General features: G+C 55.3%; 49 protein-coding genes and 2 pseudogenes (1 of these 51 only partly in view). 14 read left to right on the top strand and 37 right to left on the bottom strand.

All coding sequences use genetic code 11. From position 1 onward, the window contains the following. The 5 genes from Poly41_RS27160 to Poly41_RS27140 form a co-directional block, all read left to right on the top strand. Window positions 1-708, top strand: partial view of an LON peptidase substrate-binding domain-containing protein gene (locus Poly41_RS27160; protein ID WP_231615984.1) — the 3' portion only. It extends 30 nt beyond the left edge of the window; 708 of the gene's 738 nt are visible here — the last part of the coding sequence; its start codon lies off the left edge, out of view; its stop codon occupies window positions 706-708. Window positions 709-864: 156 nt separating this feature from the next. Then, window positions 865-2,709 carry a chloride channel protein gene (locus Poly41_RS27155; protein ID WP_146530506.1) on the top strand — a complete coding sequence of 615 codons (1,845 nt, stop codon included), beginning with the start codon at window positions 865-867 and terminating at the stop codon, window positions 2,707-2,709. 95 nt (window positions 2,710-2,804) lie between these two features. Continuing rightward, the gene (locus tag Poly41_RS27150; protein WP_146530505.1) at window positions 2,805-3,605 is read left to right on the top strand and encodes a 3-keto-disaccharide hydrolase; all 801 of its coding nucleotides are present in this window, start codon (window positions 2,805-2,807) and stop codon (window positions 3,603-3,605) included. Between the two features lie 6 nt (window positions 3,606-3,611). Then, window positions 3,612-4,562 (top strand): sugar phosphate isomerase family, encoded by a 951-nt coding sequence (locus tag Poly41_RS27145; RefSeq protein ID WP_146530504.1) that lies wholly within the window; start codon window positions 3,612-3,614, stop codon window positions 4,560-4,562. After that, the gene (locus Poly41_RS27140; RefSeq protein WP_146530503.1) at window positions 4,562-5,311 is read left to right on the top strand and encodes a sulfite exporter TauE/SafE family protein; all 750 of its coding nucleotides are present in this window, start codon (window positions 4,562-4,564) and stop codon (window positions 5,309-5,311) included. The genes Poly41_RS27145 and Poly41_RS27140 overlap by 1 nt, the downstream gene beginning before the upstream one ends. Here the strand turns inward: Poly41_RS27140 and Poly41_RS27135 are convergent. Together Poly41_RS27135 and Poly41_RS27130 are read right to left on the bottom strand one after the other, a co-directional pair. Further along, window positions 5,308-6,762: a DUF1501 domain-containing protein gene (locus Poly41_RS27135; RefSeq protein WP_146530502.1), complete on the bottom strand. Its 1,455-nt coding sequence runs from the start codon at window positions 6,760-6,762 to the stop codon at window positions 5,308-5,310. The two genes, Poly41_RS27140 and Poly41_RS27135, sit on opposite strands and share 4 nt — an antisense overlap. A gap of 5 nt (window positions 6,763-6,767) precedes the next feature. Continuing rightward, entirely contained in the window at window positions 6,768-9,251 is a 2,484-nt protein-coding gene (locus Poly41_RS27130; RefSeq protein WP_146530501.1) for a DUF1553 domain-containing protein, read from the bottom strand. Window positions 9,252-9,478: 227 nt separating this feature from the next. Here Poly41_RS27130 and Poly41_RS27125 point away from each other — a divergent pair, with 227 nt between their 5' ends. The 3 genes from Poly41_RS27125 to Poly41_RS27115 all read left to right on the top strand — a co-directional run bounded on the left by Poly41_RS27125 (window position 9,479) and on the right by Poly41_RS27115 (window position 12,483). Beyond that, window positions 9,479-10,180, top strand: a complete 702-nt coding sequence (locus tag Poly41_RS27125; protein ID WP_146530500.1) for a lysophospholipid acyltransferase family protein — start codon at window positions 9,479-9,481, stop codon at window positions 10,178-10,180. A gap of 122 nt (window positions 10,181-10,302) precedes the next feature. Beyond that, window positions 10,303-11,562: a prepilin peptidase gene (locus Poly41_RS27120; RefSeq protein ID WP_231615983.1), complete on the top strand. Its 1,260-nt coding sequence runs from the start codon at window positions 10,303-10,305 to the stop codon at window positions 11,560-11,562. A 24-nt stretch (window positions 11,563-11,586) separates the two neighbouring features. Then, complete coding sequence (locus Poly41_RS27115) at window positions 11,587-12,483, top strand: O-fucosyltransferase family protein (RefSeq protein ID WP_146530499.1); 897 nt, start codon at window positions 11,587-11,589, stop codon at window positions 12,481-12,483. 44 nt (window positions 12,484-12,527) lie between these two features. On the opposite strand, the gene Poly41_RS27110 is transcribed toward Poly41_RS27115, so the two are convergent. From Poly41_RS27110 to Poly41_RS27090, 4 genes are all read right to left on the bottom strand, one after another. Continuing rightward, entirely contained in the window at window positions 12,528-12,833 is a 306-nt protein-coding gene (locus Poly41_RS27110) for a hypothetical protein (protein WP_146530498.1), read from the bottom strand. Between the two features lie 750 nt (window positions 12,834-13,583). After that, entirely contained in the window at window positions 13,584-14,360 is a 777-nt protein-coding gene (locus Poly41_RS27100) for a class I SAM-dependent methyltransferase (RefSeq protein ID WP_146530496.1), read from the bottom strand. Further along, window positions 14,357-15,562, bottom strand: coding sequence for a DUF3419 family protein (locus Poly41_RS27095; RefSeq protein WP_146530495.1), 1,206 nt, complete (start codon window positions 15,560-15,562; stop codon window positions 14,357-14,359). The genes Poly41_RS27100 and Poly41_RS27095 overlap by 4 nt, the downstream gene beginning before the upstream one ends. A 35-nt stretch (window positions 15,563-15,597) precedes the next feature. Continuing rightward, entirely contained in the window at window positions 15,598-16,491 is an 894-nt protein-coding gene (locus Poly41_RS27090; protein ID WP_197231673.1) for a UDP-2,3-diacylglucosamine diphosphatase, read from the bottom strand. Window positions 16,492-16,698: 207 nt separating this feature from the next. On the opposite strand from Poly41_RS27090, the gene Poly41_RS27085 reads away from it, so the two are divergent. Further along, the gene (locus Poly41_RS27085; protein WP_231615981.1) at window positions 16,699-17,169 is read left to right on the top strand and encodes a PhoH family protein; all 471 of its coding nucleotides are present in this window, start codon (window positions 16,699-16,701) and stop codon (window positions 17,167-17,169) included. Here Poly41_RS27085 and Poly41_RS27080 read toward each other — a convergent pair. The 16 genes and pseudogenes from Poly41_RS27080 to Poly41_RS27010 form a co-directional block, all read right to left on the bottom strand. Continuing rightward, on the bottom strand, window positions 17,156-17,356 hold the full coding sequence (locus tag Poly41_RS27080; protein ID WP_146530494.1) for a hypothetical protein: 201 nt from the start codon (window positions 17,354-17,356) through the stop codon (window positions 17,156-17,158). The two genes, Poly41_RS27085 and Poly41_RS27080, sit on opposite strands and share 14 nt — an antisense overlap. 94 nt (window positions 17,357-17,450) lie before the next feature. After that, on the bottom strand, window positions 17,451-18,023 hold the full coding sequence (locus Poly41_RS27075; protein ID WP_146530493.1) for a hypothetical protein: 573 nt from the start codon (window positions 18,021-18,023) through the stop codon (window positions 17,451-17,453). Window positions 18,024-19,403: 1,380 nt separating this feature from the next. Further along, window positions 19,404-21,620, bottom strand: a complete 2,217-nt coding sequence (locus Poly41_RS27070) for a family 78 glycoside hydrolase catalytic domain (protein WP_197231672.1) — start codon at window positions 21,618-21,620, stop codon at window positions 19,404-19,406. 129 nt (window positions 21,621-21,749) lie between these two features. After that, window positions 21,750-22,079, bottom strand: a pseudogene (locus Poly41_RS35950) (glycoside hydrolase family 78 protein); the annotation flags it as partial. 234 nt (window positions 22,080-22,313) lie between these two features. After that, the gene (locus Poly41_RS27065; protein ID WP_146530491.1) at window positions 22,314-23,678 is read right to left on the bottom strand and encodes a sulfatase-like hydrolase/transferase; all 1,365 of its coding nucleotides are present in this window, start codon (window positions 23,676-23,678) and stop codon (window positions 22,314-22,316) included. A 310-nt stretch (window positions 23,679-23,988) separates the two neighbouring features. Continuing rightward, a complete protein-coding gene (locus Poly41_RS27060) occupies window positions 23,989-25,020 on the bottom strand; it encodes an alpha/beta hydrolase (protein ID WP_146530490.1) in 1,032 nt (343 codons plus the stop codon). A gap of 7 nt (window positions 25,021-25,027) precedes the next feature. Next, complete coding sequence (locus Poly41_RS27055; RefSeq protein WP_146530489.1) at window positions 25,028-26,374, bottom strand: sulfatase; 1,347 nt, start codon at window positions 26,372-26,374, stop codon at window positions 25,028-25,030. 141 nt (window positions 26,375-26,515) lie between these two features. After that, on the bottom strand, window positions 26,516-26,812 hold the full coding sequence (locus tag Poly41_RS27050) for a hypothetical protein (RefSeq protein WP_197231671.1): 297 nt from the start codon (window positions 26,810-26,812) through the stop codon (window positions 26,516-26,518). A 322-nt stretch (window positions 26,813-27,134) separates the two neighbouring features. After that, window positions 27,135-28,628: a sulfatase family protein gene (locus Poly41_RS27045; protein ID WP_197231670.1), complete on the bottom strand. Its 1,494-nt coding sequence runs from the start codon at window positions 28,626-28,628 to the stop codon at window positions 27,135-27,137. A gap of 84 nt (window positions 28,629-28,712) precedes the next feature. Continuing rightward, entirely contained in the window at window positions 28,713-29,429 is a 717-nt protein-coding gene (locus tag Poly41_RS27040; protein ID WP_146530487.1) for a 3-keto-disaccharide hydrolase, read from the bottom strand. Between the two features lie 65 nt (window positions 29,430-29,494). Further along, entirely contained in the window at window positions 29,495-30,997 is a 1,503-nt protein-coding gene (locus Poly41_RS27035) for an agarase (RefSeq protein WP_146530486.1), read from the bottom strand. Between the two features lie 31 nt (window positions 30,998-31,028). After that, window positions 31,029-32,303, bottom strand: coding sequence for a Gfo/Idh/MocA family protein (locus Poly41_RS27030; RefSeq protein ID WP_146530485.1), 1,275 nt, complete (start codon window positions 32,301-32,303; stop codon window positions 31,029-31,031). A gap of 19 nt (window positions 32,304-32,322) precedes the next feature. Continuing rightward, a complete protein-coding gene (locus Poly41_RS27025; RefSeq protein ID WP_146530484.1) occupies window positions 32,323-33,696 on the bottom strand; it encodes a sulfatase-like hydrolase/transferase in 1,374 nt (457 codons plus the stop codon). After that, window positions 33,693-34,217, bottom strand: a complete 525-nt coding sequence (locus Poly41_RS27020; protein WP_146530483.1) for a hypothetical protein — start codon at window positions 34,215-34,217, stop codon at window positions 33,693-33,695. The genes Poly41_RS27025 and Poly41_RS27020 overlap by 4 nt, the downstream gene beginning before the upstream one ends. After that, window positions 34,214-35,770 carry a LamG-like jellyroll fold domain-containing protein gene (locus Poly41_RS27015; protein WP_146530482.1) on the bottom strand — a complete coding sequence of 519 codons (1,557 nt, stop codon included), beginning with the start codon at window positions 35,768-35,770 and terminating at the stop codon, window positions 34,214-34,216. Before Poly41_RS27015 ends, Poly41_RS27020 begins: the two co-directional genes overlap by 4 nt. Then, window positions 35,767-36,300, bottom strand: a complete 534-nt coding sequence (locus Poly41_RS27010) for a sigma-70 family RNA polymerase sigma factor (protein WP_146530481.1) — start codon at window positions 36,298-36,300, stop codon at window positions 35,767-35,769. Before Poly41_RS27010 ends, Poly41_RS27015 begins: the two co-directional genes overlap by 4 nt. An 882-nt stretch (window positions 36,301-37,182) precedes the next feature. On the opposite strand from Poly41_RS27010, the gene Poly41_RS27005 reads away from it, so the two are divergent. Beyond that, the gene (locus Poly41_RS27005; protein ID WP_146530570.1) at window positions 37,183-37,641 is read left to right on the top strand and encodes a sulfatase-like hydrolase/transferase; all 459 of its coding nucleotides are present in this window, start codon (window positions 37,183-37,185) and stop codon (window positions 37,639-37,641) included. Between the two features lie 216 nt (window positions 37,642-37,857). On the opposite strand, the gene Poly41_RS27000 is transcribed toward Poly41_RS27005, so the two are convergent. From Poly41_RS27000 to Poly41_RS26975, 6 genes are all read right to left on the bottom strand, one after another. Beyond that, window positions 37,858-40,722 (bottom strand): putative glycoside hydrolase, encoded by a 2,865-nt coding sequence (locus Poly41_RS27000; protein WP_197231669.1) that lies wholly within the window; start codon window positions 40,720-40,722, stop codon window positions 37,858-37,860. Between the two features lie 35 nt (window positions 40,723-40,757). Beyond that, complete coding sequence (locus tag Poly41_RS35550; protein ID WP_315853750.1) at window positions 40,758-41,081, bottom strand: hypothetical protein; 324 nt, start codon at window positions 41,079-41,081, stop codon at window positions 40,758-40,760. A gap of 366 nt (window positions 41,082-41,447) precedes the next feature. Next, on the bottom strand, window positions 41,448-41,840 hold the full coding sequence (locus Poly41_RS26990) for a hypothetical protein (RefSeq protein ID WP_197231668.1): 393 nt from the start codon (window positions 41,838-41,840) through the stop codon (window positions 41,448-41,450). 31 nt (window positions 41,841-41,871) lie between these two features. Beyond that, the gene (locus Poly41_RS26985; protein ID WP_146530478.1) at window positions 41,872-43,323 is read right to left on the bottom strand and encodes a sulfatase-like hydrolase/transferase; all 1,452 of its coding nucleotides are present in this window, start codon (window positions 43,321-43,323) and stop codon (window positions 41,872-41,874) included. A 6-nt stretch (window positions 43,324-43,329) separates the two neighbouring features. Next, complete coding sequence (locus tag Poly41_RS26980; RefSeq protein WP_146530477.1) at window positions 43,330-44,082, bottom strand: SGNH/GDSL hydrolase family protein; 753 nt, start codon at window positions 44,080-44,082, stop codon at window positions 43,330-43,332. Window positions 44,083-44,094: 12 nt separating this feature from the next. Continuing rightward, complete coding sequence (locus Poly41_RS26975; protein WP_146530476.1) at window positions 44,095-45,615, bottom strand: alpha-L-fucosidase; 1,521 nt, start codon at window positions 45,613-45,615, stop codon at window positions 44,095-44,097. 107 nt (window positions 45,616-45,722) lie between these two features. Between Poly41_RS26975 and Poly41_RS26970 the strand changes: the two genes are divergently transcribed. Further along, window positions 45,723-45,986: a hypothetical protein gene (locus tag Poly41_RS26970; RefSeq protein WP_146530475.1), complete on the top strand. Its 264-nt coding sequence runs from the start codon at window positions 45,723-45,725 to the stop codon at window positions 45,984-45,986. A 244-nt stretch (window positions 45,987-46,230) separates the two neighbouring features. On the opposite strand, the gene Poly41_RS26965 is transcribed toward Poly41_RS26970, so the two are convergent. The 4 genes from Poly41_RS26965 to Poly41_RS26950 form a co-directional block, all read right to left on the bottom strand. Then, window positions 46,231-46,422 carry a hypothetical protein gene (locus tag Poly41_RS26965; RefSeq protein ID WP_146530474.1) on the bottom strand — a complete coding sequence of 64 codons (192 nt, stop codon included), beginning with the start codon at window positions 46,420-46,422 and terminating at the stop codon, window positions 46,231-46,233. Window positions 46,423-46,814: 392 nt separating this feature from the next. Next, the gene (locus tag Poly41_RS26960) at window positions 46,815-47,009 is read right to left on the bottom strand and encodes an Ig-like domain-containing protein (RefSeq protein WP_197231667.1); all 195 of its coding nucleotides are present in this window, start codon (window positions 47,007-47,009) and stop codon (window positions 46,815-46,817) included. A 68-nt stretch (window positions 47,010-47,077) separates the two neighbouring features. Then, window positions 47,078-47,272 carry an NPCBM/NEW2 domain-containing protein gene (locus Poly41_RS26955; RefSeq protein WP_261344918.1) on the bottom strand — a complete coding sequence of 65 codons (195 nt, stop codon included), beginning with the start codon at window positions 47,270-47,272 and terminating at the stop codon, window positions 47,078-47,080. Between the two features lie 80 nt (window positions 47,273-47,352). Continuing rightward, window positions 47,353-49,002, bottom strand: coding sequence for a hypothetical protein (locus Poly41_RS26950; RefSeq protein ID WP_231615979.1), 1,650 nt, complete (start codon window positions 49,000-49,002; stop codon window positions 47,353-47,355). Between the two features lie 301 nt (window positions 49,003-49,303). On the opposite strand from Poly41_RS26950, the gene Poly41_RS26945 reads away from it, so the two are divergent. Then, complete coding sequence (locus Poly41_RS26945; protein WP_146530470.1) at window positions 49,304-51,886, top strand: glycosyl hydrolase family 95 catalytic domain-containing protein; 2,583 nt, start codon at window positions 49,304-49,306, stop codon at window positions 51,884-51,886. Between the two features lie 150 nt (window positions 51,887-52,036). On the opposite strand, the pseudogene Poly41_RS26940 reads toward Poly41_RS26945, so the two are convergent. Then, window positions 52,037-52,210: pseudogene (locus Poly41_RS26940) on the bottom strand (DUF1501 domain-containing protein); the annotation flags it as partial. Between the two features lie 169 nt (window positions 52,211-52,379). On the opposite strand from Poly41_RS26940, the gene Poly41_RS26935 reads away from it, so the two are divergent. Next, window positions 52,380-53,027, top strand: a complete 648-nt coding sequence (locus tag Poly41_RS26935; protein ID WP_197231666.1) for a hypothetical protein — start codon at window positions 52,380-52,382, stop codon at window positions 53,025-53,027. Here Poly41_RS26935 and Poly41_RS26930 read toward each other — a convergent pair. The 3 genes from Poly41_RS26930 to Poly41_RS26920 form a co-directional block, all read right to left on the bottom strand. Then, complete coding sequence (locus tag Poly41_RS26930; RefSeq protein WP_146530469.1) at window positions 53,024-53,221, bottom strand: hypothetical protein; 198 nt, start codon at window positions 53,219-53,221, stop codon at window positions 53,024-53,026. The genes Poly41_RS26935 and Poly41_RS26930 overlap by 4 nt on opposite strands. An 864-nt stretch (window positions 53,222-54,085) precedes the next feature. After that, the gene (locus tag Poly41_RS26925; RefSeq protein ID WP_146530468.1) at window positions 54,086-54,838 is read right to left on the bottom strand and encodes a hypothetical protein; all 753 of its coding nucleotides are present in this window, start codon (window positions 54,836-54,838) and stop codon (window positions 54,086-54,088) included. 147 nt (window positions 54,839-54,985) lie between these two features. Next, window positions 54,986-55,165 carry a hypothetical protein gene (locus Poly41_RS26920; protein WP_146530467.1) on the bottom strand — a complete coding sequence of 60 codons (180 nt, stop codon included), beginning with the start codon at window positions 55,163-55,165 and terminating at the stop codon, window positions 54,986-54,988. A 178-nt stretch (window positions 55,166-55,343) separates the two neighbouring features. Between Poly41_RS26920 and Poly41_RS26915 the strand changes: the two genes are divergently transcribed. Next, the gene (locus Poly41_RS26915) at window positions 55,344-56,330 is read left to right on the top strand and encodes a leucine-rich repeat domain-containing protein (protein WP_146530466.1); all 987 of its coding nucleotides are present in this window, start codon (window positions 55,344-55,346) and stop codon (window positions 56,328-56,330) included. Between the two features lie 115 nt (window positions 56,331-56,445). Here Poly41_RS26915 and Poly41_RS26910 read toward each other — a convergent pair whose 3' ends face one another. After that, the gene (locus Poly41_RS26910; protein ID WP_390621496.1) at window positions 56,446-57,015 is read right to left on the bottom strand and encodes an N-acyl amino acid synthase FeeM domain-containing protein; all 570 of its coding nucleotides are present in this window, start codon (window positions 57,013-57,015) and stop codon (window positions 56,446-56,448) included. Between the last annotated feature and the right edge of the window lie 656 nt (window positions 57,016-57,671).

Here is a 57,671-nt window from a genome sequence, read left to right as displayed (position 1 = left end):
CCCGACGACTTTGACGGCCGGGTGCGTTTGTTTCCGTTACCCGATTTGGTCCTGTTTCCTCATGCGATGCAGCCGCTGCACATTTTTGAACCTCGGTATTGCGAAATGCTCACCGAATCGCTGTCATCGGACCGATTGATCGCCATGGCCACGCTGACTGGGGGTATTTCAGCGGTCAAAGCCGATTCGCCACCGATTGCAACGACGGTCTGTATCGGTCGCATCCTGTCGCACGCCGAACTCGAAAACGACCGGCATAACCTCTTATTGGTCGGAACCAAGCGGGCAACCATTATCCGTGAACTTGATACGGGCCGCTCTTTTCGAACCGCCGAGGTCGAGGTGCACCCCGATATCTATCCACCGGCCGGGGCAGAATCTCGGCGTGAGGTCAAGAAGAAACTGCTCGAGGCATTTGCGACAGTGATCCCGCCGAGTCAGCAAGCAACGCAAAGTCTGACCGAATTGATGGCTGGGCAGATGGGATTGGGGCCGATCACCGACATCATTTCTTACACGTTGCCGTTCGAGGTGCAGGCAAAGCTGAGGCTACTGAACATCGCGAACGTAGACGAACGGGCCATCGAACTGATTGAGTTGCTGCGAAGTGGTACGGTTCAGCTGAGTTCGGTATCGATCGAGGAGCAATCGGGAGACGCCGGTTCGGGCGGCAATCCGCCATTTCCGCCACCCTTTAGCCTGAATTGAGCTGGGAACGGAGATCGCGAGCTCGATTTGCGACGCGTTGTCGATTCGGTAGCGAACCGTTATCGTGTTGATCTCGAGCGGGCGACGTCGCTTGAGTGACCTGTTCCGTTTGGCGGCCCCTGGTCGTGGCCCACTTCTATCTTCCTCACGTGAATCGTGAAAGCTATCCGAACAATTTTGGAGTCTTTTGATCTCCGCTCCTCTGGTAAATGGATTGTGCTGGCATCGCTGGTCGGCGTCGTCGCTGGACTTGGCGCGATCATTTTTCAGCTCCTTGGCCAGTTAGTCGTCCACGTCTCGCTCAGCCAGTTTGCAGGTTACGCACCTCCCGAAGCGGCCGGCGAGCACGTTTTGTTCGAGCACCCCAGTGGCACGATGGTGCCTTGGATGATTGTCTTGATCATGATGATCGGTGGATTGATTTCGGGGCTGCTCATCTACACGTTTGCTCCCGAAGCTGAAGGACACGGCACGGACGCGGCGATCGACGCCTTCCACAATAAACGGGGTGTCATCCGCGGACGAATCCCCTTCATCAAGACGATTGCCTCTGCCATTACCTTGGGAACCGGCGGTTCGGGTGGACGGGAAGGTCCGATTGCGCAAATCGGTGCGGGTTTTGGCTCTTGGCTTGGAACCAAACTCAAACTGTCGCACCGTGATCGTCGCATCATGTTGGCCGCGGGGATGGGAGCCGGTGTCGGAGCGATCTTCCGTGCTCCCTTAGCAGGAGCGGTTTTCGCGGGTGAAATTCTCTACAGCGACGCAGACTTAGAAGCGGACGTGATCGTGCCGGCCGCAACCTCATCGATCGTCGCGTACAGCGTCTACACGCAATCGCTGCCCGCCGAGACACGCTTCATGCCGTTGTTTGGCGACGCGCTCGAACATTCTTTCAACTCGCCGATCGAGTTGATCCCGTATGCTGCGTTGGCCGTCATCTTGACCATCGTCGGCATGATCTATGTGAAGACCTTCTACGGCACCCACGATCTGTTCCATCGTTTGCCGATCATCCCTCACATCCGACCTGCGATCGGAGCGGGTTTTGCAGGGATCCTTGCGATCGGACTGTTGCACCTTTTTCAGGGCGACACGCGAGTGTTCGCCACACTCGGAACGGGCTACGGCACGCTGCAAACGGCGTTGACGTCCGCGGCTGATCTTGGCGTTCCGCTGCTGCTGACCATCGCATTCGCGAAAATTGCGACCACCTCCCTGACGATCAGTTCGGGCGGCTCGGGTGGTGTGTTCGGTCCGTCGATGGTGATTGGCGGTTGCCTCGGAGCGGCAGTCGGATTGGGGTTCCAGTCCATTTGGCCGTCCGTCGTCACGGAGCCCGAAGCCTTCGCCGTGGTCGGCATGGCCGGCTTTTTCGCGGGAGTCGCGCGAGCGCCGGTGTCGACGATCATCATGGTTCGCGCGATGACCGGCGACTTTGGCTTGTTGGTCCCCACGATGTTGGTCGTGACGTTGACCTTTGTGACCAGCCAAAATTGGACGCTGTACCGAAAACAAGTCCCCACGCGAATGGATTCGAAAGCCCATCGAGGTGACTTCATCATTGATGTTCTCGAAGGACTTCGCGTCCGTGACGTGTTTAAGCCGGAACGCAAGTTGATACTGATTCCCGAAGGCATGAAGCTCGATGACATTGTGCATCGACTGGCTCGCAACCACCAGCACTACTTCCCGGTCGTGGACGCCGAGAACTCGATCGTCGGCATTTTCACAGACAACGACGTTCGATCGTATCTCTACGATGACACGTTGTGGGAGTTGGCCGTCGCGCGTGATGTCATGGTCACCAATTTCACGAGTGTCGGTCCTGATGACGACTTGAACACGGCGTTGAAGCGGTTTACCTCCATGAATGTCGATGAGTTGCCTGTCATCGAACCCAAGAACAAAACGAAGCTGCTTGGCATGATTCGCCGTAAAGAAGTGATCTCCGCCTACAACCAACGGCTGATGGAACACAAAGAAGCTGCGGCCGAGTGACACACCACGCTGGCACCACTTTTGTGTAGAATTCCTTTCTGAAAGAATTGCCCCCGTTCAATCTGACCTTCCCCGCCTTTTGGAGTTGTACCCCCATGAACCGACTGCTTCTGTCTGCAATCCTTGCCACCTCGTTCTGTCTCTTGAGCCTTGCGACCTCGACCCACGCAGAGGAACCGACGGTTGGGAAATGGGTTTCGCTTTTCAACGGCAAGGATCTTGAGGGTTGGACCCCTAAGATCCGCAACCATGAACTTGGTGATAATTTTGCCAATACCTTCCGCGTCGAAGACGGGTTATTGAAGGTTCGCTACGATGGCTACGAGGCGTTTGACCAAACGTTCGGCCATCTGTTCTACAACCAACCCTTTTCGAATTATCGTTTTCGCGTGGAGCACCGCTTTGTGGGCGACCAGTGCAAAGGGGGGCCGGGTTGGGCCACTCGTAACAGTGGCGTGATGATTCATGGTGAAGACCCAAAGACAATGGCAGTGGATCAAGATTTTCCGGTGTCGATCGAAGTTCAACTGCTTGGCGGGAATGGCAAGGACAAGCGAACCACCGCGAACCTTTGCACCCCGGGCACCAATGTGGTCATGAACGGCGACTTGTTTATGCCACACTGCACCAGTTCGACGTCGGAAACGTACCATGGCGAGCAATGGGTCACGGTCGAAATCGAAGTGCATGGCAACCGTTTGATCAAGCACATCATCGACGGAAAAACCGTACTCCAATACGGCCAACCCCAACTCGATGAACGCGACGGTCATGCCAAAGAATTGGCGGAAAAGCAAGGCACCGTCCAGCTCTCGGGCGGTTCGATCTCGCTGCAATCAGAAAGCCATCCGATCGACTTTCGAAAGGTTGAAATCATGATCCTGGAAGACGAGTAACCCAACATGTCAAGCAAGGCCGACGTTACAAAGAAAGTGAGTGCGATTGCACCCGCTTGGTGGGACTACACCACTTTGGAGCAAGCGTTGATCGAGGAAGCGGCGGCGTTGTCGATTGCAGAGATTCAATCGCTCTCGCGACCCGGCTTCCAAGTCGTGATCTACGATACGCTCGAAGACTTTTATCTTGCCGAAGCGCTCGAATACGTTGATGCGTGGCGGCAATCGACCGACGACAACCCCGTCGGCATTTGCGGACCGATCGGGCCAACGGAACAATTGCCGCTGGTGGCTCGCTTGATCAACACGCTCGACATCGATGTGCGAAGCGGGCACTTTTGGGGAATGGACGAATGGGTGATCGACGGCAAGGAAGTCTCGCCATCCCATCCGTTGTCGTTCGAGAAATGCGACCGTGAAGCGTTGTTTGATCGTCTCGATTCAAGGCTGCGGATGCCAAATGCGAACTTGCATTTCCCCAGAGCGGACACCGGAGTGTATCGAGCCAGTTGGGAGGACGGTGTCCGGTGTGCCGTGATGCAGGGCGGACAGGGTGACGTCAAGCATTGGGCGTTTAACGATCCGCTGCGGCGCGAAGGCCAGTGGGCGGACGCACCGCCAACACCTCAGCAGTATCGTCAATTGGGAACACGTGTGGTTGAGTTGCACCCGTTAACGATTGCTCAAAACGCGCGAACCAGCGGTGGTGGGAACATTTCGTTGGTGCCAACCTCGGCCGTAACCGTCGGACCACTGGAAACGTGGAAAGCCGAGAAGGTTTCCATCTGGCATGCCGGCACCCACGACAACCCCTTCGGCCAACGATTGACGGCGTTCATGATCTCAAAAGGCATCGCCAACTCGGCGGTTCCGATGTCGTTGCTTGCCGATCATCCCAACGTGCAATTCAATTATTACCGCGCCGGCATCGGCACTTGCTCGATCGAAATGCATTGATGCTCAGCAGCCTTTCCATGCTTGACATGGTTTACCTCGTCATCGGCGCCCTGGGGATCGGATTCAGCAAGTCCGGATTTCCAGGCGTCAGCATGTTGCATGTGATCGTGTTTGCATTGGTTTTCGGTACAAAAGAATCCACCGGTGTTTTATTGCCAATGCTTGTCATCGGCGATTTCTGCGCGATCAAGTTTTTTGGTCGCAAGGCGGATTGGAGCCATGTGCGCAAATTGTTGCCGCCGACCTTGCTGGGAATCGTGATGGGTTGGCTGTTGATGGGGCGTTTAAACGAAGACGCGTTCCGTTTACTCGTGGGCACCATCATCATGGTGTTGACGGGGATTCAGGTGCTGCGGCTATGGCGTCCCGAATCGTTTGATGGGGTGCCGCACACGCCATGGTTTGCAATTGTATTGGGACTGCTTGCCGGAATGACCACGATGTTAGCCAACGCTGCCGGACCGGTGGTGGCCTTGTATTTGGTGGCCGTCAACATGCCCAAATGGGAATTGATCGGCAGCAGCGCCTGGTTGTTCTTGGTCCTGAACCTGATCAAATTGCCGCTCAGCTTTAACCTCGGATTGATTCACCTCGAATCCTTGGTGGTCGACGCGATGTTTGCTCCCGCCATCCCGATCGGCATGTTGGCGGGTCGTTGGTTGGTCAGCCGCGTGCCGCAACGCTGGTTCAACAGCATCTTGTTGGCATTCACGGCGATTGCCGCAGCACGGTTACTGGGTTGGATCTAGGCGATGATCTCGTGAATCGGTTCGACCGCTTCGACCCCCACGAGTTTTTGGTTCAAGCCGCCGTAAAAATAAGACAACCGATTGGGGTCCAATCCCATTTGATGCAAGATTGTGGCGTGTAGATTCTTGACTTCCAGCGGATTCTCCGCCGCCTTCGACCCCAGTTCATCGGTGGTCCCGTGGCTGATGCCCCCCTTGATCCCACCGCCAGCCATCCACATGGTGAAGCCAAACGCATTGTGGTCGCGGCCGGTTCCCTGAGCGTATTCCGCGGTCGGTTGGCGACCAAACTCGCCGCCCCAGACCACCAATGTTTCGTCCAGCATCCCGCGGTTCTTCAGGTCGGCTAGCAGGGCTGCAATCGGTTGATCGGTCTCGCCGGCGTGTCGGTTATGGTTCGCTTCCAAGTCACCATGAGCATCCCAATTCGCATCGTTGTGCGATCCACCACTATACAATTGGATAAACCGAACCCCTCGTTCGACCAATCGGCGAGCAATCAAGCATCGTTTGCCAAAATCGCGTGTCAACGGATCGTGGACACCATAACTTTGCAGTGTCCGGGCATCTTCGGATTCAAGATCAACCGCTTCCGGGGCAGTCGATTGCATTTTGTAAGCCAATTCGTAGCTGGCGATACGTGATGACAAATCATCATTTCCGGGCCGATCCTCTAGATGCCGAGTGTTGGCCTGTTGAATCGAATCGATCAATTGACGTTGGACACCGCTAGGCAGGTCACTCGGTGGAGCCAGGTCCAGGATCGGTGCTCCCTCGCTGCGAAACACGTTGCCTTGATAAGTGGCCGGCATGTAGCCGCTGCTCCAATTCTTTGCGCCGCTGATCGGGCCACCGCTTGGGTCAAGCATGACGACAAAGCCAGGTAGATTCTCGTTCTCGGTTCCGAGACCGTAGGTCAACCAAGATCCCATCGCCGGATTGCCCGACAAAATTTTGCCGCTATTCATCATCAACATTGCCGAGCCATGGATTGGCGAATCAGCCGTCATGGAATGCAAAAACGCAATGTCATCGACGTGTTTAGCGAGATGCGGAAACAACGTGCTGACGTATTTACCGCATTGCCCGTGTTGCTGGAACTTCCATCGAGGTTCAACGATCCGGCCACCTGATTTGTGCCCTCCGCGACCAAACGTTTTCACCTCGACCGTTTTTCCGTCCATGCCGATCATGCTGGGTTTGTAGTCGAAGGTATCAATGTGACTTGGCCCCCCATACATGAACAGAAAGATCACCGATTTCGCCTTGGGAGCAAAATGCGGCGGCTTGGCGGCCAAGGGGTTGACGAAGGTCGCTTCCGTGGCCGCAGTGGACTCAAAAAACCGGTCCGCGGACAGCATCGACGCCAATGCGGTGGCACCGAAACCCGCCCCGGTTTGCCAAAGGAACTCGCGTCGCGTTCGGCCACAGAAGTTGTTTTGTTTCGTCATCTCAATCAATCCACAAACAGAAATTCGTTCCAGTTCATTACCGTCAAAGCAAACAGCTCGACCGCGCGATCTCGATCGATTCGATCGTTGGCTTGCAGGGACTCGATCAGTTCCTTTCCCTCAACGAGCTCGGCATCGGTCGCATCGCGTGCAAACACGATGCGGATCGTACGCCGCACGACCTCTTCGTTACTCAAACCCGCCGCCTCGATCGACTTGGCGAGTCGCTTGGCTTGCACATGAACAAAGTCGCTGTTGAGCAGCGACAACGCTTGGCCCGGTTGCAGCGTCATGAACCGAGCCTCACACGTTTGATCCGGATCCGGAAAATCGAACACACTCAAAATTGGCGTCAAGAGGGATCGTTTGACATGAATGTAGACACTCCGTCGGTTCCGCTCAGCCGACGACGAATCCCCCCATCCTTTACCGGGTACCGATTGCCCGGCCAGCACCTCGGCCGACAAGGCTTCATAGAAACTGGGGCCGTAAACCGCAGGATTGAGTGATCCGTTGACCGCCAGGATTGAATCGCGAACCTCCTCGGCACTCAATCGCCGTGAATCAAACCGCCAGAACAGATCATTGCCAGGATCAACTTCCAAGCCATCGCTTCGCGATCTCGATGACATTTGATACGCACGGCTGTTCATTATCAGTCGATGCATCGATTTGATTCCCCAATCGCGACGAACAAATTCTTGAGCGAGCCAATCGAGCAGTTCAGGGTGTGTCGGTGGGGTGCCGAGTTGACCAAAGTTGTTGCTGCTGCGAACGATACCGCGACCAAAATGGAATTGCCAGATCCGATTGGCCATCACGCGAGCCGTTAGCCGATTGTCAGGCGACGTCATCCATTCCGCCAGGACCCGGCGACGCCCCCACGATGCGTTGCCATAGGCATCGGTGCGACGACCGTTGTCCCCAACACCGTCTGGCGGCTCGGACAAGCGAGGCTCGTCCGCCTCAAAGATATCTGGAAACGACGGCTGGACCTCCTCGGCGGGCGAATGCGGGTTGCCGCGAAACAGGACGAAGGTCTTGGTCGGCTTGGCGGTATAGCGAGCCAAGCCCATGACCGATTCTCGCGGCGGCAATGCCTTTGCATCGGCCCTGGCTTGATCCAACTGCTTCCTTAGCGAGGTGTATTGCGACAACTGCTGCTGCGACAAATGATGCTTCAGCTTGGCATCGAGAACCTTTTTTCGCTCACGCGGTGACCCTTCGGTAGCCCGTTGGTCCGCTGCAGCCATTTTGAGGATGCCCGCCTGCTCGAACGCTTGCATCTGAGATTCGATCTGACGCTGCAGTTCGTCGTTGGCATGGTAGGCTTCATTGAGTTGCTCCGACGAAACGTCAATTTGGTGGTTCGACGTTTGGTCCCCTCGCGTCCCGTAACGTGTCACGTCCTCGAAGAACGCCAACATGCTGTAGTAATCCGTCTGCGGGATCGGATCGATTTTGTGGTCGTGACAGCGAGCGCAATTGACCGTCAGCCCTAGAAAAGTCTGGCCGGTCGTCGTGATCAAGTCATCCAACTCGTCATAACGAGCTTGCATCGGATCGGCCGGTTCGTCGTCCCAAATCCCAAGCCGGTAGTAACCGGTCGCCGTCAGTGTTTCGTTGGTGACGTGATCCAGTTCATCGCCAGCAATTTGTTCTTTGACGAAACGGTCGTATGGCTTGTCCTCGTTAAACGATTGGATCACATAGTCGCGGTACTTCCATGCGTTCGGTTTTGGGTTGTCTCGCTCAAAGGAGTTCGTCTCGGCGTAATGCACCAAGTCCAACCAATGCCGTCCCCATCGTTCCCCGTAGTGGGGGGACTGCAACAGTCGATCGACCAGTTTGGCAAATGCACCCGGATCGGGATCGCTAGCAAAGGCGTCCACGTCGGCGGGTGCGGGTGGCAATCCGGTCAAATCGTAAGAGGCTCTTCGAATCAGCGTCTGGCGATTTGCAGAAGGGTTGGGTTTCAAGCCAGAGCGGTGAAGCGAATCGTACACGAACGCGTCAATGGGATTCTTGTTCCATGCAGCGTCATCGACCTGCGGCGGCGAAACCTCCCTCATCGGCTCAAACGACCAATGTTTGCTCCACCGTGCTCCCTGTTCGATCCACGATGAAAGGAGCTCGATCTCTTCCTCAGGAACCGGATCTTGCCACGGCGGCATTCGTTCGTAGGGATCGTCCGTGGTGAGCCGTGCGATCAGCATACTGGATTCGACATCCCCAGCGACGATGGCATGGTCCCCCGAATCGGCTGCCGACATGGCGGACTCAAACTCGGCAAACGAAACGCCACCTTCGGCCAAGTCAGGACCGTGGCATGAAAAGCAACGCTTTGCCAGGATGGGTTGGATCTGCTGAGCAAAATCGATTTGCGGCGCCGATACATCGGCAAGCGCCGAATCCCCCCACCCCAATGCCGATAGCAAAAGGATCCCCCCAAAAGGCCATCGCATCCGGTTCCAACTATGAGAGTCCATCGTGATTCGGTCTGTGCGGGGGAGGGAGAAGGGAAGGCGACCTGCGGCATATTATCCCAGTCTGACAAACAAATCGCAACTCGGCTCTCAAGAAACGCACGTTTCGATTGAGTTTCTTTGCTCAAATTGGAGCGGGATCTGGCAAATTCGGCATTCACTTGGCGACACAAAACCCGTATATCCCAATCTTGCAAAATAACTCCATTTGGCCCCAAAGTTGGTTCTGAATGACAATCATGAAAAAGTTCGCTGCCTGGGCACTCGGATGCTTGATCGGGTTGATGATCACCGTGCTGCGCAAAACCTGCCGGTATTATTATCACGACGACCCTCGCGAGGAGCTTGATGCTCGCGGAATCGGTCACGTCTACGCCGCCCTCCATGCTCACCAGATCGCCGGATCGATGGCCTGTGAACGCGGCACCGTTGCCATGGTCTCGCGTAGCACCGATGGTGAAATCGTTGACCCGCTGCTGCGGTTTTGCGGCCATTTGCCCGTTCGCGGCAGCAGTGGTGGGGCGAGCAAGGGAGGCACGACGGCGCTAAACCAAATGATCCGATTGGTCAATGAGGGCCGAGTGGCAACGATCGCCGTGGATGGGCCACAGGGCCCACGAGGCCGGGTGTCGGGAGGCATTGCGCTACTAGGCAATAAGACGCGAGCGGCAGTCCTGCCCGCCGTCATCATTCCCCAACGCCGCTGGATCATGACATCGACTTGGGATCGCTTGCAGGTTCCAAAACCATTTTCGCGAATTGATGCCTATTTTGGCAAACCGCTACGTACCGAACCAGGCGAGACACTCGAAGCCTTTACGCTGCGTATCGAGAACGAACTGCATCGGCTAGAAAAGAGGGTGGACGGTGGCGAAGCGAAACACTTGGTCAGTCGAAATCCCGAGAAAAAAGAGACGCGTCATGCGGCCTAGTGAACCGTCAGCATTAAATGTTTGGGTAGTGGAACTTAAAAAGTAGACGAAGCACTAGCGAGAGTCGAACGACAAGAGAATACAGGATCGATGCTGTGATCAACTTCTGGATGGGGCTCGCGATGCCTCTGCGACTAGCGATCCTCATGCTCGTTGGGATCATCGCTGGGGCCGTCGCCAACTATGTGATCTACACATGGTGTTGGTACCCCCGACCGATTGATCCCTGGGCGCCTGCGGACCTCAAAGCACCCCCGCGTCGCGCCAGCGACCGGATTCCGATCATCGGTTGGTTTTCTCTCGCTCGCGAATCGTCGATCCATGGACGCGGCTTTTGGGTTCGTCCCGTGCTTATCGAACTAAGCTTAGCGGTCGCCTTGCCGGCACTCTACTGGTACGAGACACAAGCGGGTGGGCTGCTGCCCATTTCACAACTCGCTGCCGCGCAGGTCCCCGCGGTGTTGACCGCGTTTGAGCCACGGGGAACGCAGATTTTTTTGGGTCACGCCGTACTCTTGGTCTTGATGGTCGCTGCAACCTTCATTGACTTTGACGAACAGACCATCCCCGATGAAATTACCATTCCGGGGACGCTCTTTGCTTTGCTGATTGCATCGATTTCCTATTGGCAATTTATGCCAATGTCGTGGCCAGTCGCCGGAGTTCCCGAAACATTCAAGCCCACCACCTTCGAAATGCCTTGGTGGCCATCGATGGCGAAGTGGTGGACCAGCACAGGGCTACTAACAGGATTGGCGATTTGGAGCGGGTGGTGCTTTGCCCTGGCCGACCGACGATTGATTCTTCGCCGTGGTTTGGCCAAAGCAGTGGAGTTCTTTTGCGCTGGCCTGGTTCGCCATTCGACTTGGAAGGTTTTGTTTGCCATTTGGCTCACGGGTATGTTGGCCATCAGTGTGGTTTTCAAAATCGGCGGTGCTCATTGGCATGGATTGTTTTCGGCCTTGGTCGGTTTGGCGGTCGGAGGCGGCGTGATTTGGGCGATTCGAATCATTGCGTCGAGTGCGATGGGCGTCGAGGCGATGGGGTTTGGCGATGTCACCTTGATGGCCATGATCGGCGCGTTTGTCGGTTGGCAAGCGGCGGTCATCGCGTTCTTTCTATCACCCTTCGCCGCGATCGTCATCGTGCTCATCCAATACGTGATCACCCGAGAACCGCGAGTGCCGTTTGGTCCCTATCTGTGTGCTGGCACGCTCATGACGGTTCTCGGTTGGAATGCGGTCATGAATCAGTGGTTCTTGCCGAACCTGCTGTTTCTCGGCAATTTCATTCTCTGGCTCTGCTTGGCGATGCTGGGCTTGATGGGAGTGTTGCTATTCATTTGGCGTCACATCAAACAAGCAATTTTCTCGCCACATTAAACACATGGTTTCAAGGATCTCTCCATGATTGTCGTCGCTCGAGAATACGGACAATTGGGCAACCGATTGTGGCTTTATGCACACGCCATCGCCGCCGCGGAGGAATACGGCGTTTCCGTAGCAAATCCCTGTTTCAACGAATACGCGAATCTGTTTCCTCGCACAGCCCGCGATCCATGGTGCCGGTATCCGCTGGCAACGGAGTTCGATCAAGAAAGTCCAATCGTCTCGTCACGTCATCGCGCACTGCTGAGCCAAAGCACCTATCTCGCTGCAAAGTCCATGTACCTCGCCCGGTTCCGACGTTTCCCAGCACACGTCCTGCGCCTCAGGAACGACCAATCACTTGACATGACAAGCCCGGCATTTGAAAAGATGGCAAAGAGCAACCGTCACACGATGCTGCTCGGGTGGCTTTTTCGATGCCAGTCGTTTCTCGAAAAACATGCGACAAAAATCCGCGACCACTTTCAACTTCACGAGTCCGACCAGATCGCAATTGACCGCTTCCTCAGCCCGATCCAGAGCGAAGCAGATTTGGTGGTGGGGGTACACATTCGCCATGGAGACTACGCAACGTTTTTGGGAGGCCGCTACTTCTTTCCCGTCAGCGATTATGTTGCCGCCATGCACGAGATCCAACAACAACTCGCCCCGCGCCGCGTCGCGTTCATGGTCTGCAGCAACGCGGAGCATGATGCTGGCGATTTCCATGGTTTGAATGTCCATTTCGGCCCCGGCCACCTACTGCACGACATGTACGCCTTCGCGAAGACCGACCTGATCATCGGCCCTCCGAGCACCTACACCGGATGGGCCGCGTTCTACGGAAACGTACCTAGAAAAGAGCTCGATCGCGATCGCGGTCCCATCGACTTGAAGACCCTCCAATCGACAATCCTGGGGCGGCCTGCAGCGTGAAGTTCGCCACCGAGCCTCTCGACCTCTGCCCAATCTTCTCTTCGCTATGCCTCCTCCAATTTCACGATTAGTGGATCAACCGCTTTCGGCGTGTAGCCGTACCTTTTAAGAACTGCCGGTGTAAGTCCTGCAATCAGTCTTTGGTAGATCCGATTACTACTCAACCGAAGTTGCTGGTCAGCATGGGAGAGATAATGGTCAGCCATTACCTTCGGAGTCACACCGGCGTCTTTGGCGACTTCGATCTGTTGATCGCCATCCACGGCCGTTTGCAGATGGGTCTTTCGGAAGACGTGGACACCGGCTTCGTCGTGACCGGATGTTCGGATCGACCCAAGATCTTGAACCACACTTTTAGGAACTCGGAACCATTTTCTCACATCCCATTTGTCGGTTATATCGAAGTGATATTCACCATCGACAATACGTAGATCGCACCACCTTAGGCTGGCAACGGCGGTGCGCCTGGAGCCCGACCAAAGGAACACCTGCGCAGCTAGTTCGGCAACCTTGACCAGGGGGATGACTCTACCCGCATCGTTCGTTGGGCGGCGCAGATTGCAGTCGGCCCAAAACGGATGTTCAGAATGGTCACGTCTACGTTCGGTTCATTTACCGAGATCGAATGGGGAGCGGCTCGATTTAATCATTCGGAGTGGTTTCTATCGATGACGAAGATTGCATTGCCGTGATCCGAGCCACTTCCCGTTGGGAAAGCCCATCGACGTAGACCATGCGTCGAATGAGTTCAAACTGTTCCATGTTGAGCACCTAAGGTTCCTCCGAAGCCGGCCAGTTGAGAGAGCTAGAAAAGCACTCCAACAAACCGATTTCGGCCCCTCAAGTAAGCCCCCATCGCCTTTGGCTACCACCATTCGGGTGGAGCCCGTTTTGGCTGCCACACTGGTCCCCTTGAAGCGAGCGATCAATGCTGGAATTCGGTGTCGTAATACACGCGACGGCTGACACCAATTTCAGGCGGTCGTTCCTTCGCTATCCCGGTGCCGATGCAACGAACTGGCGAGGCGAGCAAGCGATTCGACCGTCTGTGGTGAATCGCAAAGTCTGGGGAGGCAAGCGATTGAGCAGGCATTCAACGGCTACAGATCGGGGCGCGGTGGTTTTCGTCCAACGAACCGGTAATGCGGAGCACGCAGCAGCGGCAGGTAAGGAACTTTGCCTAGCTGTTCCTTGAACTGCTCCACTTCAAAGCGACGGTGTAGCAGTGGGATGTGATCGCCGCTGAGAAAGACATTGTCCGCCGCAAACCAATGCGTCCAAAACGCACGGCGAAGCCAACCGTGTTGTCGAGACCCCTCTTGGGCATACTTGCGAGAGACGTAAAAGTCGGTAACCGCAATGATCCCACCCGGCCTCAACAAACTTTCCGCGACGGCGATGGCCTCGAACCAATCCGGGATCATTGTCAACGAGTACGAGAACGTGACCACGTCTACGCTGTCCGGCGGCAAGTCAAATTGAGTGGCGTCTGCCAGATGAATGCGGACGCCTTCCAGGCCCGCTTGCTTGATTCGTTGCGAGGCAATTTCCAGTAGTGAAGACGAAAGATCGACCAGATGAATCTCGCTTAATGAATGAGCAGCCTCTCCAGCCAGGACGACGTTTTCACCGGTACCCGCCCCTAGATCGACCCAAATGCCATTGCTTGGAAAGTCAATGCTTCTGATCAATTCTCGCCGACCGTGGAGCATCCGGGCACGAAACGAGTCGTAATTCTCCGCCTGTCCGCCGTAAAACGATTCCAATCGTTCCGCATGGGTTTCGCCACGGATCGGATGAAACAATAAGTGCCGAAGCACCTGCAGATCGCTACGGAGCGACTTGGGTGGCGAACTGGAGGGGATCGGATCGCTCATGCCGCAACCCCCGCGAGGTCCGCGATGTAAAAGCTGCCGTACGTATGAACGCGATCCCGAGCGTGCAGATCCGCAGCCATCTCAGGATGATATCGGAGCAACTCGCCGATCTGCACTTCTTTTCCATCTGCCAGAACGGTCAGTGGATTCACAAAGTCGACCTGGAGTGCTGCACTGCGCCACAGGACCCGCGACTGCGGGGAAGCGCGGTTGATGATGCTTTGCCATTCGGCTTCCAACAGATCAGGATACTGGTCGTACATCCAGTCCATGTGGTCCAGCAGCACGAATCGCGAAATGCTACCGCGATGACCAGCGAGAAAGCCTTGCACGGTATTGCTGTGGGTTGTGACCCGATCGACCAACCCGTCCTTGAGCGCCTGAAAACTGTCCGCCTTGAGATACTCGGGACAACACTCCGGCGTGTACTGACCCGTCAGATAGACGCGCCAGAAGTAGTTATCATGCAAAGGAATCTTCTTAAACACAGCCTCAATACGATCTTGGATGAATCGGACGATACCACCCGGATAGATGCGATCAATCTGCTTTCGCTGGCTGCGGGGAACACCCAGCATGGCGAGCGTGGCATCGCGTTGCAGGAGCCAGCGGAGCGGCTTTCGCCAGAGCAAGTCATTGACGTTTCTGGCGTCATAAACCTCTTGCTGCTGCTGAATCGTCTTGGTGGCCAGGATTTCCTCGATCGCTTCGCGAATCGCGGGCGATCGATTGATGTATCCGCTTATCACCCAAGCGAAAAAGCCAGCCGTACCCCGATAATAGAAACTCTTGCGCGGTCCCGAGCCGTCGAAGAATCCGATGCGGCGATCCCACACCCGCTGGTACGTCGGTTGCAACTGCCGGCGGACAACATCGTGATAGAGCGCGGGCCATTGATGGTGGAAACCGAGTCCGAAAACGCGAAAGAAGTCCTCAAACGTGAGACTGCGAATGGCGGCGATCTTCAACTCCAAGAGTGCATTCTGCAAGGGATTCATGTCGACCGCAAAAACATGCTCGGGTGCCTCGATCGCGTAATCCAGTGCGTTACAGCCAGCCGATGTGATCACCAGCACGTTATCGTCGCTACCCAATTGGAGTGCTTCGCGGTCTAGTTTCGGATCTTCCCAGCACGTGTTGTAAACCAGGTTTTTCTTGTGCACGTAGGAGAAGCACTTTTGACCAACCCATTGTCTGACCATCGAAGGCATCCAGGATAATTGAGGGCAAGGAAGAGCTAAGCGGCAAACTCTGTGAGATCGCTTGCCGCGGTGAGTGAGACTTGGCAGGAAAGATCTTTGTCCTGCGCTGCGAATCCCTCCCACTCTTTGCCGGCGTCACGCCGATCTCCGAGATCAAGCTGCCGGTGGTGCGAGTATCTCGAAGTCAACTCCAGCCGGCCATCGTGATGCTCGACCAGACCGGTGCAGTTTTCAACCCAATCGCCCGTGTTGAAATAGAGCATCGAATCGGATTGCACGATGTCGGGCGTATGAATGTGACCGCAGATAACTCCTTCACACTCGCGCTGGCGAGCGTGCTGCTGTATTTTCGATTCGAACTGGCTAATGAATCTCACACCTCGCTTGACGCGATTCTTCATGACCGAGCAAACGCCATACGGGTTCTCTTGCTCACCCAGTAACCACCGATGGAACCACCAGTTCAGACTCAGGCAAGTGTCATAAAAGGGAGTGATTGCCTTGGAAATCCACTGCAAACGGGTTTCAAAGATGTCGAACAGGTCACCGTGGGTAACCAGTAATTTCCAGCCGCGGACTGTTTCAAGAATGAATTCATTGGCCACCTCGAAATGCGGAAAGCCCCGAGGGAGCATTTCGTAAAACGCACAGTTCCTGAGGAAACAATCGTGGTTGCCCGGCACGTAGAAGATTCTTGTTCCCGCTTGCGCCAGACCCACAAGGTGAGCGATGATCTGATCGCATTCGTCCGACCAATGCCAGCCGGAGTTGATTTTCCAGGTGTCAATAAAGTCACCGACGATATAGAGTTTGTCGGGGACATAACCGCGCAGAAAATGAAGAAATTCTCTGGACTGCGAGTGTTTGCAGCCCAGGTGAACGTCGCTAATCAGCAGAGTCCGGACGGGCGACTTCTCGGCGTTATCCATGTCAGCGTCCTACTGGTTTGAGTGAGTGAACGATTCACACTGTCTAATCCAAGTCCCGACCAATTTTGATCGGATGAAGTGTAGCCGAGCGATGTGTATATCCTGTTAACCGCTGGAGCGAATTGAACGAATATTGCCGGTAGTTTGCGTTAGCAACTTGACGGCATCAGAGGTCACGCGGTGACATATCAGAAGCGATCATCACCATTGCGTTTAACCGACTCGATTGGCCCTCGAAACGCGGAACAAAAATTTGCACTTCGCGCTTTGATGGATGATGATGTCAAGTTCGTTACATTGGCAGGCAAAGCGGGAACCGGGAAAACCCTGCTGGCGCTTGCGGCAGCATTGGAAACGCGTTCCAAATACCAACAGATTCTCCTTGCTCGACCGATCGTTCCATTGAGCAATCATGACCTTGGCTTCTTACCTGGCGACATCAATGCAAAGCTCGATCCCTACATGCAGCCCCTGTTCGACAACTTGAACGTGATTCGCCATCAGTTCCGCGGAACCGAAAAGAAAGCCGAAGCGCTTGACAAAATACTGGAGGAAAAACAACTGGTGATCACACCGCTGTCCTACATTCGCGGGCGCAGTCTGCAAAACCTGTACTTCATCATCGACGAGGCACAAAACTTGACGCCTCACGAAGTCAAGACGATTATCGCGCGTTGATGCGCGCCGCGTAGTCGACCGAGCCATCGGTTCGTAGCGAGCCTGTCAAAAAAGTCGTCTCCCGATCGATCTTGATTCGTGTTTTCGTCGAATCATCGCCGTCAGCGTCGCGAACCAATGATGCCACGACAGCCAGTAACGTCAAGAAAACCGGATGCCATTGCTTGGACATCTTGCAGTCAATCATGTAGGTGTTCCGTTCAACGATCGGGTTGATGAAGCCTCGTTCGCGAGCGTCTCCCGGCTCGCAAGAGTCTCAAACTCGTCAGAGGCGGCCTCGACTACTTCTCTGCCTCGGGGTTTTTTCGCTGGTAACCGACCGCCTTGACGAGTCCTGCCGTCTGTTTCGTGCGAGGTAACCGTTTCTTGATGAAGCTGGGCAGGTGCGAATCAAGCACGAGCAAATCGTGCTCCGGATCCACTCCGCGAACAAAGCTGATTTCAGCACCGTTCAAGCTAACGCTCGGGTCACCAAACCACAGAAATCTGGCCCCCTGAATCTGAGTCACAAAACACAAGGAGTCGACCATGAATTTTTCTTCGTATTTCCATTGCCCGGCGGCAATGATTTGGTGCCTGCCCCCCATCCGATCCGAGAAATTGGACTCCACTCGCTGGATGATTTCCTTTCCGGCCACCGCGATCGCGGCATCCCGGGACACGAAGAACTCGATCTGCAGCTTTTCCCTTTCAACGGGGCCCGCTTGTGTAAATCCCAGGATTCGGGCGACTTCAGGATTCGCGTGCCAAGTTCCTAGCCACGGAGGATGGTCTTCCCAGGTCTCGTTGGCATGGGCTCTGCCGCTTGCCCAACAGACAAAGACTAGGAACATGATTGCGTGAGTGGGTCTCATCAAGATCTCCAAAACAAAGATGACGTTGTGGCATGGCCGATTGCCTCAGGGTGCGAGGCGCGTTGGACTGACACCAAAATATGAAACTGCTTGACGGGATGAATGAAATCGGTTCTGGATGCACGAACTAGGCTACCGATTACTTCGTACAATTCAACGCGGTACCCGGCAAGCCCGCCGCTTCTTTGCTTCATCTCGGAGCAAGGTTAAGGCGAAGTTAAGAACGTTAGGACGAGGATAAGAATATGTGGTGGCGATATCGCAAATGGAAACACGCTGTCGCGCCGATCCTTCTCGCGATCGCGTACGGCTGTTTGCAGAATTTCGTCAAGGGAACCGTTCCCTGGTATGTTGGGTTGGTGTTAGCTTTTTGCGTGGGCGCCGCTTACGTCATCGAAGAGATCGTGTGGAATCTCAAAGGCGGGGGACGTCCATGTCCGGCCTGTAGACACAGGGTCCGCTTGAAGTCTTTTCGGGTGCACAGCACTTGCCCGAACTGCGGCGAGCAGCTTTGATTTTGAGTACCAGTGAACGCCATAGTTACAACGGCTAAAGGGACGAGTCACTAGGGCGCGGTACATCTGTCAATTGGATGAAGCTCCTGCCGCCGGGGGTTTGTAGGGGTTTTCGTCTACGCGCGCATTGCCGTCTGTTTCACGATTCGAAGTCGTCTGGTGATGTGCCTTTTTGGATTGCCTGTCGAGTTCATCAAGCAACTCTTTGGACTTGCCGACCCAGAATGCCACGTCCTCATGGAGGACTGCTCTGGATTGCAGCAATTTGATCAGGTTTTACCGGCGCACCGCATGTCAATGTGCAACACTGCGCCATCGCCCATGCAGGCGCGAGTGGCAGATTCAGAAGAACCTCGCCGCGATGATTCGCAGACGGGCACGGAGCTCGTTGGCTCGGTCGTCCGCCGGGAACCGGTAGCACCCTTGGCGCACCGTCGACCGGGATATCCCTTGTCAAGTTGCACCTCTGCAGAGCTCGACTCCGTTTCTCCCGGCAACTACTGCACGATAACAAGTGAAAATAGCTCCTGCCAGCAATGATGGGACACCGGAGAGATGCCTCGAAAACCTCCTGCGCACGCTTCCGCCGGATGAGCCACTTTTTTCATTGCTTCGATGGTGACATAGATTCGCCCGTCGCGAAAGCGTTTTGACACGGCAAAGACAGCGATATCTCGGTAGGAGTCTATTTCCTCCAGGGCCTTGGTGATCCCGGCTTTGCTGATGTTGCCGTTAATCCAAAACCAGAAAACCCAAGGTTATGCGGTAGCTGGCGGAACGCGGAAGCCATCCTCCAACTCGCCTGCGCAAGTGGGCTTCAGCACAAGGACTAACGATAAAACCGTCAACGCTATTAGGATTCGCATCACTTGGAACTCTTTTGTGCCTCGAATGAGTAAACTCCCGCCACCACGCGCAACACGACCTTGCCGTCTTCAATGCGTAGGAATTCGACCCCCGGTGTCTGATCGAGTGGGCGCCCGCTTTCGCTGACGTCGTTCATGCCGCCTGCCGGCACGTAGACCGTAGCGGTCGCGTTAGCGGGGACGGTCACGTGCATCTTCAATCGATCCCCTTCGAGCTGCCAGTTGCTGACAAATCTCCCGTAATTGGAGTCGTAATGGCTCCTGACCCAAGTGACGTCGCCGACGATATCGGGCTTGATAATGGCATTCTTGAACCCGGGCGCAGACGCATCGGCCTGGATGCCCGCCACCCCCTGGTAAAGCCAGTTGTCGGGTGAAGTGAAACAGGAATGGACCTGAGACCAGTAACCGTTCCACTGCTCCCACAGCGTTGTAGCGTCTTGCTGGAGCATGTATCCCCATCCCGGATATGTGGTCTGATTGAACATCGTAAAGACCAAGTCGCTGCGCCCGATGTCGCGAAGGTACTCCATCATGAAGTACGTGCCCAGCATGCCGGTATCGAGATGACCTGTGTTCTTGAGGAGGATGTTCTCTTCCAACTTCTTAAGCAGCAGCGGTCGAGTTGCATCCGGGGTCACGCCGGTCATCAACGGCATGACGTAGTAGGCCTGGCCGTCTAATACGTATTGCTGCTTCTCGACGTCATAGAATGCCTTGTGAACCTTGGAGCGGATCTCCGAAACGCGGTTGTTGTAGTCATTGACATCGTCGGTCTTCTCCAGAACGCGAGCCATTTGTATGAGTAGTTCGATTTGTTGGATGCGGTAACAGTTATTGAAGAGTTCGCGGGCTTCATGGCTCGGCGCATTGTTGGTATCCATCCCTCTGCGAGGCGCTACCCAATCGCCGATGAAGCTGAACTTGCCTGTCTTGCCGGTTAGAATATCGCCATTGCTCTGACTGATCGTCTCCAAATGCTCGACGTACCGGCGAATCGCATCGTAATTTTCTTCTAGAACGGACTTGTCGCCGTAGTAAAGGAAATGTCGCCAGGCAATGGCGGACAGCAACCCTCCCCAGCCAGGCCCTCCGCCGCCCTTGCCAAACGGCGCCGAGTTGGGCAACCCGCCATCGGGTTTCTGGAGGAGTCGCCAGTCCGTCAGCCACTTACGATAGAATCTGTCGGCCCGGAAGTTGGTCATGAATCCTTCGGTCGCCACCTGCCCGTCTCCGTAGCCCATCCGCTCGCGGTGCGGGCAATCCACGTAGTAGCCGCCGAGATTCAGACATTGCTGGGTCCATTTATTCACCTCGTGAATACGATTGAAAAGATCTTTCGAGCATTCAAAAGAAGCCGTGTGTTCCAGGTCGCTATCGACCAGCATCGCCTTCACACTGCGCTTTGCCGGCAGCGAGGAAAGACCTTCGACGATCACGTAACGGAACGCGGCAAAGTTGAACTTGTTCTCAAATACTTCACCTTCCCCGCCGGCCGAAACGAACTTGCTGATCTGGTTGAAATGCTGATACCAACCGTTATCGCCAATCTTCGAAAGCTTCTTCTTCTGACTGTCGCTTTTCGTGTCCGCAAAAGTCATGGTCACCGTCGTCCCAGATTGCAGCGTCGGCATCTTCATGCGGAACCAACCAGTCAGCGCTTTCCCGAAATCGATTTCGTAGAGGCCGGCGCCGATGGAGGTGACAGATACTGCGGGAATCTCATCACCAATGCGGTTGGGAGGACAGAGTTGATTGCGAGCCGGCCCGAGGAGAACATTGGTCGCCGCTACCGCGCTTGTCCATGCTGACGTATCCAGTCCGGCCCGACACCAATCCGGAGCAACTTGGCGGGCATCGACCAATTCCCCACCGAAATCACCCCATTTCCACTGGCCAATTTTGTATCGACCGCTCGTTCTGGTCTTCCACGAGGTGTCGGAGCCGATGGCGAATGGTTCGCCATCGACGATCACATCCAATTGCGCTCGCACGATGATGCTGTCGGCCCATCCGGCGCCAAGCCAAAGGCCAACGCAGTTATCACCTGCCACCAAGTATTCACGGACGTCATAAGTGATCGAAAAAGTCTGCTTGTCCAGCTTGGATACGGCCGGGCTGAGCACATCCCTACCGATTTTTTTGCCGTTCACATACAGCTCGAAATACGCCGGCGAATTCACAGTAATGGTGGCTGATGTCGGCTCTTCCCCCATATGAAAATCCTGCCGGAATTGGATCGTCGGTGAAGCGTTCCAAGCCTTCGCAACGGTCAGTGCGTTTTCGGCCGTCACTGGGGGCGTCCCGATCCACTTCCCTTTCCAGTCCTCCGGCTTGAGCAGCCCCATCGTCCATACCGATGGTTTGCTCCACGCATTTGGTTGGCCATCCTGGTCCCAAACGCGCACTTTCCACCAGTAGCGGGTTGATGACTTAAGCGGCAACCCTTGATAGGCAACGTGAATCGATTGATCGGACGCAGTGCGGTCACTATCCCACAGGTCGCCGAGGTCCCGCTCCAAATTCTCCTCGCTACTTGCCACAAGAATCTGGTAGGCCGTTTGCCGCCAGCCGCGTTGGTCGGTTCGTGTCAGCCAACTTAGCCGAGGACTGACGGCGTCGATCCCCACTGGGGCAGTGCAATACTCGCATCGAAGTTCCTCGACGCGAGCCATCTCTGCGGCCGCGTCTGCGGAGCCGCTCGCGACGAGCGTCCCCAGGAATACCGCCAGGATTGCAACTAGGCGGGAGCGTGTCGGTTGTTGTGGGTTCATTGGAATTCACCTGCCGGACCTAGATCGCGTCACTGATAAGTGTCGCGGGTTGTGCGCTGATTGTGAGCTCATGATTTAGAACGCCGGAGACGCTATCGTCAACTGCGACTCGCAGTAGCCTCCGATGTGACAATTCTACTCCTGATCGCGTTCCATCTTCCCTTTCGCGGGCGGGCTCCAGCCCGGCTTGAGTTTGGAGAAGGTCTCGTAAAGCGCCTGGTATTCCTCCATGGCAAACCACTCCGCCCCGCGTTGGGGTTGGATCACCTTGCCTTCCGGATAATCCATTCCGGCCGCACTGGCTTCGACCGAGGCCAGCATCTTCTCCGCCTGTTCGACCATTTGTTCAAAGCGTTCCGGGTTTTCCTTGGAAATGTCGACGGTCTCCTTGGGGTCCATTTTCAGATCATACAGAACCCACTTCGCCGCCTTTCCCCTTCCCTCTTGAAACAACTTGTAGTTCCCTTCGATGAGCGCGGTCCCGTTCGAGGTAAACGGAATGGTGCGATTCAGATCCGGAGTCTTTCCATCCAGAAGCGAAGCGAGACTTGCCCCATCGACAACATCCAGCATCGAATCGTCCGGCAAGTCCAACAGATCAACGATTGTCGGCATGATGTCCATCGTCGAGGCCGGGAAGTCGGTAACCATGGGCTGAATCCGGCCCGGCCATTCAATGATACCGGGGACCCGGATGCCCCCTTCGTAGAGACTGCCTTTGAATCCCCGGAGCCCACCAACCGAATCGGGCTCATGGTCGCGCCCCCCGTTATCGCTGCAAAACCAGATCAGGGTGTTTTCAGCGAGGCCCATATCCCGCAGGCCCTGACGCAACATTCCGATGCTCCGATCCATCGCGATGATTTCGCCGAACAGATTCGCAACCCTAGGATCCAGGCTCTTCGGCAATCCCTCTCTATCCTCTTCGAGGGCAGTGTAGGGAAAGTGCGGCGATCCATACCAGAGGACAGCAAAGAACGGACGGTCTCTGTTTGTCTTCATGAATCTCTGGGCCGCTTCAACCATGAGAATGGACGATTCCCCTTCCAGGTAAACGATCTTGCCGTTGTGCGTCATCAGCGGGTTCATTTCGATGTAGTTGGTGGCCGAAAGCCACTCGTCGAAGCCGTAATGCCCGGGATGATTCGGGTCATCCGGCAGAACCGGCATCGCCGATCCTTTGACACCACCGAGATGCCACTTACCGAAATGCGCCGTAGCGTAACCCGCCTTCTTCAAGGCCTGGGGGAGCGTTTTTTCCTGAAGACAAAGTCGCTTATGAAGGCCCGGCACACCGGTACGGGCCGGGACCCTGCCGGTCAGCACCGAGGCTCGGGTCGGCGAGCAAACCGGTGCTGCCGCATAGAATCGGTTAAAACGGATGCCTGACTCCGCCATGGCATCCATATGCGGTGTTTTCCCCTGCAGGTGTGGATGCCCCATGTAACCGACCTGCCCCCATCCCTGATCATCCGACATGACCAGCACGATGTTGGGCATTTTCGTCGGTTCGCAAAGACCTACGCAGCACCATCCCAGAACGAGGAAAACCGCTCCGACAACTCTAATCTTGTTCACAAAATTTCCCTTCCGGTCTCTTCAGTAATCGATACCCACTATAGCAAAGCGGTTCTTGTGACCAAAATGCTGCATAGTGCGGCACGGCCGCAGCGAAGCGAGCTACCGCTCGAATCACGTTGGCCCGCTCCCGTTGGTCGCTGGAATCGTGCTGCGAGAACAACAAATTTATTGATAATTGACATAGATCAATTCTCATCGCACCAGCGAGCCTGCAACGTGTCTGAGTGAGCTATTTCATTTCATCGAGATAGCCAAGTGAAACCAAGAACTTGTCTACCTTGGCAGTTGTCTTGCTTAGCCACGGCTCCGTGTTGAAGAAACCGTGATTCTCCCCTTCGGCAGTAAACATCTCGGCGCGAATCCCGACTTTTTTGGCTAACCTCAGGTACTCATCAGCACCCCTCTTCAATTTGTCCTTCGTGCCGAACAGAATCAGTGCGGGAGGCGTGTCTTTGTCCGCGTGATCGAGCGGCGAGATGAGTTGAAGTCTTTCCGCCGACAAAGTTCCCCCGCCGACCGAGGCCATTACCCCCTCGCTATCCGAATAGAAAAGCCCCGGATTGAACAGGACCATGGCCTGAGGGATGCAGGAGATGGTTTTGTCATCGTTCGGATCGTCAGCGCCATGCTTGATCGAGGTGCAGTAGGCCAAATGGCCACCGGCCGATCCGCCCGCCGAGATCACCTTATCCGGATCGATCCCCAACCTGGCTGCGTTTGCACGGAGCCAACGGATCGCACTGCGGGCATCTTCCACGCACTTGTCAGGGGTAACTCCGTCCGGTTTCAACCGGTAGTTGGGCCTGGCAGTGACGATGCCTCGGGAAGCAAAGTAATCGGCCTGAATCAGGAACTGCTTGGTCGTCCCCTTTTTCCAGCCGCCACCGAAGAAGAAGACCATGACCGGACGCTTGTCCTCAGCCGTCCACGCCGCTGGAAAATGGAGGGTGATTTCCAAGTCCTTTTCTGCCGTGTTCTTGTATATTTCAGTTTTCTTGGTGACTCCCGGGGCCGGTGTATACTTCTGCCCACGGAAGCCGATCTCTTGCGTTGCATTTTTTTCCGAGGTCACCTCCTCAGCTTTGGACACGGACTTCGAGTCTTTTTTGTATTCCCTTATGCTCAGCTTGCCATCACCATTCTGGTCGAGGCTTGGGTTGTTCGTCAGGATTTCCTGCTGGACATCCTGTGGGATTTCTTGCGCCACAAGCACCAGCGGCAGACCCGCCAGTAAGAGTATCAATGCTTTTTTGAATTTCATGGATCGATCACTCTCGTGTGTTCTTCAATACTTCCGGCAACGGCGTGGCCGCGTCGGACGGGCTGGGGATTGCGGCACGCATACGTTTGATGACAGACGCGTATTCCGGGTCGCCAATTGAATTGGTCCATTCGTGAGGATCTTTGCTCGTATCGTAGAATTCCTCCTGTCCGTCTACATAGCGAATGTAGCGCCCTGTCTCGCTACGGATGCTGAGGTACGGATGCCACGTCGGCCCGCCTTTGCTCGTCAAGCCGGTGATCGCGGTGCTTTGCCACTCCGCTTCCGGGTTTCTTAAGAGGGGCACGAGCGAACGCCCATCCAGGTAGTCTGGCGGTTCCAGCCCGCACAGTTCCGCCAGCGTTGGGTAGATATCCAGCAGCGAGACGAATCGCTCGCACGCAGCGCCACCGGCGGGAGTCACGCCGGGCGCGCGGATCATCATCAGCGTGTGTGTGGCCTCTTCCCAGAGGGTGGCCTTCTGCCAATGGTGCTTCTCAGCCAGATGGAAACCGTGGTCGGTCAGGAACACCACGACGGTGTTGTCTCGATAGGGGCTCTTGTCCAACGCGTCGAGTACGCGACCAAGTTGGGCGTCGGCATAGGCCGTCGTCGCGAGATAGGCCTGGACGCCTTCTTTGTGCAAACCATGTTCGAAGACACTGTCCACGTACTTCTGCTTCCCCAGCGTTAATTCGACGCCCCACTCCGGCACATCATCCAGATCGTCCTCTCGAAGCTCCGGCGTCGTCACTTCGTCCAGGGGAAACATGTCGAAATACTTCTGGGGCACGTACCACGGCATGTGTGGATTGAACGTGCCGCAGGCAATGAAAAACGGTTTGTCGTGTTCTTGCTGGAGCCGGTGAATGGCGTTGTCGACATTGAGCGTGTCGTTCATTTCTTCTTCGGCGAGGTGGATGGGTCCCCAATCCTGTTCGCCTCGGCCGGACGGCGTGAGCGGGGCGCCGGGCGGAGCCGGATCGCGTTTGTGGCCGATCTTCTCGTCCCAGTGCTCTCCTTGATCCCAGCCATGCGTGATTTTTCCGTAGCCGGCGGTGCTGTAACCAGCCTTCTTGAAGAACCCTGCCATCGACAGGGCGCTTTTCAGCGGCTCACTCGAGTTGGCTCCCGGCGTATTGTGATAGTGGCCCGACGTCCACGGGGCGACACCCGAGAAGAAGGCCGTGCGGGAGGGAGAGCAGACCGGGGCCGCAGTGTAGGCACGCTTGAAATTGACCCCGCTCTCGGCAAGTTTCGTCAGGTTCGGCGCCACCACCTTTCCTGCATAACGGTTCGTGTCTCCCAACAGCCAGCTGTTTAGATCATCGGACGCCAAGAACAGGACGTTCATCCGCTGTTCCGACTTTGCCTCGTTTGCATAACTTCTGGCGTACGACAGCGACGCTACAAATGCAGCAATCGCGATCGTGAATAATTGACTCTTCATCATATGATTTCCTGCGTTGATCAGTGGGCTGTTGTAGTTACTCTATCACTCGTCTTCCTCAAGCGGCCTGCGACCTTTGAATGGTCCCCATTGAACTCGCTTCTCGTATTCTCCAGCGTTCTTGTAGACGGTCGAGTCATAATCCGCATTCGGTTTCGGGATGCGTGCTCCAACTTTGTCGAGATAGCGCATCATGTCGTCATAAAGCCGCTTGTGTTCGTCCGGGTCAGTCGAGGCGATGTTGTGGACTTCGCCGGAGTCTTTCGATAGGTCAAACAGCATCGGGATATCCAGCCGCTCGACATTCGGCATTTGCAGCACTGGCATGCGTGAATTCGGCACCGAGTCATCCATCGCAATCGGAGACCTCCACGCCCAGTCATCGATGAACAGAAGAACGATATTGGGTTTGTCTGCAGCGCACAGCAGTTGTGGCGCGCCCGCATAGATCGCGGTGACGACGATACATGCAAGAACAAGTTTAAGAGGTTTTATGGTTCAGTTCCTGTCTTGTGGCGGCTCAGCCTTGTGTTTCTGTCCTTCAAGCTTGAGCTTCTTAAGCTCGTGTTTTTCGATCTATTGGTATTCTGTGGGCGGTTCTGCAACCCAGGCCTCCGCCTTCACGTGGTTCGGCCAGCGGATGATGAAGGGAAAGCCTCGTCGATCACCGCTTTCCGCGTTTTACTTCCTCGACCTGCTTGACCGCGTTTTCTCGCTCCCATTCCATGTACTCGGCGATCAACTCCTCGTTGTGCGGTTCCTTCATCAGTTTAAGGGCCGGGTGCTCCGTTTCTTCCATCCAGTGCACGAGGATCGTTTGCATCTCCGCGATGCGTTCCCGATTCTCCGACGCTGCCGCGACGTTGATGTAGGCGTGCGGGTCCTGACGGACGTTGTAGAGTTCTTCTCGGACTCGATACTTATGAAACTCAGTGCGTTCCTTGATCGAGGGAACCGTCTCGGCGGCCTCCCACATCGCCAACAGCGTCGGGCTGCCGGTGTAGTCGGAGTTATGCACCGCAGTGACGCCGTCTACCCAGGGGTTGTAGATATAGACCCAGTCTCGCATCTGCACGGTGAACTCTGGGTACAGCACCGTCTGCCGCAGGTTCCGATAGTAGTAGCCGATCACGTAATCGCGACCGTCTTGATCCTCACCCTCCAAAAGCCGAACGAAAGAACGCCCGGCCATCGTTTTGGGGACATCCAGCCCTGCAAGTTCCAGCAACGTCGGCGCGAGGTCGACCGCGCTGACCATGTTGAACTTGTCGCGACGGCCTGCTTCGATCTTGCCGGGATAGCGCACGATCAGCGGAACGCGAAGGCTGACCTGATAGCAGTTCATCTTCGAGAACGGATTGGAGATCCCGTGGTCGGACATGAACACAACGATCGTGTTCTTCGCTTCGCTGGAGTTCTCCAGCGTTCCCAGAATCGCTCCGACACCATCGTCGCAACGACGAACGGAGGAGTAGTACTGCGCCATTTCCATCCGCACGTCAGTCAAGTCCGGCAAGAACCCTGGCACAACGATCTCGTCGACGCCATAGACGCGACTCGGGTTGCTGAAGCGCGCTGCATCGTACTTCGTCCACACTTTCTCGGCGTCCGAACCATGGAACGGACGATGAGGGTCATTGAAGTTGGCCATGATGAACCATGGCTTCTCCCCGGCGGCTTCGATGATGCCGCGCACCGCTTCTCCATGAAACGGGATATCGCGTCCGAAACCCGAGTCTGGCTCGTCGATTACCGTATCCCAGTCGTAGTGATTCTGCCGCTTGTTGATGTTGGCGATGTGGTACCCGTTCTGCTTTAGCACGTCTGGCAACGTCGGGCCGACGCGTTCCATTTCAGTGAAACAGCGCGTCATGGTCTGGTGGCTGTGGCTGCCGGATAGCATCACCTGTCGCGACGGCGTGCAAATCGCGATCTGCACGTATCCGTAGTCGAATTGGATGCCCTCGGAGGCCAGTCGGTCGATGTTCGGAGTCGTCTCCTCGACGGGGCACCCGTAGACGCCGACCGAATCCCAACTCATGTCGTCGGCGGTAATGAGCAGGATGTTTGGGCGCAGGGCCAATGCGCTGCCCGCAACGAGCAGAGACGCAAGTCCGCAAAACAACGCGAATAGAGTGATGATATGGAGAGATTTCAAAGGTTGGTTCCCGTTCATGGTGTGAGTCGCTGGTTGGTCCTTTTCGCTCCGCAAAAAAGCGTGTGCCGCGGAGCGAATGGGGTTTTACTTCGCGGATTCGATTCTGCGAACGCGAATGGATCGAAACGACACGTGCCGAGTCTTCTCCTCTGGATTTTTCACGCCGTGGGCTTGCAGAGCAATCACGCCCTGAGAGTATCGCTCGTGGATTTCGCCCGGGACCGTCAAGTCGCTGACTTGTTCGCCGTTGATCCACGTTTGAATCTTCCGACCGGCCGCGAGGACACGGACTTTGTTCCACTCTCCATTGATCATCTGGCTGTTGCGGACCAGGTCCGCTACGGGCGTGACCCAGCTTCCATTTCCTTGGTTGAAGATGTAGCCCGAGCGGCCAGGTGATTTCCCTAGATCGACCTGCGGGCCATGCACGGACGGTCGTTCGTCTCCGCGCTCATTCACGCGGATCAAGCTGGTGCGGATTTGCACTCCAGAGTTAAAGTCCAGATCATGCAGCTTGACTTCAAATTCAAGCTCAAAATCTGCGTACTCCTTCTCGGTGTACAGGAACTGCGTCTGCCCCGAACTCGATCCAACAATGACGCCGTCGACTAGCTTGAACTGCGTGTTGTCGCTCGACGGCTTCCAGCCATCGAGACTGGTCCCGTCGAAGAGCACCTGCCACTGCCCTTCAGCGGCTTGAGACGTTGCCGTCAGCAGTGTGATCAGAAGTACGAAAGTCGTCCAACGGGCGTGCTGCGGCCACGCCGGTAGCCGAAGTCGAAAGAGAGATACATTCCACATGATATTCACCTCAAAAATATTGTTGTCGGTTATGACTCCACACGAAACTGTCTTGCCTAGCTGCTTCAGCGGGTGACAGTCGAGTGTTTGGGAACTGCCGGGGACGAAGCGTCTGAATAGGAAGCATCGTCGAAGAATTCAATCAGTCGGTAAGCCTGCGTGTTTAACTCTTTCATTACATCAACAAGATCCGTGTACGGTTCGTATTCTACGTTGACGATTCCTTTGTTTGAATTTCGGTTGGACGGGTCCGTCGCCAGATCGTCGGGATCGTTGTCCGCGTATTTGAACCAATGCCATCCGACGTTGTTCTTTCGAGCCAAGAGGTTCAACGCCATATTCTGGTAATAATAACCACGCTCCTTCTGCGTCTTGACGAGCCATCCGGCGCCCGACTCGTTCGTCAGGCCGGGCACATCGTGCCCCTTGGCGTACCACTCCGAGATGATGAAGGGTCGATCGGCCCATTTGGCCCAATTTCCCATTCGTTCGCAGGGGAGCATCCAATCGCCGTACCAGTTGATGCTTAGAACATCAGCGTACTTCCCGTAGGTCCGCATCATGGTCTCGTTGTCGCTGACGCCGATGAGACGAATGCCGATGTAAAGGTGGTTAGGATCGTATTTCTTGATGGCGGCGGAAACAACCGTGAAGTATCGTTCGAGATAGTATTCGTAGAACGCATCGCGGTCTTTCTCCGAAATGTCATCTGGTTCGACATCTTCCCGGCCTTTTCGATCCCGCAGCCAATCGATCGCTGCCTGATAGCTCGCATCACCCGAATCGAGTTGAAGACACAGATCAAGGGCGTCCGGTTTCAACGGCATCTCATTGTCTGAAAAATGGCCAAGTAGATACGGATCGTCCTTGGTTTCCGCCAACTGATTTGCGTACTCATCAGCAAACGCCTCAAAATCCGGATCGAACACGGGGATCACGTTTCCATCGTATTTGTGGTTTCCCGACCCCATCTTGGCGATGCCCCGCTGCTTGGCATACGAAGCCATGAAGCTCCATTTCTGCGTATACACAGGACGGTTCGTTGTGGATTGCAGCAGAGGGTTGTCTGACCAGGAGGCCGAACCGTTGAAGCCGAGTTCCTTGAGCAAGGTGGTCGTCGCTTCAGCCCAGTCTTCTTCAGAGCCAAATTTTGTCCGCCGGTTTTGCGTGAAAGCATCACTTCCCCCAGGACTCACGCTGCAAACTGCTTTGTGGATGCAGAGATGTCCCTCCGGATCAACCAACCACCAGCGGTCATTGTACTTTTTCGTATAGAAGAATCCGGTGGCCGGGAATTGCGTGCCCACCATCCCACCGTAACGGCTGTACTCGGGGTCAGGTTTCGCTTGGTAGCCAGACAATTGCCTAATCGTATACGTCTCCCTAGGAACCCATTCTTGATGCGGCTTCTTTTTCGCTTCAATCAGAAGCGGTTCAGTGGTTTTCGGAATGCTCTTCTCTTCTGCAAGTGCCGTTTGGAAAAACGCACCGAGCAAGACAATGCACAAAGCAGCGTTGACTATTAAGTGTTTCATACTGTTGCTGCACGCACCATAACGCCATGACATGATTCTTCTCCCTTGTTTACCCAAACCCGTTCTAGGAAGTCGGCAGGGCGAATTCCGGGCGACGGACCTTGACCAGTAAATCGTTCGCCTCTTTGTCGTTCGTAATCTGCTCTTTGGTCGCATCCCACTCGATCGGACGGCCGACGAAGCGACAAATATTGATCAAGTGAGAGACACTCGTGATGAGGTGTCCGACCTCGACCGGGGCGTTTGGCTCCTCTCGAGATTGAACGCAGTCGAGCCAGTTCGCGACATGGTTTTCCGTCTCCGGACCTTCATACGGCGCCAGCAGGTCGTTCGGATTACAGGCGAAACGCCCACGATTGATCTCGATCTTGCCCCGCTGGCCGATGAAGATGCCGCCAAAGGCCGGACCATCCTTGCTCTCAAGCCGGACGACTGTGCCATCGGGATAATAGAGTCGCACGCCACGTTCCCAGTCGTTGTCCGCCGGCGTGGTCGGCACGATGCGCGTCGGCGCCACGTTCTCCCACCCCATGGCCAAGTGCACCATGTCGAGAGCATGGGCCCCGCGATCACAAATCGGGCCGCCCGTGAAAGCGTCGTAGCGACGCCATTTGCGGTGCAGGTTCTCGTTGTAATCCAACAAGGGGGCCTGTGCGCAAAAGCGATTCCAGTCCATGCCTTCCGGAATGGCCTGCGACTGTAAGCCTGTGGCCGGTTGGGCCCCCGAATAGTTCATGACGAGAATCGTGTCGACCTTGCCCAGCCCTCCCTCTCGCACGAATTTACAGGAATAGATGTTGTTGGCCGTGCTTCGCTGCTGCGTTCCCACCTGAAGGACGCGATTGTGCTTGCGGACGGCCTCTACCAGCGCTCGACCTTCGGGAACGCTGAAGTGCAGCGGCTTCTCCGCGTAGATGTCCAGGCCTTTCATGCATGCCAGGATCGCGGCGCGCACGCGAGCATGATCGGGCGTCGCAATGATCACCGCATCCAGGTCTTCCGTGTCGTACATCTCCTCGTAGTTCTGATAGGCGGCCCACTGGGGCTTGACCTTGGCGTTTTGCTCGTAGTCGGCGGCGAGCACATCGACCTGTGGGAGGTGACAGTCGCAAACGGCGATCAACTCCGCGCGATGTGTCTCCCGAGACATACAGCGTGACAGCCACTTGGCCCGATTACCCGCCCCAATGAGCCCGACGCGGATCTTATCATTTGCGCCAGGACGGGCGGGTGCTGCTAGCGCGGACGAATGAACAAACGACGGTGTCGCCAGTAGCGATGCCGTGGCAGCCGTTTTTAGAAAGTCACGCCGTGTGTTCGTGGGAAGCGAGAGACTCATATTCTATTCCTCATACTGGTTAATTGGTCTGTCTAGTTGAAATGCTTGGAAGCTCGCCGACTGGCCGTGAATTGGTCTCAAGCTCCTCCATGAAAACGTTCATTGTTTTCGTCAGCTCTTGAACCTTCTCTGGGTGTTGCGCCGAGAGATCGGTTGTTTCTCCGAGATCCTCATTCAAGTTGAAAAGTGAACCGGCTTTGGCGGGAATGCGATCCGTCTTGCCGACTCGATCGGATTTTCCGCCACCGGGCGATTGTCCTTTGACGAGCAGTTTCCAATCTCCGTGGCGAACGGTCGCCCCCGGAACGATGAACGTCTCGTGAATTGGTGAATCCAAATCCTCGCCTCGCATATAGGGCAAGATGTTGCGTCCATCGATGACGCGATCGGACGGAACGTCGACTCCGGCCAGAGCACAGAACGTCGGAAGCATGTCGATGATGCCGGTGATTTCGTTGTTCATGGAACCTGCGGGAATCACGCTGGGCCAACGCATGTTACAGGGAACTCGAATACCGCCCTCGAAGTTGGTCCACTTCCCATCGCGAAGGACGCCCGCGCTGCCGTAGCCCTCCACATTCAGTTGCGGGCCGTTATCCGATGCGAAGATAACGAGCGTGTTCTCGGCGATTCCCAATTCGTCGAGCGTCTCCATCAATTCGCCCACCTGCCAGTCGATCTCCTGAACGACGTCGCCGTAGGTCCCGTGCTTGGAAGTTCCAGCGAATCTCTCGTTTGGAATCCACTTTGTGTGCGGAAGCGGAGAGGCGTAGTACAGGAAGAACGGCCGATTCTTGCTGGCCCGAATGAAGTCGATTCCGGCAGCCAGCAGCTTCGGTGAGTGTACTCCGTCGGTCTTCCCTTTGACGTGTTCGACAATCTCTCTATTTCGATAGATCGCGGTTGACTTGCCTTCGCCACTTTCCATGAAGCCAAAAAAGGAGGCAAAGCCGTGATTGACCGGATTGAAAGCATCCCATTCGCCCAGATGCCATTTACCAACCATGCCGGTCGAATAGCCCGCCTTCTGAAGCAATTCGGCGATCGTGATTTCATCGGCGTGGAGGCCAATTCTCTCGCGTCTGTAAACCACGTTATCCACACCCACCCTGTGTGCATGGCACCCAGTCATCAAGGCGGCGCGAGTCGGCGAGCAACGATTATGCACATAGAAGCTCTCGAACTTCATACCTTCCGCACAGAGCCTGTCGATGTTGGGCGTGTCAATCGTCGTTGAACCGTAGCACCCCAAGTCGCCATACCCTTGATCGTCGGTAAGGATAAAAAGGATGTTTGGTGGTCGATCAGCCGCCGCCTGAGTGTCTGTGGCTAAAGCAATGAGCGCCAGCGAAGCGAGGAACGCTCCTGCCACCACTGAGAAGGAGTTGTTCATCTGTGAATCCCTCGTCTTGGTGTCATCGTCGATGACCTTCCACTGTTGCGCTGCTTCGCAAGCAGATCGGCCAGACGCTGAGCAATTTCCGGGTGCTCGCTCACGAGGTTGTTCTGCTCATCAGGATCGTCTTGCAGATTGTAGAGTTGGGCCCCAAGCTCGTCGCGCCGCGGGGCTTTTGTCAATGTCGGACTCGGCTTGCCTTCGATGTATTTCCAAGGGCCTTGACGAATCGCGAAATTGCCGTTGGGACTGTGGAGTAGGATCGAAGAACGAATCGGTTCTTGAGTCGCCTCTCCCAAGAACGATGTCAGTACATTGAAACTGTCCTCGGCGACATCTTCGCCGCCATAGCTGTTGAGGCTGCCATAGCCAAGGTCATCGGCGAGGATGATTACGATATTCGGCCGATCCGCTGCGAAGGACATCGGCGCAATACTCGCGAGCAAAACGACGCCGAAGACCGGCAAAAGGTAACGTGTCGACATTAACTGTTTCAACTCCGTGGGGTGTAGTTTCATTTTGGTTTCGCCATCTGTGCCAATGCAGCCTGGTAAAGACCAGCAATTTCGCTGTCGCTGAGCGCTTGATCGAACATCGCCAGTTCATCGATGCGGCCATCCCAAAGCCCCGCTCCTTCGGCGTCGGTTCCAAACCAGACCGTTTCAGTTGCGCTGGTGGCCACTGTCGCGCACGGCACCGATGCCACGAGTTGACCGTCCACGTACACCCGCAGGTGATCACCGTCCGCCTTCATCACGATGAGACGCCACGCTCTAAGCGGAAGAAACGCCGCGCTGGTTACCGACCGCAACTGACCACTACGATCTCGAATCGTTCCTTGAAGCCGACACTTGTCATCGAGCGCCAACTCGAAATTCCCTTCAGCGCCGCGAATGTTCGTTGCCACCGTACCATCGGGAGTTTTCGATTCAAGATATACGAAAACGGCGAGAGTGAATTGTCCCGTACCCAGAGGCGGTGGAGAATCGACTCGTCCACCTCGTCCTGTCGATTCAGCCCTCACACGCAACGAACCACCGGCATCCACTCCACACGCGTGAGGAGGACGAACCCCATCGCCTGTTAAGACGACGCCTGAGTATTGAGGCGGATCAGCGACCAAACCTTTGTCCCGGATCGGCATCCGGTAATAGGCGATAGGGGATAGCTGCTTTACAGCACGAGGGTAGGTACGTTTCGGCTCGTCGAAGCTGCGGATGAACCGATCCGTCGCCAACTGGATTCCCACTGTTTCTTTGCTTGCGTTGTCGATTTTCACCGCCTGAGACGATTGCAGACTAACAGCCTGCCCCGCCTGGCCGTCTTTGAGCGATTTCGGTTGCACGCGAACCAGCCCTTTAAATACATGCACCTCGCTCGCGCTGGATTCAACATCGATGGAGAATTCCGTGCCGAAGTCAATAACTTCCGCATCCGGCGTGTCTACGGTAAAACCGACGCCCTCAGGCGGAACGTTGGCAGACAGCCGACCGCTACGTAGCAGTAGGCGGTTGCCGCTTACCGCGTCAAATCGGGCAGGCGCCTCAATATAGACTGTCACCCCGCCATGGAAACGCAGGTGCAGTAGCCCCCGGTCAAGTCGATACTCTCCGACCGCCAATTCAGCGCCGTCGTACCGCTGGCCGGCATACGCCAAGGCCGCATCGACTCTTGTGAGAATCATCGCCACTTGTACGTCGTTATCCAAAAATGGGTTGGCTACCCACAGGATCGTGGCAAACAGTAGCGTCGCCGCGACCGATCCGGCAATGGCTGCGACGCGATGCGCTCGCCATGCCTTGGCAGCTGCCCACGTAAACGAAGCGGAGTGTCTGGAAACGCGTATTGTCGATTCGTCTCTGTGCTTTGCTACTTCAATCTCCGCTACCTCGGACTCAGACAGCGCCGCCAGATCGCTCAAGGCCGAATCGACGTTTATGTACTCGATGAAATCACGGCGCAAATCGGCGTCCGCGCGGAGCGCGGCTTCCAGCGTCACAAGCTGCTCGGCGGAAATTCCACCGCGGGCATAATCGGCGAACAGCGGCCGCAGGTCGGTCAAATCGCTCACTGCACTCCCTCCGCCTGAAGTGTGCGACGCGTACATTCGAGCAGTCGCACACGCATCCGATGCAACCATTGGTAAAACGCCGGCACGGTTCGGCCGCTCTGCTCGGCAACATCCTGAATGCGGACGTCAGGTTCGTAGGCTGCCAACACCAAGGTTCGCTGCTCGTCGGGGAGCCTTTCAAGGCAGCCCTCCAAAGCCTCGCGTTGAGCTGACAAGCAATTCTCGATCTGAGCCGATTCGTGCGCCACGGTATCGAGCACGTCGTCCGCCAGCACAAGCCGATCCCGTGCCTTGTCACGCAGCCAAGCGAGCGTTTCGTAACGCGCGACGCCAAATGCCCACTTGCGAAACTGGTCGGATGCTTCCATTGTCGGGAACTTGCGCCAGAGCACGAGCGCAACGCCCTGCATCACGTCCGCCGCGTCTTGCCGAGTCGGCACCAATCGGCGCACGAATGCCCGAATCGCCGGCTCATTCGCCGTGAACAGAGTAAGAAAGCGTTCGTGAGAGGCAGTGTCGTTTTGTTCCATCGAGAGTACACTCCGCAACTTCCCCGGATTTTACGGCAGATTCCCGAGAATATCGAATTACTCTCGATTGAGCATCTGACCGACGTCTGAATCGGGACTCGTAGTCGTTATGACTTCAGCATTGGCATTGGCCACTTTTCGCATTGAGCATCAAGTTGAGGAGGGCATGTCTCGGTTGAGCTCCTGGCGGCATCTTCATTCTTTGACAGCTAGGCGTTCACCGCCTGTCAGCCAGCGTTCCCGTTAGCGGGCACTTCTGTGTCTCTCGGGACTGCAAAAAAGACGGAGCAGCCCGACCAACGGATTTCCTCTTCGTGTAGCGAGCGAAGATACTTCCGGCAGAGATCGCCGTTGTTTCCAAATCAAACGCGAGGCTGCAAACATCACGATGATCGGAGTTTGGGCGCTGTCTGATGGTCGAGACTCGTCACGAGAACCGTTGCTTCCGCTGTACTCCTCACGATCTGCGGAATTGGCCCTACCGGCCAGTTCGCAGGTTGAGAGTCTCCAGCGGCCATTCTTTGGCGGTCAAAATACTCCGTGTTTGGTGCGTTTTTCTGACTCCGGTGTTTTTCACCGGAGCTATCTTCCACACTCAACCGCCCTGAATCCGCATGGGTTGCGTCCGCCTGAACGGTATTTTCTCTGCGAACGATCGCGCTCTCGGTTCACAAGGTGGCTGCTTGTTGCCACGCCGTTTCCTTCCGACCCACCGAACCAGACGGTTCTTGTTGGGTCCGCGGCTATCGGCACCGATGATCCCTAACGCCCTCGCTTCGTGCAGGAGGTTGGTCCCGCTTCGTTGAGTTGGGAAAGCCCCAATTTAGCTTGTGTGAATGAAACTGGGAGCAACCGGTGTCGGCCGCCGGGTGGCGCAAAGGAATGGCGGTCGCGCTGCTATGGTTGCTCTCGATCTCATACGCTCACGCCGCCGCGCCTCGCCCTAATATCCTTTTCATCATGGTCGATGACCTGGGCAAGGAATGGATCAGTTGCTACGGAGCCGAGGGAATTCAGACGCCGAACATCGACAAGCTTGCCGCAACCGGCATGAAGTTCAACAACGCGTGGTGCATACGGCGATTCGCGGGTATGGTGCGATACAGCAACAAGCGTCTCGGGCGGGTCGTGCGAGGTGGCAAAGCGAAGATGAGTGAACAGAACGGCACGGCCATGCCGTTCATCGTCAGTTGCCCGGGCACAGTGCCCGCTGGGATTGAGACCGATGCCTTGATCGACTTCTCCGACATGCTCCCGACCTTCGCCGAACTCGGCGGCGGCGAGCTACCGAAGGGTCGATGGCAAGTCCTTCGCACCTTTGCTACTTGGCAAGGCGGATGATGGGCCGCGCGATTGGATAGCGGGCAAGCAACCCAAAGCGAGTCCCAAAGGTACATCAGTCAATCAGAAGCGGAAGAAGGCGGAGCATTCCAAGTAGGCTTTCGATTGCCCTTAACCGGGCTTCAAATGACCATCCAGTTGCCAAACCCGTCTGCATCGCAATCAAAGCAACTCACTAACAAAGTAGTTTGGGAGTCCGGGCGAGCCAATCTGTTTTCACTGATGTTTCTGCGAACCGGTAGGGGCCACCTCAATGGACACGGTACCGAGTAGGCTCTCGGCCATGTCGTTGTAGGTTTTAAAGGCAAAGCTATCCTTGCCGGTAAACCCGGGGTTCGGTGTATAGACCAGGTTCGGGGCTTTGCCCGAGAGCTTTCCGCCGGCGGGTTGGCCAAACTCAAACACCTTGAACGTCAGGTTCGTTTTCCGAGGGTTGGAACCGGTTAGCGTAATCGCTTTCGGCGTGTCTTGTAGAACATCGACCGCTTGCGATTGGGCGATCGGTATCCAGTCCCAGGTCAGGCGTGACTTTTTATTTTCGACATCCAGCCAGACATCCACATGCTCAAAGGAACGGGTATAAACGTAACCGTCTTTGACCGGAGGGCCGAGTGGCTTTCCGAGCGGATTGCGGAACTCGTCAAAATGCGTTTTAGCATTCCAGCAGAATTCCGGCATCTCAGGATCCGTGCTCGTCTGATACTGGAAATAGGAATAGGGCTCTGCCGTAATCAGGTAAAAGGCCAACGGAAACTGCAAGGCTTGTTTCATCCCCTCACGGACCTCTTCCTCTCGTCCTGCAGCGACGAGCTTATCAACTCGCTCATCTCTGCTATTCATTCTATGCCATTTGAGCTCCCGAAAATTCGTGAACACGTCAAAGCCCTTTACCCGCGCCTCACGGATCAGTTGCAGGCTGGCACAAACGGTATCGGTCTCGGTCATGGTCACCAGACAGTCACCGTTTACCTGTTCCCAGCTTTCTAGATAGGTGCCATTGAAAATATGAAGAAGCTCGCGGTTTCCTCCCGGACGGTTCGTACGCAGAATGTTCCCCGTAAGAAACGCGTCTTCTGAAATTCTGGCCTTCAGATCGATATAGGACTGCACCTTTCCTTCCGGCGCCACGATTTCGCCCTTTTCATTTTGAAAAGGCTCATCACCCCCATTGGCCTTATCAATGAAAATCCCATCAATGTTGGGGTCATTCATGAGATCGACAGCAGTATCCACCCACCATTTTCGCAAGTCAGGATGATCATGGTTGTAGGCATTCTGATTTCCACTATACGTGATGTACTTTCGCTTACCGTTCTCATCGAGCGTATACTCAAACCACTCTTCTTTATTGAGCGCCTTGTCCGCCGAGAAACCAGTGAAGTGAATGCCCGCATTACGGTAGGTGGTGAGCAGTACATCGGGGTTATACGATTTCAGCAGGGCAGCCATTTTCCGGACCCCCTCGTCTTTGAATTTACTTCCATAAAAACTGTTTCCGCCCAGCCCTATTTTCGCATACGTCGTTGCCATCGTCTTGGCATAGGATGCGGGCAGCGCCTTCCGGCTATTGACTCGGGCCGTCATCGGAAGCGTATCCCAGGAAAACTCTGGATGCCGCCGCTTGGTCACTTTCGGATAATTGCTCAGATGCTGCGGCCCCGTCGGATACAAAGAATAATCGTCCGTTTCGCTATCCAGATGATCCGGCAGATCCGAAACGATTAACTTCAACGCAACCTGATTCACAGCGACTTTCGAATTGGCACCGGACGTAACAAGCAATGGATATTCCGGATTAAACCCTATCCCTAAATTGTTACTCCATCTCCATGACTCCAGTCCCTCTCCTTCACCGACCATCAGAACATGGTTGTTACCGCCTTGAACCTCGACCATTTGCATTCCAACGAAACGCCCGACTTCGCCCCCTCCTCGAGTCGACAGTTTCAGGTTTTCCACGCTGAAACGCAGCGTTTCTCCGGCGTCCAAATCCATATCATTCCCCACGCCCCATCCGGCGCTGCCACCGCTAACAGTCGCCATTTCGCCAAGCGCTGTCATGGAAGAGGCTTCGGTGTTGGGATCGTAGCGATAGGTCGAGTCGACAAAGCCTTCCACGCGCAAATCGAAAGTCACTTTGTCATTGGCACCGTCGCCATCAAAGTCGGAACCCGACCAACGCACTGAATAGATTCTGTCATCTCCGTCAGTCGCGGCAGAATAGCTCAGATCGGGAGATGAGAGATTGCGGATGCGCCGCCCGGTATTGATCTGTAGATCCAAAACATTGGTTCCGTTTCCTCCCGTTGTAACAAACCACAACGTGCTCGATCTCGCGGCGACATCATCAACCACTGTCAGATTCAGGCTGTCCCCATCCATGGTGACGACACCTCCGCCGAGCCCCTTGATCGCAATGTCGGCTGGCTCAAACGAGCCTTCCGCTGAACCGAATCGGATCAGCTCAAGCTCATTCCCGCCCATGGTGTACCCGCGAAGGTCAATCTCCAGCCTGGCACCTTTGGCGATGGAGAGGTGATCCAAGACTTGAATGGTTCCGACAGGCTTGTTGTTAAAATCGAACCGCAGCGTCCCATTTTCAGACACGGTAAAATCTTTCGCAACGATCTCAGGCGCATGCCCGTAGAAATCCACCAAACCGTTGCCAATATAAAGTTCGCCGCCAACGGTCAGTCTGCCGGTTCTCAGCTTCACCGACGAAGCTGAAGTCGCCGAACGAGATTGTCCGATTCGCAGATCACCTTCGACGGTCATGACAGCAGCGCCACGTCCTCGCAGCAAAAGATGCCCGCCACCGACTGCTCCCAGAACAACGTTGTCGCATCGCAACCCGCTATGTGTCACCTCAAGCAAAGCGTCATCGTTCAACTGCAATGAACACGGATTGTCTGCTTCTACCAGAGTCGCCACGACCGGCGCAGCTTTTCGAACGTTCAGCAGGACCCGATCTCCGGGCTGCGTTCCCGGAACCCGCCCTGTCGACCAATTGCCGGACACATTCCAGTTACAGTCAACGGCACCAGTCCAGGTGAAATCCGCTCCATAGCCGACAGCGGCCAAGAGTGCTGTTATGGCTACGATCTTAAGTATCTGCGTCATCGTTTATTCATGCCTCGTCTGGTGTTGATACGTTCGACATCGTTCTTCTGATCCGGCCCCTCAGTACTGCGCCCGCGATTCACATCCGATTCTAGCAGGGCAAGCAGACGCTGGAATACCTCGGGATGGCTCTCATAGAGATTATGCCGCTCACCGGGATCCGCTTCCATGTCGTAGAGTTCGTCGATTGGCGGACTGCGTTCGTAGTAGACGATGGTATTCTCAAGGAGACCTTTCTCCCGGAGTTTCTTCGTCAGCCTTCCAACTTGCTGATTGACAGTATAACCCTCGGTCTCGGACCGGCGCAGGGCCGAATCCATGTCGCAATGATTACGCTGCTTCGGAATCACGTCTACAGGACGGTGGGAAGTGTGCAGGCAAGCACCGAAACTTCCTGAGGTGTGTGCTGTTGGTCTCCTTACGCTTGCAATTGCACTATCTTATCCCGCATTCAAGAGATTGTGTTTCTGCGTTTTGAGGCGGTTGTGCGATGCAGTTCTTGTCCCGCGGTTACAGCAAGGGGACGGAGCAAGCTATTATCGGCCTTGGCCCTCCTCTCCCGAACTGGCGGCGGATGCATCGACTTCGGTGATGATCCCATTGTTGAAAATCACGTCGGTCAACTAGCCCTCCGCACGCATATTTTTATCTCTGGCCGAATCACAAACGATGCTCTAACTCTGAAGTCAGGCGACTGTTTTGGTCTCTGGGGCAACAGGATTGGTGACTTGCAATTCATGCCACATCTCTCGTTGCCGTTTCCAATCGAGCGTTTTGGCGAACGACGCGTTGCCCGCACCCATCTTGCTCCCCGCCGCCCAACCACCGCCGTGGGTGTAGATAATTACCGGACACTTGGCAGCGCGATTCGCGGTCGGGTAATAGAGATCCAACGGCATGTCCCCCTCGGGCGTCTTCTTGTATATAACCTCCAGTTTCCGATCGCCCCCCGTTTCCAGATATCTTTTCGCCTTGCGGGGTCCTTGTTCTTTGTTGTCCGTCTGCTTGGCCTCTTGCGCATGAACGACGCCACAACAAAGCAACAGCAACATACTCGTCAGGTTGACAAATCTATTCATAGTGAATTCGCGATGCATCGAGGCGCAAGCCTCAATGGTCATCCTTCTTCTCCTTTTTTAGTTGCTTCGGGTAATTCGCTTCTTCCAGCGAGGTCATGGGGTCGTTCATCTCATCCATCGTGTTTTCCAACAGCGCGGTGAGATGCGCGAGTATTTCGGAGTATTCGGAATTCCCGGCGAGGTCGCTGATTTCCATGGGGTCTTTCTTCAAATGGAAGAGCTTCACTTTCTTTAATTGCGGATAGGCGATGAGTTTCCACTCGCCGCTGAGGATCATCCGCTGGGTGTCGATGTAGGCGCCATAGATGTTGTCGTAGCTTTTCTCGGCCCTACCATCGAGCAGCGGCAGGACGCTTTTGTAGTCGACGGTTTCCGGCACGGTCTGCCCACTGATTTCCAGTGCCGTTGCCATGGCATCCTGAATGTAAATCGGCGCATCAATCGTGGTGCCCGCCTTCACGCCGGGTCCCCAAACGATGAAGGGCGCCCGCATGGCGGGATCGTACATGTTCTGCTTGCCGACCAGTCCGTGGTGGCCGACGGAAAGCCCGTGGTCGGAGCTGAAGATGATCCAGGTGTTGTCGGCCTTTCCACTTTTCTCCAGTGCATCGAGAATCCGCCCGATCTGCGCATCCATGTGCGTGATGCTGGCGTAGTATTCCTGGCGGTTGACCTTGATGGCGAACACCGTCCGCGGAAACGGCGCAAGTTTTTCATCGCGGATGATAGGAACCCCATCGGCTCCTTGGTCCGGATATTGAGGGATAAAGTTTTCCGGCACCTTGATCCGCTGGAGCGGATACCTGTCGATGTATTCCTTCGGTGCCTGACGCGGATCGTGCGGCGCGTTGAAGGCGACATACATGAAGAAGGGATTGTCGCTGTCCGCCTTCTCGCCGAGGTAGGCAACGCTCTCATCGGCCAACACCTCGCTCCAGTGCGTGCCGCCTTCCCAGAAGCCGCCCTGCGCCTTATCCCACGGCTTCCAGCCGGTTTCGTAGTCGGACTCGTCCTTGGGACGATTGTATCCCGCCGGCTTTTGCTTCGGCATTCCGGCGCGCACCTTGCCCGTCTGGTCAAAAACCTTCGTCGCACTCAGCCCGCCCACATGCCATTTGCCGCTCATGTAGGTTTCGTATCCGTGGTCGGACATCAACTGTGACCAGGACTTGCGTTTGCCCTGCGAACATTCACGAGTTGCCTCTTTGGCGTCCCACAGAAAGCGTCCCGTATTCAAACACGCCCGACTGGACATACAGACCGCTCCGGCCCACGCCCCCATGTTGTAGGCATGGCTAAAACTCGCTCCCTCCTTAGCCAGCCGATCCAGATTCGGGGTGTCGATGTCCGTCAATCCGTGGGCCCCGATCGTTTCGTAGCACTGGTCATCCGAAAAGATAAACAAGATGTTGGGCTTGTCGGCAGCTTGCAATGTGCTGGCGACAAGGAGCAAACTAAGCAGCGGTAATAGTCTTCGGCTCATTGGCGATTATTGGTTGGGGGCTTCGAGTGCGTTGGTGATCACGGTCGCAACTTGCTTGGCTAGCGCATCGGATCCTGCGGGTTTGAAGTGAACATTGCGGGGTTTCTGCCACTGGTCGAGATGCGGCAGAGCAAAAGCATGCAGATCATTCACCTGGATGTTGTTCGCTTCCATGATTTTTCGCGCGGCGGCGTTGTAACGCACCGGCGCTTCGGGCGTGCGGAGCGGGTTGCGCGTACCAGGAACGACGGGTGTGGTGGTCGCGAAGATTAGCTTTGCACCCGTGGCTTTTAGCTTCCCGACAATCGTCTGCATATTCTTCGTATACTCTTCGAGTGTCGCTTGCGTGGGGTCGTCGGGATCGTTTGACTTGTCACTGGACCCAGGTGCTTTGACGTGCTTGAGATCGTGCAATCCCCAGTTAAAATGAATGACGTCCCATTTTTGCACGGCCAGCCATCGATCAATATTTTCAAGCCCGTAAGTCGTTCCACCGCAATTTTCTCTCCGATTTTCATTGCGACCCATGGGACGGAACACATTCGCCTTCCCCTGCAAATGCTCACGCACTTGTAAGGTGTAGCCGATCGAGATCGAATCGCCAAGAATCAACACATTTGGCAGCGTCGGATCGGGCTTGAAGGTCCAATTTTGGGTTGTATCCTTTTCGGCGATCGATCCTGCTTCGGGCGGCGCTGCATCGACGGATGCGAATGAACCGATCAACAGTGCGATGATGATGTTTGGTAAATACTTCATTGGAGTCTTCTCTTATTTCAACGTAATGCGGAAGCCGCTCACCACCGTGTTGGGCAGAGTGTTTGGTACCTGGATTGTCAGCCCTGAAGCACCTCGATTCCATTTGAGTTCTTCATCGCTGCCCATCAGTTCGATAGTGGAAATCTCTTGATCGAGTATTCCATCAGTCGCGAGCGTTTTGATCACAATGTCCGTCGTGGGCGGAGCTAGTACGAAGGCATAGAGCATGCCGTCTTTCGTGGTAAAGCGGATGTCCTCTTGAGAAAACTGCTCGTGGTTTTCACCTTGCCGGCCATCCTTCATCTTCAGCGGGCCTTCGCCAAAGATTTTCCAGGGGCGAGCGCCGTAGATTCCTTCGCCGTTGATCTTGAGGAAGTCGCCAAAGGCGGTCAGATAGGCGAGCTGGTTCTCGGGAATCGTGCCGTCGCCCTTGAGCGCGATGTTCAGCATGACGACGCCATTCTTGCTGATCGCATCGACCGCGTTTCCGACCATCACCGGGACGGCCATGCGGTTCACGGCGCCCTTGCGGTAGAACCAGTTCCCCGACAGATCCGTTGCCCACATCCACGGCTCGGGGTGGATGTCGGAGGCACTGCCGCGCTCGAGATTGTAGGTGAAGGCGGCTTTGTCGAGGTTCCCGCTTTTGCACGAAAAGACGACGGTCTGCTTGCCGCTATTTTCTTCTAAGTCTCGGTTGATGTACGACGAAAACAGTTTGATACCCAGCCCCTTGCCGCGCCGCTCATCTGGAAACGGGGCATCGTTGTTGAACATGTCGGGATCGTACTTCTCGATCAATTCCCAACAGCGGTCATACCAGTGCTGGTTCCACGAATCCTGGGCCGAATAAGTCTTCGGATCGTAGTCCATGTTGAAAAGCTTCCACTCCGGGGTCCCCTCCTTCTGATATTTGCGCGCGGTATTGAAAAAGCGCGGCGACCAGTAGAGGTGCGTCGATACGCCAAACTTAAGTCCCTGCTTCGCGGCGGCATCCTTCCATTCCCGCAGCGTGTCCCGGTGCGGCCCCATCTTGACCGAGTTCCACGGATGCGACGAATCATACATGTCGAAGTTATCGTGATGCGTGGCCACCGGCATGATTAAACGCGCGCCGTTGTCCTTGACGAACTTCACCAGCGCATCGGGATCCCACCGCTCCGCCTTGAGCAGCGGAACGAGCTTCTCATACCCGAAATCGGCGGGATCGCCATAGTGCTTGGTATGCCACTCGGTCAACGTCTCGGTCATCGTCAGTTGGCCTCCGGTCTCGCCGTCGTTCGGCCCGTACATCCGGCGACCGTAATGCGAGCCATCATTGGGACGATTCTCATCAATCGCCGATGAAATCCCCCAGTGAAACCAGACACCGAGTTTTCCATCCACGAACCATTCGGGAACTTGATAGTGTTCGGCCATCGACTCCCACGTCGGCTCGACGACGTTCGTTGCAGTTTCCTGTGCGAAGGTTGTCTCCGAGAGGAAACTGGTAACGAAAAGCAACCCTAACAGATGGGCGTTGATACTTCGCATTTTCGAAGTTCCTAGTTGACATGATTGCTGGAGTACAGGCTTTAGCCTGCGTTGGAGTACCCGGGCCGTCCTTGCAGGCTAAAGCCTGGACTCCAACAAGTGGTTCGATGGAACTACAGCTGACTGGGATCCCAGTCTTTTCCGTAGTCATGCAAAGGATAGCTGATCCAAATCTGAATGGCGAGCTGGCGGCCAACCGCCTGAATACATATTCGGTACCATCTGTGGTCCGCGTCGAAGCGGAGAATAAGTATTACAGCAAAGAGGCTCACCAGAAGCTGCTGGGGGAGGCTTCGCCGGGGTCAGGTCTTGTGTCCGGTGTTCAACGTAATTTGCCGCTGAGTTTGTGGCGAAGAAAAGAATCACATTGATTCATCAAACTTCATTGAAACGCCCGCGTCGATGCGCGTCGCGGCAATCGGATGGCCGAGATTCTCAAAGACGGCAACGGTGTGAGACGCAGCTTTAGCGATCTCGCTATGGCAGCCCTCAAACTCGCGTCGGGTGCATCGACCTCGGTGATGATCCAATTGTTGATAATCACGTCGGTCAACTAGACCTCCGCGCAATATTAATGTCTCGAGCCCAATCCCCAACGATGCACTGATTCAGAAGTCAGTCGACGGATTTTGTCTCTTGGTCAACAGGATTGGCAGCTTTCAACTCGCGCCACATTTTGCGTTGCTTTTTCCAGTCGAGCGTTTTGGCGATGGGGCGGATGTCGGCTTCTTTGATGGGGTCGCGGCCTTTGACGGTGTTGGGCAGGAATAAAATTTCTTCTTGGATGTCGGGGGCGAGATTGTCCATCCACATGATTTGCGTCATGCGGGTCGTGGAGATCTGGCCGTAATGAGCCAGTTCGTTTTGGTTAATGATCGTGCCGTCTTGGATCAGTCGGTGACATCGATGAACCAAGCCTGCATACGATCATGTTCTCGATGCGAGAGGATGGTTTCGAGTTCGATAAGTTTATGCTGACTCCGAACCAAAAGCCAATGGCGAGCAAGACGCTCGAACCCGGCCCCCCAGTGAGTCCAAGATTGTAGCTAGCGGAAGAATTGTGCTTAGCTGGATCAGCATTTTGCTGTACCAGCACGCGAAGATGTGGGTAAAGACAAAGACTTTCGTCCGCAGCGAAATGCTGCCGCAGCTATCGCTGCTAAAGCTAACAACCGCGAAAGCACTAACCCAACAAGCCGTTAATGACCGAACTTGTCTACCGTTGCAACATGCGGATCACTCGACTGCCAAATCATGTTTTGCCGTATCGCGTCGCGTGGCACAACGCGATGTTTTAACCCGATAGTTTTGCCGACATCGATCACTGCTTGAATCGGATCAATCTCCAACGCCGTCACCGGTACATCCCGATGTTGCTCGAGGATGCGTTCCAATTCCTGATAGGCCTGTCGCCGTACGGCATCAAGCGAATCAATGTTGAGGCGGGGGGCAATGTGAAAAACTACTCCGTGAACTTGGCGTCAGCCCAGGTGGCGTGATCCGAATTGGCGTCGTTGCCACCATCCGTGGTTTTCAGGCGGAGTTGCTCCATGCCGGTGGGGAATTTTATATCGATCGCAATCGCGTTGTCGCCACCCCGCATCACGGGACTTTTGTAAAGCGGTGTCCACTGACCACCGACAAGACCTTCAACGATAAAGGGAGGTTAACCAGTTCATGCAATCGGTTCTTGTACTAGTTGAAATTTCCTGAGTGTTTCATGCGGTCATCGCTCGTCTAGAGTAGTGACTCAATATCACGAATCAATTTGTCTCTATCCTTCGTTGGCAAATCATACAAACCGGTATACTCGATCCATCCATTCGAAACGCCAACCCCCGAGCCAACTTGACGGGCCAAGTCCATTTGAGGCTCCCACATATGGCGAAAATGCCATGCACAAGGACGCCAAGCCTTGTTGCCGAGCGCGGCAAGGTATCGGACGGGTTCTTGTCGATACAATGGATTGCCCAGCGAACTACCGTAAGCGTGGTCGCCTACATCGCCGTCGGCCCAAAGGCAGAACGCGGACCTGGAACAGTCGCTGGTGAAGACTGCTTTGTCTTCGCCGAACGAACGCACCAGCGAGTGCATCTCTTTGAAGAATCCGATTGCATGAGGTGATATTGGGCCGGTTCGCTCGGGTGCTTCGTCATATCCCACGCCTGCGAACGTTTCGTCCATGCAAATTGCGTCCGGCTGTAGGATCTCCATGATCCAGCGAGCCTGCTCAAGTAGGTGGTCTCGCCACTGCTGCGATGCGATTGACATCCACCAACACTGCCCTTGGACATCGGGGCCACTCCATGGGAATCTCATCGGCTTGCCATCGGGATCGACACGCCGACACGCTTGTAGTTCCGGGAATAGCGTCGACGCATCGTCGAACAAGGTTAGATGCATGTAGATCGCAGCCTTCGCCCCCGTGGACTGTGTTTCCTTGATTCGTCTTGCCATGGTTTCAAGCGACATCGTGGCAGGGCCATGCTCGGATCCCTGCATGGCAAGCCACGTCTTCCGATCGGGATGAATGAAATCGCCTAAATGGGGGTAGTAACCATGTTGCGTTGCCATGCCAACATGGAACGCGCGGAAATGTTTCATGTCGGCATCATAGCCGTCACCCCGCACGCCATGCTCCCCGCCCGCCGAAGAGAGAAAGTCGTAATAGTGAACTTTGAACTCCTGGGTCCAATCGATCGGCGGATAAGGATCATGATGAGCGAATTGGTGAAACGCCTTCCAGGCCACCGATGCATCGCCGGAATGCACCATCAACCAGCATGACTGTTCGATTGTTTCACCTGGCCCAACCGTTGCAACGCGGCCAATCTGCCAAACTCGATTGCCGTCGTCCGTTACGGTCGATCGGAATCGCATCGGCTTGTCCGACTCGGTGAATAAGCCGATCCGCCAAGGTCTTGATGGACTTGAAATGTCGACAACGGGAACCAACAGAAGTGCTCTTGTTTTTCGTTGGCCGGGGCAACTGGCCATTGGCTCGAGGTAATGGCAGTCGAGGTTCTGTTTCGTCAATTCAACATTGCAGTCGCCAAGAAAATCCTCCATACCAAGTGACGCAAACCGCTTGTCGTGAGTGAAACCCGCGACATTCAGTGGGAGGTACAAATTCTGCTCCGTGACCTCAGGCGATGGGCCTGCGCTACTGACAAACGACAGCTCGACTTGTTGCGGCTGATTTGACGTGTTCTGAATTTTCAGGGTCGCACAAAGCACGTCATCGCCCGGATTCGCACCGCTGCGGTGAAGTTGATGACTGAGCTGAGCGTTGAGCGGGCCGCTGATTCCCTGGTCACGATCGTTTTGCAAATGAATCGCGAGAGCATCCGCAGTGTTCCCTAGCCTGCAAGAGGCTGCTAGCAGCATGCCATTGTTCGCGGCAACCAGCGATTGACCATCGCAACGGACCGAAGAAAAAAGTCGAGAAGGCTCCGGCTTTGTCCATTCAATGGAGGAATGGGGTTGCTGAGCATATAAAACACGGGTGAATGAGAACGGAGAGCTCAGTACCCCGGATGCGACTCCAGTAGAGAGTAAGAAATCACGACGCTTCATAGGTGGGACTTACTTGGATGGGTGAGAACGATCATACTTGGGCATGGAGTGCAGGTAGTTGCACATCGTTGGACCAGTATATCGTACAAACTTCTTGAGTAGGTTACAGCAAATGAGAATGCATCATTTTGTGGGGCTATTAATATCGGTTTTGATGCTCTGGTCTGTGTCGATCACCAGCCTCACAGCAGCGGATGCGTTGCCCGATAAGGGCGCGGTCAGTTCGACTGCTGCCGTCCGTTGGGAAGAAGCATTCGTGACAGGCAACGGCCGTATGGGGGCGATGCTGCTGGGAAACCCTGAAAACGAAACGTTGATTGCCAACCATTGCCGACTGTTTCTTCCACTGGGCAGCTACGAAAAGGTTCCGGATCTATCCGCCCACCTGCCCGAACTCCGGCGGATTTACCGAGACAACGGCAGCGACGCCGCGATGTCGTTTTTGATGAGCAAGGCCGCAGACCAAGGTTTTCCAGGCATCATTAACACGGATCCTTTTCATCCCGGCCTCTTCGTCCATGTCAGGCAACGATCGGAGGGCAGTGTGCGTGACTACCTGCGCACCGAAAATTTTCAAACCGGCGAGGTCGCGGTTCGTTGGAAAGATGATCGCGGGAGTTTCCGCCGCCGCTTGTTCGTTTCACGGCCAGACAACGTGATCGCCTTGTCGCTTTTGTCCGATTCTGTGGGACAGCTTTCCTGTGATTTGGAATTCCCGACTCCTGCCCCTGTCGAGAAGACGCCCATTGGCGATAAGGGGTGGCGAGCTGGGGTCGACCCCGATTTGATCGTTTCCAACCGTACGATGGCAGCGAACTCGGTCACGTTTCATAACATCTACGCACGTGGCAAAGGCGGATTCGATGTCGCCGTTCGGTTGACGGTCGATGGTGGCCAGGCCGAGGTGGTTGATGAACGCGTTCGCATCACCGCTGCAAATGAAGTTCTTCTGCTCGTCAGGATCGTCCCCTGGAAAACCCCGCTTCCAACGCAGGCGAGCGATGCCTGGGCGTATTCGGCCGAGAATCCCGATTTCGAGAATCGCCTTGGCCACTTTGATCCCACCCCCGCATTGAGCGAGACATCGGTTGTCCCCTACCGGACCTCGGAAGAAGCCACCGCATTGCTCCCGCAGATCGTGCGATCACTCGAGGGGCTCGAGACCGACTACGACGCGCTTTTTGTTCCTCATCAAAAGCAGCATGGCGACCTGTTTGATCGCGTTTCAATTGATCTTGGTGGTGGCGAGGACCGGATGAAGACCAGCGAGGAGTTACTATCCATCGCCAGTGGCGAGAAGCGAATACCGGCGGCGCTAGCCGAAAGGATTTACGATGGCGGTCGCTACATGTTTATCTGCTGCGCTGGAGAGCTGCCTCCTAACCTCCAGGGAATCTGGACAGGCACTTGGCGTCCGGCTTGGTCGGGAGATTTTACACTCGACACGAATCTTCAGTTGGCCATGAAGCACGCTTACACTGCCGACCTGGGCGAACTGATGCCGGGATACTTCCGCATGATTGAGGACTTTTACCCGGAATGGAGTCTGAATGCGCAACGAACTTATGGATCTCCAGGCTATCTGACCAACGCACGAGCCTCCAACACGGCGTTGCTACTGCACTGGGGGAAATGGCCTGGAGTATTCTGGACGGGCGGATGCGGTTGGCTCGCCCACTTTTTCTACGACCACTGGTTGTTCACGGGTGACGAGACGTTCTTGCGAGAACGCACGGTCCCGCTGTTGAAGGAAATTGCTTCATTCTACGAGAATTATATGATCCTCGATCCGACTACCGGACGCTTTGAATTTATTCCATCGTATTCGCCAGAGACTGGCGCCGGCATCTCCGCGACGATGGACGTGATGATCTGTAAAGATGTTTTGAAAAACCTGATCACCGCATGCAACGTGCTGGATATCGAGCAGTCCGACGTTCCAAAATGGGAAGCCATGCTGGCAGGGCTTCCGGAGTACCGGATCAACGACGACGGGGCTCTTGCCGAGTGGATTCCGGATGGTGGACCGGAGCGTTATCAACACCGTCACCTCTCCCACTTGCACGCCTGCTACGAAGCAATCGATGACCTTGATCCCGCTCAGACGCCAGAACTTTGGGCAGCCGCCCAGGAGGCTCTGCGACGACGCATCCACTCCGGAGGCGAGGTTTCGTCGCACGGTCGCGTCCATATGGGCCTCGCCGCAGCGTTCCTGCGAATGCCCGAGGAAGCCTACGGGCGATTGGAAGCGATGGCCACCGGCCAGTCGATGTACGCCAGCATGATGTGCTCTCATGAACCGGATGGGCGTATCTTTAACTGCGATGCCAACGGCGCCATGCCGGAGATCATCCACCGCATGATTCTGCAATCGCGGCCCGGCGCATTGGATCTCTTGCCCGCCCTACCGAAAGCTTGGCCACGCGGCGAAATTCGCGGCATTAAGGCCCGCGGACGCATCACGATCAATCACCTGGCTTGGGATCTTGCGGTCGGCCGTCTGACGCTTCGGCTTACCAGCGAATGCGACCAAGACGTCGTTCTGCGCATGCCGAATGCCAAAACGATCGATAGCATCTCAAGCTCGGGTGATCCAGCGATTCTGCAATCATCGGCCGGCATCGCGAATGGACGCTCGGAGTCTCTCAAGGAAGGAGAGTCGATCGAGTTCGACATCCGAATCCCATCACCGTAATGCTGACACTCAAGAGAACTGGGAATCGACTTGCTGCTGGAGCCATACGCCGAATCGTTCTCTGCTCGCGAGTGTCGCGAGGGATCCGATGTTTTTACGGTTTAGCTCACTTCTATATTCTTATATTCTCTCATCGTGTTGACATGGTGCTTACGCCAGTACATCGCGGACAACATGGCCATGTACGTTGGTAAGTCTGCGTTCAAGCCCGTTGTGGTAGTACGTCAGACGTTCATGATCGAGTCCCATCAGGTGCAATAGTGTCGCATTAAAGTCGTAGATAATGGTCTCGTTGACGGTGGCTTTGAATCCGAACTCGTCGATCATCTTGTGTCCAAATCACCTTTCCTTCGCCGTTTGCTCTCTCTCGGTCCGAGTAGTCGATGATTCAGCGACCGTCGAGGCCACGCAGGCTGACGTTTTCGATATAATCTCTCTCCTGTTCGGGAGTCGTCAGGAAGATGCGCCAGCCAAGTCAACCTTCTGAGAGAAAATGCTGCCAAGTCCATCGGGAAATGTCGAGGACGCTCCGCATGATGGCACGACCGCCAAGGGACCATTGTACGTCAAAGAGGTGAAGGACGATCTTCCTCTTGCATCTTGGGCGACAACGGCTGGAGCCATTCTAGGGCCACTTGCAACCGCCGGTTTGGTCAGTGTGTTTGCGATGTTCATGCTGATCCACCGCGAGGATTTGCGAGATCGGATCATCTCGGTGGTCATTGGATGCACGTCGCATCACTTCAGTGAAACTCTGGTTTTGAATCTTCTGCGGATCGGGGGCGCGGGGCTCTATCAACTCGACAGTGTCGACGACGAGATTTTGCCTCAAGCAGTGGGGCAAGAGATTGCGCGTCGCGAACCGTCGGCGGTCGTGATTGTATTGCTTCCCAAAGGGGGCTTCGCCCAGGCGAGGCATCTGTGCAAGGCCATTCGTGGTGAAGGCTATACGGGGCCAATCTTGGTTTCCTGCCTCGGCAAGTTCAAGAACTTTGACAAGCTGTTCGTCAAGTTTCGCAAAGCGGGTGCCACCAGTATGACGACTTCCCATTCCCAAACCCGATCCAAGATTGAATCCATCCTGAAACGACGCGATCCCGTGACCGCGGCTATGGAAGAACACTTGATTCCAAGGAACTAAGGGTTGCTCGGATTGCCATTAAGTTTGAACGTCACGGGCTTGCCGGCCAGCACCGGCCCATCGAGCGGAACAATCGCGACTGCACTCCTGGACGGGTTCTGCGCGATGGCCAAATCGGGCAACAGGCTGGTGATGAGACCGCAAACCAGCAAGGCTGAGGCCGTCTGGCGAATGAGCTGACTTTGTTTGGACACAATCACTCTCCCTGTATTCAGTACTTTTCAATTTTCAGTGCGTGATCAATTCTGTTGCTGTGGCGGCAAAGGGGTTGGCCTGCCGTTCAGATCGTGCTTCGCGCCCGCTTCCCAGGTTTCTCCCACCCGCGGCGACGTAATCGAATTGGCAGCGGGCAGCGATATTGATCGGACCGTCGATTGTATAACGCTCGGCTGGGCGGCAGCGTCATCGGGACGTTCGTCGGAATTGACCTCGAATGAATGTCGTGTAGTGAGGGCAACCACCTTGAACACCCGGGATTCTCGTCTTGCAGACGCGCGCAGTGTAGGCCGGTTTGGCCATCGGCGCGCGTCGGCGGAAAGAAATTCTTCCGAATCGATGCGGCAAACCGTTTGCCTGCTCAAAATCACGTTTATTGATGAGAAGCTGGCATAGGAACTCGGGTGCATTCGGATGCAACCTCGCGTCTACAGCAAGAATGACCGTAAATAACGGTGCTTTCGAATTCCTTGTATTCGGTAACCTGATTTCACTCTGCTAAATTTTCAAACATTCATCGTGCCTGCCGGAGCGCAAGAGGTCCTGGAAATTGATTCCTCCCCGCGCGGTAGGGACTTCCCCGGCGGTTACAGCGTTCGAGGAACTCCCGCAGTTGGTCGCTGTTTGAAGTTGCTGCCAGCTTTCGGCGTCGGTCAGCTTCGCATTTCTGTTGTTTCCGTTGGAAGTCGGGGTTGTCAAAGATGCTAACAATCGATTGATCGCTGTAACTCATTTGTGTTGTTCCTGGTGGATCGGCTCAGGCAAAGTGACTGATGGATGAAGTGCTCTTGGGCGGTACGCAAATGCCCAGCGCCCGTCCTGAGTAAGGATATGCTGAATTATCATGTAGTTGGTGATGAAGCCAAAGACGTGTTTTGGGCTGGCAGTTCTCGATCTAGTTCGAATTGAATCTTTCGCATGGCGACCTCCTCGGCGGCGGTTCGGTTTTCAACCATCTCATGGTTTTCGTCGCTCGTTGACCCAACCCACCAGTTGTTCTGATCGGTGTAGAGAAGCACTTGCGGCTTGAGTTCTGGGTGATAGTAGATGATCACGCTGCTGCACTCGATGATGCGGATGCCGTCGGGTCGATCAATGATCGAAGTGTGCTTATCGGCGAAAGGCTCACCCAGCGACTGAACGCCTTCTTCTATTGATTCTCGAGCCGCGTTGGGTTTGGTGTTGACCGACCTTTTTGGCTTCCTACCAGCTTTCTTCTTTGGTGTGATGCCAGTTTTCTCTGTAGCCTCTGCGAGCGACACTTTCCCTTGCTCCACTGCCGCGGCGACTTCCGGATTGGACTTTGCGAGCTTGTTTGCTACCGCCAACTTATCTCGTGGCACGGCTTGTTCTTTTGCAACAATCTCGATCGTACGCGGCGAACGCTTTTCCTGGCCTCGGTTCGTCACGGATTCAGTGACGGACGCCTGCTCTTGGTTTTTATGTTCTTCTGCCGCCTCGGTCTGCTTTCGTTTATGGGCACGTTTTTGCGCTTCCTCCAAACGTCGGACGGCGTACATCAGCTTTTGATCCTTGGTAAGGTGACGGCGAGCGACATTGGATTCCGCGACCGCTTCAGCGTCGGCGGTAGTCACGACGATCTGCTCCCGATCGAGGGTGATACCCAGTAAATGACAAGCCAGCAGTCGGCACCGACCGTCTATAAGCCCCCCCCCTTCGCGTTAATTTGTATTGGGTGCAATAAGCCTCGCTCGTCGATCGAATCGACCAAATTATCAAAGTCACGTGGGCCGATCGGAGGAACCGCCATACAAGCGGAGCGGATACCTCGGATCCGGCCTCGATTCGATCGGCATCAAGTCTGCCATGGCAGCGTAGAATGCCAGTGAGCTTCCCCATTCTGGTTTTCCTTTTTCTTCGGGTGGGCCAAGGTCAGCGGCGAGCAATCGGCCTGTATTCACTTCGGAGTGCCTCGTCGCCGCGGTATTCGCATCAACGCTCGCTGAGCTGCCGCATCCATGCGGCGGACCCTTTCGGATTCACTTCCGGCTGTCGGTGTGTCACAATGGTGCTTGGTTGCGCGACGTTGTTTGCTCCGTTCGGAGTGGCGTTGGGCAGAACCGCGTACACTTGTCGAACATGAAACATCATTTCGGAGATCTTCTCGATCGAAACGCTGACTATTGGACGATCGTGCCGAACCGAGATCGGTATGCCTTCCGTATCGGAGACGTGCCTTCTAACAGCCCCGAGGTCACAATCGTCACGATTGGGAAAGGCGATGAGAATTGGAAAACTGTCTTTACACTACCGAATCTCGAAGAACTGACCTTACACGAGCCCACCCGTGAGCAACTGCATGCTATCGGCGAGCTTACGTCGGTTAAACGTCTGAGGATCACGCATGCTAGACCGAAGACGATCGACTTTCTGCGCAACATGTCGCAGGTCGAAGAACTCGTGCTGGAGTACGTCTCGGGCTTTTCCGATTTAGCACCCCTTGGCGACCTACGGCGGCTGCGTGCGCTGCATGTAGAGAACCTACGTCGCGTTTCAAGCTTCTCCGGACTCTCAGGCATCGGGAGCCTCAAGTACCTATCCATTTGCGGTACGTTGGACTGGAAGCAGCCAATCGATGACTTTACGTTCTTCGATGAGTTGCAGGGCCTTGAAGTGCTTTCGCTCTGGCAAATCATCAACAAATCGCCATACCCTGCCATGCTGCCAGCGATGAATCTGAAGGGCTTGAAGAAACTCAAACTCCATCGAAGCTATCTGGCAACGAACGAGTACGCACTGCTCGAGGTCATACTCAAGGGCGTTGAAGGAGCAATCTGGGGGCCCTACGGCACGAGAGCAGACTCCGAGTTGGAACTTCCCGACGATGATGTGCGGGCCCAATTGCCAAGAGAGGTCCTTGAGGCTAACCATCCCGAAGTAAGAATATATTACGACGGGAAGCGTGTGATAGACGATCCGAGCTCCCTGTGGTTCGAGTTCACCGGGAAGGGGGCAGGTCGAGCCAAGTGCAGCAGTGCCCTGGCGGAATCGAAGTGCAAGGAATTCAGCGAACAGTTCGCCGAAATGAAGCAACGAGCAGAGACAATCGTGACCGGTTGCGGCTGAGCGGCTGCTCAGTCTCCTGCTTCGTTTACGGCGGCAGCTGTCAGGCGGCCACGGACTGCACGGCGACAGCTTGGTCCTCCTTGCGCTCTGTCAGACGAAATCAGAAGATTCGCCGTTACAGAATCGTACTCCACCTCTTCAAGTCCTTTTTAACCTGAGTTGGAACGGTCGCCAGATCCAATGACATCGGGACAAATCGGTCGTTCCCACGAACGACCGGGGGCCCAAGCGAGCGAAATCCCATTCGCTCGTACATGTCTTGTCGCCGTTCGAGTCCGGAGATCAAAATGTGGGCATAGCCATTCGAGATGGCGTATTGATGGACGCTGCATGCCAACCCCGCGAAGACAACTCCAGATCGATGGTTCGAATCCACTGCGAAAATCCTCGCCTCTAGAAGTGGTCGGCTAAGTTGTGCGAGTACGCTTGGATTTGCAATTGCGCTAGCGGCGGAAAAGATAGGGCCGTCATGAACCGCCATGGTGCCACACACGCATCCGTCATGAATAGCGACGAAGTAGATGTTGCAGTGATCAAATTTATCAACAAGAGAGTCTGTGCCGGGATCATCGTACCGAGGAATCTCTAATACGAATGTCCGATAGAGAAGTTGGTTGACCTCCGCCCGCTCGCAAGCCGAGTCAGCGGTCTTAAATTCATAGCGTCGTTGCGATTGCTCGAGCATCGCCTTCACCTTGATTCTATATCGGTTCGTGCTATTGATCGTCGGACCTTCATGTCCGACTCGCGGTCTACACGTCGAGTGAGTCTCCCTGCGAACAGTGTCCATAACCACAGACTCCACGGTACGAAGCCAATTTACTCGGAATGATCGGTGGCGTCACCATAAAAACGCAGCTGCAAAGACGCGGCTTGGCTGCACACATCCATCAATCAAGTCCCAGATTTGGCAAGAACTGCAGCGAACGATCCCAGCCAATTTGCGTGCGGACGATGCAACCTCCAGCAGGGAGAAGCCAAATCGTGGAGATCGGTTAAGGCAAGTCTCAGACCCTTAACCGACTATTGATTCCGGTCGATGAGCTTCGTGTCGCGGGCAGCGGCGGGACAAGCCGACCAATTGATGGGGTGAAACGCAGTCCTCAAGAATGCGATGAAGCCAGCCAGCGCTGGCGATTTCGCGTGGACCAAGCCCCGCCGGTAAGATCTGCTGGCAACCGAGTTATCTGCCAGCCGGAGCGAGAATTGCGATGTTTTCAAAATCAACTGAATGCTAGTGAACTCCGCAAGTTTGAATCACACCGATAGTAGCGAAATCCTCGTAAACCTACGCAACAACTCGACTGATATAGCAAGAAAATCCGCCGCACGGTATCGTTT

Source organism: Novipirellula artificiosorum (genome assembly GCF_007860135.1).
Taxonomy (GTDB): domain Bacteria; phylum Planctomycetota; class Planctomycetia; order Pirellulales; family Pirellulaceae; genus Novipirellula_A; species Novipirellula_A artificiosorum.
The sequence above is the reverse complement of the archived record's forward strand: the minus strand, read 5'-3'. Positions and strand labels throughout refer to the sequence as shown.

Coding starts and splice junctions, on each gene's coding strand:
- Poly41_RS27150 (WP_146530505.1), top strand. CDS start 2,805: ATGAACCGACTGCTTCTGTCTGCAATCCTTGCCACCTCGTTCTGTCTC.
- Poly41_RS27145 (WP_146530504.1), top strand. CDS start 3,612: ATGTCAAGCAAGGCCGACGTTACAAAGAAAGTGAGTGCGATTGCACCC.
- Poly41_RS27140 (WP_146530503.1), top strand. CDS start 4,562: ATGCTCAGCAGCCTTTCCATGCTTGACATGGTTTACCTCGTCATCGGC.
- Poly41_RS27135 (WP_146530502.1), bottom strand. CDS start 6,762: ATGACGAAACAAAACAACTTCTGTGGCCGAACGCGACGCGAGTTCCTT.
- Poly41_RS27130 (WP_146530501.1), bottom strand. CDS start 9,251: ATGGACTCTCATAGTTGGAACCGGATGCGATGGCCTTTTGGGGGGATC.
- Poly41_RS27125 (WP_146530500.1), top strand. CDS start 9,479: ATGACAATCATGAAAAAGTTCGCTGCCTGGGCACTCGGATGCTTGATC.
- Poly41_RS27120 (WP_231615983.1), top strand. CDS start 10,303: ATGCCTCTGCGACTAGCGATCCTCATGCTCGTTGGGATCATCGCTGGG.
- Poly41_RS27115 (WP_146530499.1), top strand. CDS start 11,587: ATGATTGTCGTCGCTCGAGAATACGGACAATTGGGCAACCGATTGTGG.
- Poly41_RS27100 (WP_146530496.1), bottom strand. CDS start 14,360: ATGAGCGATCCGATCCCCTCCAGTTCGCCACCCAAGTCGCTCCGTAGC.
- Poly41_RS27095 (WP_146530495.1), bottom strand. CDS start 15,562: ATGGTCAGACAATGGGTTGGTCAAAAGTGCTTCTCCTACGTGCACAAG.
- Poly41_RS27090 (WP_197231673.1), bottom strand. CDS start 16,491: ATGGATAACGCCGAGAAGTCGCCCGTCCGGACTCTGCTGATTAGCGAC.
- Poly41_RS27080 (WP_146530494.1), bottom strand. CDS start 17,356: ATGATTGACTGCAAGATGTCCAAGCAATGGCATCCGGTTTTCTTGACG.
- Poly41_RS27075 (WP_146530493.1), bottom strand. CDS start 18,023: ATGAGACCCACTCACGCAATCATGTTCCTAGTCTTTGTCTGTTGGGCA.
- Poly41_RS27070 (WP_197231672.1), bottom strand. CDS start 21,620: ATGGGGGAAGAGCCGACATCAGCCACCATTACTGTGAATTCGCCGGCG.
- Poly41_RS27065 (WP_146530491.1), bottom strand. CDS start 23,678: ATGCCCAACATCGTGCTGGTCATGTCGGATGATCAGGGATGGGGGCAG.
- Poly41_RS27060 (WP_146530490.1), bottom strand. CDS start 25,020: ATGAAATTCAAAAAAGCATTGATACTCTTACTGGCGGGTCTGCCGCTG.
- Poly41_RS27055 (WP_146530489.1), bottom strand. CDS start 26,374: ATGAACGTCCTGTTCTTGGCGTCCGATGATCTAAACAGCTGGCTGTTG.
- Poly41_RS27040 (WP_146530487.1), bottom strand. CDS start 29,429: ATGTGGAATGTATCTCTCTTTCGACTTCGGCTACCGGCGTGGCCGCAG.
- Poly41_RS27035 (WP_146530486.1), bottom strand. CDS start 30,997: ATGTCATGGCGTTATGGTGCGTGCAGCAACAGTATGAAACACTTAATA.
- Poly41_RS27030 (WP_146530485.1), bottom strand. CDS start 32,303: ATGAGTCTCTCGCTTCCCACGAACACACGGCGTGACTTTCTAAAAACG.
- Poly41_RS27025 (WP_146530484.1), bottom strand. CDS start 33,696: ATGAACAACTCCTTCTCAGTGGTGGCAGGAGCGTTCCTCGCTTCGCTG.
- Poly41_RS27020 (WP_146530483.1), bottom strand. CDS start 34,217: ATGAAACTACACCCCACGGAGTTGAAACAGTTAATGTCGACACGTTAC.
- Poly41_RS27010 (WP_146530481.1), bottom strand. CDS start 36,300: ATGGAACAAAACGACACTGCCTCTCACGAACGCTTTCTTACTCTGTTC.
- Poly41_RS27005 (WP_146530570.1), top strand. CDS start 37,183: ATGGCGGTCGCGCTGCTATGGTTGCTCTCGATCTCATACGCTCACGCC.
- Poly41_RS35550 (WP_315853750.1), bottom strand. CDS start 41,081: ATGGATTCGGCCCTGCGCCGGTCCGAGACCGAGGGTTATACTGTCAAT.
- Poly41_RS26990 (WP_197231668.1), bottom strand. CDS start 41,840: ATGAATAGATTTGTCAACCTGACGAGTATGTTGCTGTTGCTTTGTTGT.
- Poly41_RS26985 (WP_146530478.1), bottom strand. CDS start 43,323: ATGAGCCGAAGACTATTACCGCTGCTTAGTTTGCTCCTTGTCGCCAGC.
- Poly41_RS26980 (WP_146530477.1), bottom strand. CDS start 44,082: ATGAAGTATTTACCAAACATCATCATCGCACTGTTGATCGGTTCATTC.
- Poly41_RS26975 (WP_146530476.1), bottom strand. CDS start 45,615: ATGCGAAGTATCAACGCCCATCTGTTAGGGTTGCTTTTCGTTACCAGT.
- Poly41_RS26970 (WP_146530475.1), top strand. CDS start 45,723: ATGGAACTACAGCTGACTGGGATCCCAGTCTTTTCCGTAGTCATGCAA.
- Poly41_RS26965 (WP_146530474.1), bottom strand. CDS start 46,422: ATGGACAATCTCGCCCCCGACATCCAAGAAGAAATTTTATTCCTGCCC.
- Poly41_RS26950 (WP_231615979.1), bottom strand. CDS start 49,002: ATGCTGCTAGCAGCCTCTTGCAGGCTAGGGAACACTGCGGATGCTCTC.
- Poly41_RS26945 (WP_146530470.1), top strand. CDS start 49,304: ATGAGAATGCATCATTTTGTGGGGCTATTAATATCGGTTTTGATGCTC.
- Poly41_RS26935 (WP_197231666.1), top strand. CDS start 52,380: ATGCTGCCAAGTCCATCGGGAAATGTCGAGGACGCTCCGCATGATGGC.
- Poly41_RS26915 (WP_146530466.1), top strand. CDS start 55,344: ATGAAACATCATTTCGGAGATCTTCTCGATCGAAACGCTGACTATTGG.
- Poly41_RS26910 (WP_390621496.1), bottom strand. CDS start 57,015: ATGCTCGAGCAATCGCAACGACGCTATGAATTTAAGACCGCTGACTCG.